The following is a 57,022-nucleotide window of genomic DNA, read 5'->3' as shown; positions in this document are numbered from 1 at the left end:
CACAGTGACCGTGCGGCAGAATGCCGATAATGCGCAGGAAGCCGACCGGCTGGCGGCGACGGCACGGACCAATGCCGAACGCGGCGGTGGTGTGGTCAGCAACGTGGTGTCTGCGATGGAGCGCATCGCGGACAGCGCCCGGCGGATTGCCGACATCATGGGGCTGATCGACGAGATCGCTTTCCAGACCAACCTGCTGGCGCTGAATGCCTCGGTGGAAGCCGCCCGCGCCGGCGATGCGGGCCGCGGTTTTGCCGTGGTGGCGCAGGAGGTGCGGGCGCTGGCGCTGCGCTCGGCCAATGCCTCGAAGGACATCAAGACCCTGATCCAGACCTCGAATACCGAGGTGAAGGCCGGCTCGCAGCTGGCCCATGAGGCGGGCGCCAGCCTCGGCGACATCGTGGCGTCGATCCGCAAGGTGTCGGGGATCGTGGGCGAGATTGCCGCGGCCAGTGCCGAGCAGGCGCGCGGCCTCGATCAGGTCAACGACGCGGTCACCGGCATGGATGAACTGACCCAGCGCAACTCCGCGCTCGTCGAGGAAACCCATGCCTCGGCCCGGGCCCTGGCCGGCCAGGCGCGCGAACTGGCCGATCTGGTCGGCTTTTTCCGTAGTTCCGGGGCCGAAGCGGAAGCACCGGACTCCGTCGCCGCGCTGCCGCAGGCCGCCGAATAACGGCTATTCCGGCGGATCCGGCGCGCGCTCCTTGTTATCGGACTGCCGGCTTCGATGCTGACTGTCGCGGCGCTGGCTGTCCTGTTGCTGCGTGGCCTGCTGCTGTGCGCGGCGCTGCTGTTCCTGATGCTGCATGGTGTCGCGTTGCTGGCGCAGCCGGATGTCCTGCTGCCGGCGCTGGTCCGACTCACGCGCAACGCGCTGTTCATCCTCGCGCCGGGCGGCTTCATGTTGCTGCATGCGGGCATCCTGCTGCCGGCGGCTGTCCTGCTGGCGGGTGATGTCGGCCTGCACCGCGGGCTGCGCCGCGGACTGACGGGGCCGGCTCATGTGGTCATGGCCCTGCGGCGGTTTCTGTTGCGGCAGGTGGGCCTGCGGCTGCGACCGGGATTGCGGCGCGATCTGCGCTGATGGACGCCGGACTTCAGCCTGCGACTGACTGCGAGGCTGGATACGAGGGCCGGGCGCCGTGGCGTGGATGGCCTGCACCGCGGCAGGCCGGATCGCCGGCTGCCGGTTGGGGTGCAGGTTGGCATATTGCTGCCGGGATACCTGCGTCACGCTATGCTGCACCGGCCGTGCATCCCGCATCACTGTGCGGTTTACCACCGTTGCCCCGGCGACGTTGTGATAGCGGTTGATGGTCGCCCGATTGACGGTCGAGACATTGGTCACACGGGTGATGTTGGTGACATGGGTGATATTGACGTTGCGGATATACGTGCGGCTGACGCGGTAGGGCGGGTAATAGGCCTCGTGCCAGCCGAGCGGCACCCAGCCGACGTCACTGGTCAGCACGCCGATGCTGGCGCCGCCGCCAAAGAAGACGACCAGGGCAGGGGCATAGACCGGACGCGGCCGACCGTAGCGCACATCGACATGCAGGCCGGGACTCCAGGCCCAGCGATCATGGATCACGACCCAGCGGCCGTAATGGAACGGCGCAAAGCCCCAGGGCTCATCGGCAACCCAGGTCCAGCCCCAGGGTGCCACCCAGGCCCAGTGGCCGTCGCGATAGGGTACCCAGCCGGCAGAGACCGGCGGATACCAGACATTGCCGTAGTCCGGCGCGGTCGACCAGGTGCCGACGGCGGCCAGGTCCTGGGCACCGGTCATGCCCGAGACCTGCTGTGGCAGGGCGGCTGCCGGCGGCGGGGCCGCAGCGGTGGACGGCGTCGGGGCGGGGCGGTCTTCCGCCGCCAGCACGGACTGGGTGAAGGCATCCGGCCGGGCGGCGGCCAGGGTTATCTGCGCGGGATCGGCGCTGTCGAGCGGACCGCTGAGCGATGCGGTCTGGCCGGCCGGGACCGCATGATCGCCGATCTTTGCCGCGCCTTCGAGCACGGTGGCGGTGGTCGGATGGTCGTCGTCGCCGGCGGCGACAACATAACGGCCGCGGGCAGTGACATCGAGATCGCCGCGTGGCGTACGGATCGTGTAACGCTCGCCGGCCACAAGGCTGTCGACCTGCAGGTAGACGCTGCCCTGAGGCACGCTGGCGGCAAGGGTGCTGTCGTCGAGGGTGGCGATGTCGAGCTCGGTACCGCCATCCATCACCAGGCGGCTACCGCTGCCGATCTGCAGCATGGCCCGCGCGCCGGGTTCGGTCCAGAGCGCATTGCCGGAGGTGACCGGATAGTTCAGCGACGCGGGACTCCACTGGTCGGCATCGGCCGTATGGAAAGACACCGTGCCGTTCATCTGCGCCAGCCGGCCGACGCGGGCAGGCGGGTCGCCGGCCGCAGTCTGGGCGGTGATCGGCGGTCCCGGCGCGACCTGAGGGGCGGTCTGCGGTTGCGGTGCTGACTGGCCGTAACAGGCCGGTGCGGCCGCCAGCAGCGCCGCCAGTATGGTCAGCGCGGGCAGGGGCCGCCGGAAGAACGGGATGGTTCGGGGATTCAGCATCATCATCATCATGGCTCGCTCCGGGCTGCAGCCGGCCGACACCTGTCGTCGTCTGCCTTCCACATCACGGGCGATCTGTGGCGGCTTTGTGTCGGGATCGGCGCCTTTTCGCGGCAGAGCGGGTGACCATCCGGTGACCGGGCAGACTCGGACTCGAATATTGCAACGCAGCATTTCAATTGGCTAAAAAATTATAGTAATACCAACGCATTATAATGAATCATTGAATTTTCATATTGCAGCGCAATATTAGCGGGATGGTTATTCACGATATCAGTGACCCCGTCATCCCGCCGGTCGCCCCGCTCTGGCGTCGCCCGCAGGCTTTGCTGGGCAGGATCAGACCGGCGCTGAATGCCGTGCTGCGTCCGGCGCAGACGGGGCCGCGCCGGCTGTCGCTGGCGCTGCAGGGTGGCGGCTCGCTCGGCGCCTTCACCTGGGGCGTGCTCGACCGGCTGCTGGAAGACGACGGCGTTGTCATCGATGCCGTCAGCGGTGCCAGCGCGGGTGCCGTGAATGCCGTGGTGCTGGCCGATGGCCTCGCCGCCGGTGGCCGGCCCGACGCCCGGCGGCGGCTGGAGCGCGTGTGGCAGCGGCTGAGCAAGGCCGGGTCGCTGGGGCCGTCGGGCGAACATCCGATGGCATCGCTGCTGTCCGGTAATCCGTTTCTCACCTCGGCCGCTAACGCCATGGCCTCGATAGCCTTTGACATGTCTACCCGGATGCTGTCGCCCTATCAGGCCAATCCGCTCGACATCAATCCGCTGCGCGACATCCTGGCGCAGGAGGTCGATTTCGAACGCCTGCGCCGCGCGGCGCCGGTGAATCTGCTGGTCTCGGCGACCCGGATCCGCGATGGCGGGTCGCGGATTTTCCGCAACGACGACATCTCGCTTGATGCGGTGATGGCCTCGACCTGCCTGCCATCGTTGCATCACGCCGTCTCGATCGATGACGACTGGTACTGGGATGGCGGCATCTCGGCCAATCCGCCGCTGCTGCATCTGGCGGCCACCTCGCGGGCTGATGACCTGCTGCTGGTGCAACTGACGCCCTGCGAGGATGTCGACCTGCCGCGCGACCGCCAGCAGATCACCAAGCGGCTGAACCAGATCGTCTTCGGCCTGCCGCTGCGTCGCGAGCTCGACCTGCTGGCGATCACCACCGAACTGCATCGCCGGCGCGGCATCTTCGGCTCGGCATTGGGGCGCAAATTGCAGCGTCTGAAACTGCACCGGCTCGCCGCCGAGGATTCCCACGACGACCTGCAGTCGGCCAGCGCGATCAATCTCGACTGGAAATTCCTCACCGGCCTGCGCGACAGCGGACGCCGTGCCGCCGATGGCTGGCTGAAGGCGCTGCCGCCGCGGTAGGCGTTGGTCTAGCCTGAGCGCAGGTACTGGATCGCGGCGTCGCGTTCGAACAGATACAGCAGCACGCGCAAGGCTTGGCCGCGCTCACCGGCCAGCTCGGCATCGCGTTCGAGGATCAGCCTGGCATCGTCGCGGGCGGCGACCAGCAGTTCGCCGTGCGCGGCAAGATCGGCGAGGCGGAAGTCCGGCAGGCCGCTTTGCCGCGTGCCCAGCACCTCGCCGGCGCCACGCAGGCGCAGGTCTTCCTCGGCGATGCGGAAGCCGTCATCGGTCTCGCGCAGGATGGTCAGTCGCGCCTTGGCGGTTTCGCCAAGCGGCCCGGAATAGACCAGCAGGCAGGCCCCCGGTCGGCCGCCGCGCCCGACCCGGCCACGCAGCTGGTGCAGCTGGGCGAGGCCGAAGCGCTCGGCATGCTCGATCACGATCAGGGTCGCTTCCGGCACGTCGACGCCGACCTCGATCACCGTGGTGGCGACCAGCAGCCGGGTCGCGCCGCTGGCGAAGGCTTCCATGGCGGCATCCTTGTCGGCGGCCTTCATCTGGCCATGTACCAGACCAATCACCGGGCCGAGTTCCGGCTCCAGCGCCAGTTTCAGTGCCGAATGGCGCTCGGCGGCGGCGGCGAGGTCGCTCTGCTCGTTTTCCTCGACCAGCGGACAAACCCAGTAGACCCGCTCGCCGGCCTCGATCTTGCGCTTCACCGCCGCCACCACATCCATGTAGCGGTCAGCCGCCACGGTACGGGTATCGACCGGGGTGCGGCCCGGCGGCTTCTCGGTCAGCAGCGAGACATCCATGTCGCCATAGGCGGTCAGCGACAGGGTGCGCGGGATCGGCGTCGCCGTCATCACCAGCACGTCGACACCGCCTTTATCCCGTTGGCCTTTTGCCGCGAGGCCGAGCCGCTGGCTGACGCCGAAGCGGTGCTGTTCGTCGATCACCGCCAGTGCCAGGTCGTGGAAGGCGACGTCGTCCTGGAACAGCGCATGGGTGCCGACCAGAATGTCCACTTCGCCGCCGGCCAGCCGCTCCAGCAGGGCGGCGCGCGCCTTGCCCTTGTCGCGGCCGGTCAGCAGCGCGATGCGCAGGCCGAGCTGTTCGCAATAGGGGGCCAGCGTGTCGGCATGCTGGCGGGCGAGGATTTCCGTCGGTGCCATCAGCGCGGCTTGGGCGCCGGCCTCGACGCAGGCCAGCATGGCGTTCAGCGCCACCATGGTCTTGCCGCTGCCGACATCGCCCTGCAGCAGCCGCAGCATGCGTTTGTCGGACGCCATGTCGCCGGCGATCTCGGCATTGGCCTGGCGCTGGGCATTGGTCAGCGGCCAGGGCAGCAGCTTTTCGAGCCGGTCGCGCAGGCGGCCGTCGCCCTTGAGCGGCCGGCCGGACAACCGCTTCAGCCGGCGACGCACCAGCAGCAGGGCCAGCTGGTTGGCCAGCAGTTCGTCATAGGCGAGCCGCTGGCGGGGCAGTGTGGACGGCTCAAGGTCCGCCTGGCTTTCCGGCCGGTGCGCCATCATCAGGGCGGCATGCCAGCCGGGCCAGCCCTGTTTTTTCTGGTACGCCGGGTCGAGCCATTCCGGCAGCTCGGGGGCCTTGGCCAGCGCGCCGTCGATGATCTTGGCCAAGGTGCGCGGCGCGAGGCCAGCAGTCAGCGGATAGACCGGCTCGACGGTGGCGAGCTGGTCGGATTCCTCCAGAGTGCCGATGCGGTCGGGATGGGTCATCTGCGGCCGGCCGTCGAACAGCTCGATGGTGCCGCTGACCACCCGGATTTCGCCCTCGGGCAGGCTGCGCTTGAGGAAATCTTCCCGGCCGTTGAAGAAGACCAGCGTGAGTTCGCCGCTGCCGTCATGGGCGGTGATGCGATAGGGCAGGCGCGGCATGCGTGGCGGCTGGTGGCGGTCGATGGTCAGCGTGATGGTGGCGATCCGGCCAGGCTCGGCCTCGGCAATGCTGGGCCGGTAGCGGCGGTCGATCAGGCCGGCGGGCAGGTGCCACCACAGGTCCTGCACGCGTCCGCCGGCCAGCTTCTCGACCAGCGGAGCGAGGCGGGGGCCGCAGCCTTTCAGGCTGGTGATCGGCACAAAGGCGGGAAACAGCGATTCCGGGCGCATGGAGGACGGAAATTACCCTGAATACCTTGAGAATCCGAGGCTTGCCGTACTATATCCTGCCCCGACCCCCGAGACAGCCCACAGGCAGGCCCCAGAACCGGGCCACACTGACCGGCCGGAGACAGGCATGACCGAGCCCCAGAGCGAGGATATCGAGACCCGCCGCAAGCGCCTGCTGCATCGCAGCCGCTATACCGGCATGAAGGAAACCGATCTCCTGCTCGGCGGCTTCGCCGCGCGTCACCTGCCGACCTTCACCGACGTCGAGCTCGACCAGTACGAAAATCTTCTGGAAAACTACCCCGACCCGCAGATCTACGCCTGGGCGATCGGCCGCGAGCCGGTGCCGGCGCATCTGAGCACCGGGGTGATGAAGCTGCTGCGCGCCTACCGGCTGCCGCTCTGACGTCATGACCTTCATGCTGCCGAATATCCTGACCCGGCCGGGTCGCTGGGCTTTGGCCGGCGCACCCGAGGGGCAGGACGCGCGCCTGCTGATCGCGCTGACGCGGCGCCAGCAGGCGGCCGGCCTGCTGCATGTCTGCCGCGACGATGCCCGCATGGCGACCTTGGAAGCGGCGCTGCGGTTCTTCGCGCCGGAGCTGAATGTCCTGACCCTGCCGGCCTGGGACTGCCAGCCCTATGACCGCGTGTCGCCCAATGCCGAGATCGCCGCCCGGCGCATGGACACACTGAGCCGCATCGCCGGCGGCCTGCCCGACGACCCCTGGCTGTTGCTGACCACGGTGAATGCGGCGCTACAACGCCTGCCGGCGCCGGATTACCTGCGCCGCACCGGGTTCAGTACCGCGAAAGGCAGCCGCGTAGCGCCGGACACTCTGGTTGCCTATCTTGCCGGCAATGGCTACCGCCGCGTCTCGACGGTGATGGAGCCGGGCGAATTCGCGGTGCGCGGCGGCCTGGTCGACCTGTTTCCGCCGGGCAGCGAGGCGCCGTACCGGCTCGATTTCTTCGGTGACGAGGTGGAGAACATCCGCCGCTTCGATCCGCTGACCCAGCGCACCATCGACACGGTTCTCGACCTGTCGCTGACGGCGATGAGCGAGGTGCCGCTCGATGCCGATGCCGTCGGCCGGTTCCGCAGCGGCTATCGTGAGCTGTTCGGCACGGTGACCAAGGAAGACCCGCTCTACGAGGCGGTGTCGACCGGCCGGCGCCAGATCGGCATGGAACACTGGCTGCCGCTGTTCTTCGACCGGCTGGTTACCGTGCTCGACTATGCTCCGCAGGCCGTCGTGACGCTCGACCATCTGAGCAGCGATGCCGCCGACGAGCGGCTGAAGGCCGTGGCCGACCACTACGATGCCCGCCGTGCCGCGATGAAACGCGGACTGGAGGAGGGCGGTGCACCCTACAAGCCGCTGCCGCCGGAGCGGTTGTATCTGACCAGCGGCGAATGGGAACAGCGGCTGGAGAAGCGCCCCACCGGCCAGCTTTATCCCTTCGATGCCGCCGGCGGCCCCAACATCACCGTGGTCGATCTGGGTGGCCGGCCCGGGCGCGACTTCGCGCCGGAGCGCGCCCAGGCGGCGCAGGCCGCCGAACACCGCGAGGCGAGCAAGGTCGGCGTCTATGATGCGCTGGGCGGCCATCTGGCGAAACAGGCGCAGGCCGGCCGCCGCGTGCTGTTCGCGACATTCTCGGCCGGCGCCGCCGACCGGCTGGGTCATGTACTCGCGGATCACGGCATCTCGACGCCGCAGATGGTGGAGCGGGCCGCCGATCTCGATGGTCTGCCGAAGTCGGTTGCCGCCATCGCCGTGCTGCCGCTCGAGCATGGCTTCGAGGCGGCCGATCTCTGCGTCGTCGCCGAGCAGGACATCCTCGGTGATCGTCTGGTGCGGCCGCGCCAGAAGAAGCGCCGGGCGGAGAATTTCATCGCCGAGGCCAGCGCCCTGCAGCCGGGCGATTTCGTCGTGCATATTGATCACGGCATCGGCCAGTACAAGGACCTGGTGACGCTCGACGTTGCCGGGGCGCCGCACGATTGCCTGCTGCTACAGTATGACGGCGGCGACCGGCTGTACCTGCCGGTCGAGAATATCGAGATGCTGTCGCGCTACGGCTCGCCGGATGCGGAAGTGACCCTCGACAAGCTCGGTGGCGTGGCCTGGCAGAATCGCAAGGCGCGCATGAAGCAGCGCCTGAAGGACATGGCCGGCGAGCTGATGAAGATCGCCGCCCAGCGCGAATTGCGCCGTGGCGAGCAGGTCACGCCGCCGGATGGCCTCTACGAGGAATTCTGCGCCCGTTTCCCCTACGACGAGACCGGCGACCAGGCTCGCGCCATCGCGGAAACGCTGGAAGACCTGGGCTCCGGCAAGCCGATGGACCGGCTGATCTGCGGCGATGTCGGCTTCGGCAAGACGGAGGTGGCGTTGCGGGCGGCCTTTGCCGCCGCCATGGCCGGCCAGCAGGTGGTGCTGGTCTGTCCGACCACCCTGCTGTGCCGCCAGCATTACCGCACTTTCTTTGAACGCTTCCGCGGCTTGCCGATCCGCATCGAACAGCTGTCACGCATGGTGACGGCCAAGGCGGCGACGTCCACCAAGAAGGGGCTGGCCGACGGCACCGTCGACATTGTGATCGGCACCCATGCGGTGCTGTCGAAAAGCATCGAGTTCATGCGGCTCGGCTTGCTGATCATCGACGAGGAGCAGCATTTCGGCGTCAAGCACAAGGAGCGCCTGAAGCAACTCAAGGCCGAGGTGCATGTGCTGACCATGTCGGCGACGCCGATCCCGCGCACCCTGCAGCTTGCCCTGTCCGGCGTGCGTGAGCTCAGCCTGATCGCCACCCCGCCGGTCGACCGCCTGGCCGTGCGCACCTACGTCACGCCCTTCGATCCGGTGGTGATCCGCGAGGCGCTGCTGCGCGAGCACTTCCGCGGCGGCCAGAGCTTCTTCGTCTGCCCGCGCATCGAATTCCTCGATACCGCGATGGCGTTCATCCGCGACCATGTGCCGGAACTGAAAGCCGTGGTCGCCCATGGCCAGATGGCGCCGACCGACCTCGACGACGTGATGAACGCGTTCTACGACCGGCGCTATGATGTTCTGGTGGCGACCAATATCGTCGAAAGCGGCCTCGATATCCCGTCCGCTAATACGCTGGTGGTCTATCGTGCCGACCTGTTCGGCCTGGCGCAGATGTACCAGCTGCGCGGCCGCGTCGGTCGCTCCAAGCTGCGGGCCTATTCGTATTTCACCTACCAGGCCGGCCGGCTGCTCAGCACCTCGGCGGAGCAGCGCCTGCGCGTGCTGCAAAGCCTCGATACGCTCGGTGCCGGCTTCACCCTGGCCTCGCATGATCTTGACCTGCGCGGCGCCGGCAACCTGCTCGGCGAGGAACAATCGGGCCATATCCGCGAGGTCGGTTTCGAGCTGTATCAGGAGATGCTGCAGGAGGCGATCGTGGAGGCGCGGGCGACAGCCCGCGGCGAGACTGGTGCCGGCAGCGAGAAATGGTCACCGCAGATCCAGATCGGCACGGCGGTGCTGATCCCGGATAGCTATGTCGCCGACCTCAACCTGCGTATGCAGCTCTACCGCCGGGTCGCCGATCTCGAGAGCCGCGACGAGATCGACTCGTTTGCGGCCGAGTTGATCGACCGCTTCGGCCCGCTGCCGGCCGAAGTGCAGCATTTGCTGGATATCGTGGCGATCAAGCGGCATTGCCGCGATGCCAACATCATGAAGATCGAGGCCGGCCCGAAGGGCGCGACCTTGACCTTCCGCGACAACAAATTCGCCGATCCGGCCGGGCTGGTGCTGTTCATCCAGTCGGAGCGCGGCAAGGCCAAGCTGCGGCCCGACCACAAGGTGGTGTTCATCCACGACTGGCCGGAACCCGAGCAGCGCCTGAAAGGCGTCATGCATATTGCCTCGCGGCTCGGCGAGATTGCCGTGAAGGCGAAGAAGGCCGCCTGACAGCTAGCGGTCCGGCTGCTAGCTGATCGGCTGGCCGGGCATGCGCTCGGCCTTGTCCGGCGGAAAGCTCTGGCCGGCGCCGATCCAGCCGACGCTGCCGTCGGGCGCGAACAGCGGCACGGCGACCACCTCGAGCGACCAGTCCTGGCCCAGCGCCCGCGTGTCCATCCCGCCGTAGACCGGCCGGCCGGTATGGTAGACCATGCGGGCGCCCTGGATCAGGAGCGGCCGGAACACCGGATTGGGGTGGTCATCGAGCCACTTGCCGGTCAGCTCGGTGCCGAGCCGCTGCACCACGTCGGTGCCAGCCAGCCGGTAGCGGAAGCGCAGCGGATCTTTCTGGACCTCCAGCAGCGACAGCGAGCCGAGCAAGAAGCGCAGCCGCAGGGGATCGAGGAAATCCTTGCCCGGGCGCCGCCCGGCATTGGCCTCGGCGAACCACAGCGACAGGAACTGCCGCACATTGGGGTCGCGAACCCGGTCGGCATCGGAAACCGCCTCGATCACGGGAAGCGCCGGGGTGCCGGGAACCGGTCCCCCCGTAACCTCAGGGGTCACGCCTCGTCGCCGGCGGTACCGCCGGCCACCTGGTCGATCACCTGCAGCAGGACGTCCGGCTCCTGCGCGCCCGGCACGCCGTATTTGCGTTCGAAGATGAAGAAGGGCACCCCGGTCACGCCGAGCTGGCGGGCCATCATGTCCTCCTGCTGGATGACATCGGCATCGCGGTCTTCGTCCAGCAGGCTCTTCACCAGGGCGCCGTCCATGCCTTCTGCGGCAGCGGCATCGGCCAGTACCTGGTGGTCGCCGATATCCTGTCCCTCGATGAAATACAGGTTGAACAGGCGTTCCTTCAGTTCGTTCTGCACGCCGGCGCCGAGTGCCCAGCGCAGCACCGTATGGGCCGCCAGTGTATTGGGGGTGCGGCGGATGCCGTTGAAGTCGAAGGGGATGCCTTCCTTGGCGCCCTCGGCACTGATCCGGGCGTAAATCTGCTGGGCTCGTTCGGGGCCGCCGAACTTGGTTTCCAGATAGCTCTTCCGGTCGGCGCCGTCGCGCGGCATGTCCGGATTGAGCTGGAAGGGTCGCCAGCCGATCTCGAAGGGGATATCGGGGCGCTGGGCCAGCGCCTTTTCCAGGCGGCGCTTGCCGATGAAGCACCAGGGGCAGATGACGTCGGACACGATTTCGATTTGCATGCCGCAACGGTAGCGCAGTCATGGTCGCCCGGCCAGTCCTGACCGCCGGCCCCTTGACCACAATTCCGGGAGGCGGGACGATCCGACTGGAAAATCAGGAGGAATCGATGTCGACGGGAATCAGTCTGAAGGGGAAGGTGGCGCTGGTGACCGGGGCCTCGAGTGGTCTGGGCGAGCGGTTTGCCGAGGTGCTGAGCAGCGCCGGTGCCGCCGTGGCGCTGGCGGCCCGGCGCACCGAGCGGCTGGCCGATCTGGCCGGCCGGATCAATGCGGCCGGTGGCCGGGCGATCACGGTGCGGCTCGACGTCAACGACCATGGCAATATCCAGGCGGCCTTCGCCGAGGTGGCAGGCCAACTCGGCGGCGTCGATATCCTGGTCAACAATTCCGGCGTCAGCAAACAGGGCAAGATCACCGATGTCACGCCGGATGATTATGACTTCGTCATGGACACCAACACCAAGGGCGCCTTCTTCGTGGCGCAGGCGGCGGCGAAGGACATGATCGCCCGCAAGGCGGCCGGCCGGATCATCAACATCGCCTCGGTGGCCGGCCTGCGGGTGCTGGGCCAGCTTTCGGTCTACTGCATGTCGAAGGCCGCCGTCGTGCAGATGACCAAGGCGATGGCGCTGGAATGGGCGCGTTACAACATCAATACCAATGCGATCTGCCCGGGCTATATCGAGACCGAGATCAACCGCGACTACTGGAGCACCCCGGGCGGCCAGAAGCTGGTCGAGATGCTGCCGCGCAAGCGGGTGGGCGCGCCGGAGGATCTCGACGGCCTGCTGCTGTTGATGGCCTCCGACGAGGCGCGGTTCATCAACGGCGCCATCGTGGCGGCCGACGACGGCCTGTCGGTCACCTGAAAAAGGATACTGCGTGAGTATACCGGAGACCGACAAGCCGAAGATCCTGGTGCTGTTCGCGCACCCCTATCCACAGCTGTCGCGGGCCAACCGCTCGATGATCGATGCGGTGCGTGACCTGCCGCATGTGACAGTGCATGACCTCTACGAGACCTATCCGGATTTCCATATCGATGTGAAGCGCGAGCAGGCCCTGTTGGCTGCCCATGATGTCATCGTGATGCAGCATCCGTTCTACTGGTATTCCTGCCCGTCGCTGCTGAAGGAATGGATGGATGCGGTACTCGAATACGGCTGGGCCTATGGCAATGGCGGCACTGCCCTGCAGGGCAAGGACCTGGTGCAGGCGATCTCCACCGGCGGGCCGGACTATGCCTATCGCGAGGACGGCTATAACCGCTATCCGATGGAAGACCTGCTGCGTCCTTTCGAGCGCTCGGCCACGCTCTGCGGCTTGACCTACCGGCCGCCTTACCTGTTCCAGGGCGTGCGCCTGAAAAGCCAGCAGGAAGTAGAGGCCCATGCGGCCGCCTATCGCCACTGGCTCGATGGTTATGCCCATCCCGCGCAGCAGGCTGCCTGCGCCCAGCCGGTGGTTCCGGCCACCGACCGCTGAGGACGCCATGGACCAGCACAGCCTGCTTGCCAATACCGTTGTCTACCTTGCGGCCGCAGTCATCGCCGTGCCGATTGCCAAGCGGCTGCGGCTTGGCTCGGTGCTCGGCTATCTGATTGCCGGCATCATTGTCGGCCCCTGGGGCCTGCAACTGATCACCGATGTCGAGGCGATCCTGCATTTCTCCGAATTCGGCGTCGTGATGCTGCTGTTCGTGATCGGCCTGGAGCTCAATCCGCGCCGCCTGTGGCAGATGCGCGGCCCGATCATCGGGCTCGGCGCCGGGCAGGTCGGCCTGTCGGCGTTGGCTTTCGCGGCGATCTTTCATTACGCCGTCGGCTGGGCGCCGGCAGCAGCGGTCGTTGCCGGACTGGCGCTGTCACTGTCGTCGACGGCGATTGCCCTGCAGCCGCTGGAGGAACGTCACCTGATGGGCACGCCGGGTGGCCGGGCGGCTTTCTCGATTCTGCTGTTCCAGGATATTGCGGTGATCCCGATGCTGGCCCTGCTGCCGCTGCTGGCGGCGGCCCCGGCGGTGGCGGCCGGCACCGGCGGCTGGCTTGGCGCCGGCAAGGCGGTGGCGGCGATTGCCATCGTCATCATCGGCGGCCGTTTCCTGACCCGGCCGGTGTTCCGCCTGATCGCCAGCACCGGCATGCGTGAGGTATTCACTGCGGCTACCCTGCTGCTGGTGATCGGCATCGCACTGCTGATGCAGCTGGCCGGCCTGTCGATGGCGCTCGGCGCCTTCCTCGCCGGCGTGCTGCTGGCGGAATCGGAATACCGGCATGAGCTGGAAAGCGACATCGAGCCCTTCAAAGGCCTGCTGCTCGGCCTGTTCTTCGTGGCGGTCGGCATGTCGGTGGATTTCGGCCTGCTGGTGACCCGGCCGGGTGCCGTCCTCGGCCTCGTCGCGCTGCTGCTGGCGATCAAGGCTGTCGTGCTACTGGTGATGGCGCGGCTGGGCAAGGTGCCGGCAAGCCAGACGGCATTGCTGGCCTTTTTGCTGGCGCAGGGCGGCGAATTCGCTTTCGTGCTGCTGGGTAGCGCGGCGGGGCTCGGCGTGCTCAGTGGCGACAGGGCCGCGCTACTGACCGTCGCGGTGGCACTGTCGATGGTGAGCGCGCCGCTGCTGGCGGTGGTCAACGACCGGCTGATCGAGCCGCGCTTCACGAAGATCGACGACCGGCCGCATGACATGCCGGAAGACGACGGCAATCCGGTGATTGTCGCCGGCTTCGGCCGTTTTGGCCAGATCGTCGTCCGCCTGCTCTATGCCAACCGCGTCGGCGCCACCATCCTTGATCACGACCCTGAGATCATCGATACGCTGCGCAAGTTCGGTTTCAAGGTGTTCTACGGCGATGCAACGCGGCTGGACCTGCTGGAGGCTGCCGGCGCCGCGCGGGCCAAGATCCTGGTGGTGGCGGTGGACGATACTGAATCCTCGCTGGCACTGGTCGATCTCGCCAAACAGCATTTCCCCAACCTGAAGATCATCGCTCGGGCCCGCGACCTGCCGCATGCAGTGGAACTGATGAACCGCGAGGTGCCGGTGATCGAGCGCGAGACCTTCCGCTCGGCGCTGCGGATCGGCGAGGAGACGCTGAAGATGCTCGGCATGCCGGCCTATACGGCACGCCAGCGGGCCCTGACCTTCAAGCAGCATAACGAGATGTTGCTCGACCAGATCCACGACCACTGGGACGAGGACCTGCAGAAGCGCATCACCTTGCAGCAGCAGGCCCGCGCCCGCCTGATGCAGAATCTGGAAGAGGACGAGAAGGCTGCCGCCGAACAGCGCGGCCTGGGTTGGGATTAAAGCGGACCGGACTAGCCGAACAAAACCCTAGACTGCCACGCCCATGCGACGCAGCATCTGCTGGCTTTCCGCCGTGGCGGTACCGGGCCCGAAGGTCATGCGGCCGCTGAAGCTACCCGACAGGCGGTTCATCAGTTCGCTATAGCGTGTCCACAGGGCCTGCCGCTCGCCGTCGCTGGTGGCGCCATTCCACTCCTTCACATAGGCAGCACCGGTCTGCAGCAACGCCAGCCTGTCATTCTGTCCGGCAACGTCGCGGTAGGCCTGGGCCAGGGCCGGATCGTCCTGGAACAGCTTGGCGATATCGGCCGCATGCGGGTTGCTGTTGTCGACGATGATGCGGTGATCGGCGCCGATGCTGAGGTTGACCGGCTGGGTCGGGTCGAGTTTGGCCGCAGCCAGGCGCTGCCGCAGCAGCCCGGCAAATTCTGCCGTGTGCTGGCGGGTTGTGCCGGTCGCCCGGTCGAGATTTACCGTGCCGGTGGCGGGGTCGAAGGCTTTGCCGAACAGGGTCTTTGCCAGCTCGTCGGGTCGCGGCGCACCATTGGCCGGTGCAGCGACCGGCTTGCCGGCAGCCTGCTTTTCGGCAAGGTATTCCGCGAATTTCCCGGCAGCCTGGGCGGCCGGCGTATGGATCGCGATATTCTGGTTGGCGGTTGTCAGGTCGCCGAACTGGGCTTTGGCGGTGGCTGTGGTCGACAGGCTCATGGCAATCCCCATACACAATGTTACAGGGATGATTGCAAAGCCGGTGCCAGTTACAGAATGTCAGTCGAGCGCAAGTTTCTTGCGCTGTACCTTGCCATTGGCGGTGCGTGGCAGGCTGGTGACGAAGCGCCATTCACGCGGGCATTTATAGGCGGCCAGCCGGTCGGCGGCGAACTGGCTGATCACGGCCGAGGTCAGTGTCTGGCCTTCACGCAGCACGATGAAGGCGGCGACCACCGAGACATCGGCACGCACCTTCGCCTCGGTCACGGCGATTTCGGCAATCGCCGGATGTTCGGCCAGGGCGGTTTCCACCTCGACCGGCGAGACGCGATAGCCCATGGCGTTCATGATGTCGTCGTTGCGGCCATGGTGCCAGACATAGCCATCGGCATCGATGCTGGCGAGATCCCCGCCGCAGAACCACTCGCCGCGATAGACCAGCGCCTCTTCATCGGGGCGCTGCCAGTAGCCCAGCATCAGCGAGGGGTCGGAGCGGTGCACGGCCAGCAACCCGATACTGCCGGCCGGCAGCAGTTCAGGGCTGTCGCTGTCGGGATCGAGGATGGCGACGCGGCGGCCGGGCTGCGGCCGTCCCGGACTGCCCGGCCGGATTTCCATGCCGGGTCCGGTGGAGATGTAGGTCGAGATCTCCGACATGCCGAGTGCCTCATAGAGCGGCTTGCCGGTGCGTTCTTGCCATTCGCCGAGCAGGCCGGCGGGCAGTGCCTCGCCGGCCGTAACGCCGTGGCGGAAGGCGGAGAGATCGCGGGCCCCGAGATCGCAGTATTTCAGGATCTGGCGATACAGCGTCGGCACCGCGGCGAACATTGTCGCCTTGTGCTTTTCCAGCAGCGCCGGCCAGACCTGCACGTCGCGCGGGCCATTGTAAAGCACCGTGGTGGCGCCGACCGCCCAGGGATCGACGAGGCCGACACCCAGTGTGTAGGTCCAGTTGAAGGCGCCGGCATGCAGCATCACGTCGCTGTCGCGCAGGCCGAGCCAGCCCTGATGCATCGGCCGGCGGCCCCAGGCGGCGCGCTGGGCATGCAGCACGCCCTTCGGCTTGCCGGTGGTGCCGGAGGTATAGACCAGATAGGCCGGATCGTCGGCGGCGGTATCGGCGTAATCCACCAGCGGCGCCGTCTGCTTCAGGGCAGCCAGACGCGGCGGATCGAGCAGCAGGACGCCCTCGGGCAACTGCAGGCTAGCAGCGAGTTCCGCGCTGGCGGCCACGGCGGCGGCGCCGGAATTCTCCAGCAGGTAGGCGGCCTCGGCCGTCGTGAGCTGCGCGCTCGACGGCAGCGCCACATAACCGGCCGCCATGGTCGCAAAATAGGTCAGCGCATAATCGGCGTCATTGGCCATGCGGATCATGATGCGGCTGCCGCGCGGCAGGCCGAGCCCCTGCAGGCCGGCGGCCAGCCGCCGCACGGCGAGGTCGGCCTCGCCGAAGGTCATGCGGGTCTCGTGATCGGCGCCGACCAGGATCATCGCGGTCTTGTCGCCGCGCAGGCGGGCATTCTCGGCCAGGCAGTAGCGGGCGATGTTGAAACGGGCGGGAGCAGGTTCGATCATGGCGGCAATTCGGACTGGCTGTGGCTCAGGCGGCTTGGCGTGGTTTGGCATCCGGTGTGCGCAGGTAGAACAGCAGGGCAGACAGCAGCAGCGCCGCCTGCAGGCCGAACATGGTGCGGTAAGCGGTTTCGACCCCCATGGTGCCGGAAGCCATCAGCCAAGTCATCAGATAGCCGGTGGCAATCTGCTGGAAGGCTGCCCCGCCCATGGTCCCGATATTCAGCGTGGTGAGTCCGCGGCCGACCAGATGGGCGGGGAATACCGAGCGTGCATGGGCATAGGTCATCACCATGCAGCCGTTCATCAGGCCCATGACGGCGAACAGCACAGTGATGACCGTGACTCCGAGCCCCGGCACCGCGGCGATGGTGGCCAGGCAGCTGAGCTGCACGCCGATGCCGACGGCCAGCAGCCATTTCCGGGTATTGAACACCCGGTCGAGCGGTCCCCAGACGAAAAATCCGGTTGCTGCGCCAATGGCCATGAAGATCAGCACGTTGCCGCGTCCCGCCGCATCGAGGCCATAGACGTCATGCAGGAAGGGCCCCGCCCACAGGCCGAGGATGGTGATAAAGATCGCGTAGACGTTGAAGAAGATGGCGAACAGGGAAGGAAAGGCCGGGTGGCGGATCACCGTGCCGATGCCGCGCAATGTCTGCCGGATGGTTTCCGGTGCTGCCGCTTCGTTTCCCGCGGTGGCGGGACGGTCGCGAATCGCCAGCCAGGACAGGCCGAACAGCAGCACGGTCAGGGCCGCGGTGACAAGAAAGGCGCCGCGCCAGCCGAAGGCGGCTGAGAAGGCAGCCAGCGGCGCGGTGGAGGCGATGACGCCGAGATTGCCGACCGCAAGCAGTATTCCGGAGACCTGCGCGAAACGTTCCGGCGGATACCAGTGCGAGAACATCACCAGTGGCCCGGTCAGCAGCGCGGCGCAGCCAAGGCCGAGGATGACCCTCGCGAAGGTGAGTTCGGCGAGGGTCTGCCCCATGGCGAAAGCCAGGGCGCCGACCAAGGCAATCACCAGCGAGACGAGGATGGTGCGGCGCGGGCCCCAGCGGTCGAGGGCGATGCCGACCGGGATCTGGCTGAGCGAGAAGGTCAGGAAGAAGGCGCCGGTCAGGATGCCAAGATCGTCCGGCGTCAGATGCAGTTCGACCATCAGGTCGGGACCGATCACCGCATTGGCAGATCGGTAGAACTGGCTGATCACATAGGTGATGCTGGTGCAGACCAGGATACGCGTGGCTGCGGACATACAGGACTGCCTAGCGCTTCATCAGGGTATCGGGCAGCCAGGTCGCGATCTCGGGAAAGATGCAGATCAGCAGGATCGCCAGCATCATGCACAGCATGAAGGGTAGGGCCCCCTTCAGGATTGTGGGCAGGCTGACATCCGGCACGATGCCGTTGATGACGAAGAGGTTGAGGCCGACCGGCGGCGTGATCAATCCGAGTTCCATGTTGATGGTCAGGATCACGCCGAACCAGACCGGATCGAAGCCGGCATTGCTGATGATCGGGGCCAGGATTGGCGTGGTCATCAGGATGATGGCGGCCGGTGGCAGGAAGCAGCCGGCGATCAGCAGCAGGACGTTGATGAACAGCATCAGCACCCAGCGATTGATCTCCAGCCCGGCAATCCACTGCGCCACCGACTGGGTGACGAACAGGCTCGACATCATGTAGGAGAACAGGATCGAGGTGGCGATGATCATCAGCAGCATGCCGCTTTCGCGCATGCCGTCGCGCAGGATCTGCCACAGATGCTGGATGTTCCAGATCCGGTAGACGACGATCACCATCACCAGGCACAGCATGGCGCCGACGCCGGCCGCTTCCGATGGGGTGGCGATGCCGCCGTAGAGGGCATAGACGACGCCGGCGATGACAACGAGGAAAGGCACCACGCGCGGCAGCAGTTCCAGCTTTTCGGCCAGCGTGTAACGGCGGTCGAAGTCGACCAGCCGCTCGCCGCGTTTCCAGCTCAGAAACAGCGCCCAGGCCATGAACAGTACGGTCAGCAGCAGGCCGGGCAGCACGCCGGCCAGGAACAGCTTGCCGATCGACGTTTCCGACGCGATACCATAGAGGATCATCGTCACGCTGGGCGGGATCAGGATGCCCAGCGTACCGCCGGCGGCAATCGCCCCGGTGGCGAGGTCGGCCGAATAGCCGCGCTTGCGCATCTCCGGGATGCCCATCTTGCCGATGGCGGCGCAAGTCGCCGGCGAGGAACCGGTCAGCGCGGCAAACAGCGCGCAGGCACCGATATTGGAAATCACCAGCGAGCCGGGGACCCGGTTGAGCCAGCGGTTCAGCGCCTCGTAGAGGTCGCCGCCGGCCCGCGACGAGCCGATGGCAGCGCCCATGATGACGAACATCGGGATCGAGACCAGCGTGAAGTCGTCGAGCCCGGAGAACAGCGTATCGGCCAGGAAGTCGATGCTGCGGAAGCCCTCGAAGGCGATCAGGAAGCCCAGCGAGACAATGCCGAGGCCGAAGGCAATGGGAATTCCGGTGGCGAGAACGGCAATGGCGACAAGGCAGATCAGCACGCCGAGGTGCAATTCACTCATAGTCCATCCTCGGGCCGCAGGCCGAACGGCATCTCGCGGCCGGTGGCGATCGCCCAGATATCCGCCACGTATTGCAGACAAAGCAGGCCCATGCCGACCGGCACGGACAGGAAGGGAATCCACATGCGGGCGCGCCACATGGAACTGGTCAGGCGGTTGGTGTCGAAGGCTTCCTGCCACCAGGGCACCGCGTTCCACAGCACGGCAAAGCAGAAGGCCAGCGCCATCACCGACGAGAGCAGCGCCAGCGTCATGCGACCGCGATGGCCGAGCACCAGCGGCAGCAGGTCGACATTCACATGGCCGCGGGTCAGCAGCACATAGGGGGCACCGACGAAGGTGGCGGCGATCAGCGAGAAGATGACAAATTCGGTCTGCCAGATGGTCGATTGCCCCAGCACCTGGCGCTGGAAGATCATCTGGCAGACGACAATGATGCTGAGCAGGATCAGCAGGGTTGAGACCACCCCGCTGATCCGCGACAGCATTTTTACGATGGTGATGAAATGCTGCATGGAGTAAACGTCAGCGCACCTGCAGGGCCTTGAGGATCAGCGCCTTGCCGTTCGGCACTTTCTCGGCGAAGGTCCGGTACGAGGTCTTGTTGGCGACGTCGCGCCACATGCCGGCCTGGGCATCGGTCATTTCGACCACTTTCACGCCATGCTCCTTGAAGCTGGCGACCAGCTTGTCGTCAAGCTTCTTGGATTCGGCAGCGAAAAAGTCCTCGGCCTTCTTCGAGGCAGCCATCAGTGCCTTTTTCTGCGCGTCATTCAGGCGGTCGAAGCTGCGCTTGGACATCAGCACCGGCTCGTACATGAACCACAGCGCATTGTCGCCCGGCGCGGTCAGGCACTTGACCTGCTCGTAGAGGCGGAACGAGACGAAGGAACCCGACGAGGTGTCGGTGGCATCGGCCACGCCGGTCTGCAGGGCGTTGTAGACCTCGTTGGACGGGATCGAGACGATCGAGGCCCCGGCTCCGGCCCACATCTCGGCGAAGGTGGCGCCGGCCGAACGGACCTTCAGACCCTTGGCGTCATTCGGCTCGAGGATGCATTTGTCCTTGGACCCGAAGGCGCCGGCCAGCCAGGCATCGGCCAGCACGACCACGCCGGCATCGTTGATGACCTTCTTGATATCGGCCATGAACGGCGAGGCGTTGATGCGCTTGGCATGCTCGTGGTTCTTGACCAGGCCCGGCATCAGGGTGGCGCCGAACTCCGGATGCTGGCCCGAAGCATAGTCGAGCGGGAAGGACGTGATGTCGATCTGGCCCTTCAGCATGGCGTTCCACTGTTCGCTCGCCTTCACCAGGCTGGCGCCGGGGAACACCTTGATGTCGACGCCGACCTTGGCATCAGCGACATCGCGGGCAATCATCTGCACCATCTCGTCGCGCACGTCGCCCTTGCCGCCGGGGAACTGGTGCGAGGCCTTGAGGGTGATATCGGCGGCCTGCGCCTGGGCTGCTGCCAGTCCCAGCAGCATCGATGCTGCAACGCCGAAATACATGGATCGAATCATCTGGTTTCCTCCTCGTTTATGATTGTTGGCCGGCATACTATGATGGCGCGCTGCCGGCCCCAAGCGAAAAAGGCCGGCAGTGGCGTCAGATGCGGCGGTTTCTATTATTTCCGGGTGAAGGGTAGCGGCAGGTCGGGTTGCTCGCCAGAGTCCTCGCCGGCCACGGCCTGCGGGCGGGCTGCATTATAGATCGCCTGCGCCACCTGACTGGAAACCTCGGCAGCAATCTTCGCAGCGACTTCGGCGGCGACCTTGGCGGCCACCTGGGCCGCGATCTGGGCCGGCGACGGTGCGGCAGTCGTAGCCGGCACCACCGTTTGCGGCAGGCTGACCGCGGAGCCGCCGTTTTCCGCCGCACCGCCGGGACGCTCTTCCAGCCGGCGGATGAATTCCTGGATGATGCGGCGATAGAGATCGTCCTTCAGGATGGCATCTTCTTCGCCCTGGTTGATCGAGGGGTTGTCGTTCACCTCGATCACCACCACGCCCTTGGGCGTCTGTTTCAGGTCGACGCCATACAGGCCGTTGCCGATCAGGCCGGCCGCCTTGAGCGCCAGTTCGACCACATCCGCCGGCGCTTCCTCGATCGGCAGGGTGCGATAGCCACCCTCGGTGAAGCGGCCGCTGTCGGCATGTTTGACGATCTGCCAGTGGCCACGCGACATGAAATACTGGCAGGCATAGATGGCTTGGCCGCGCAGGATGCCGATGCGCCAGTCGAAATCGGTATAGAGGTATTCCTGCGCCAGGATCACGTCGGACTCGCGCAGCAGGCGGGCCGCGGCGTCTTGCAGCTGCTGGCGGTTCTCGGCCTTGACGATGCCGCGCGAGAACGAGCCGTCCGGAATCTTCAGGATGATCGGATAGGGGATTTCCTGCTCGATCGCCTCGATGCCGCGGTTGTCGAGCACCACGGTCTTGGGTGTCGGGATCTTGTTGGCCTTGAGCAGCTCCGACAGATAGACCTTGTTGGTACAGCGCAGGATCGAGGTCGGGTCGTCGATCACCGCCATGCCTTCGTTCTCGGCCTTCTTGGCGAAGCGGAAGGTATGGTGATCCAGCGCCGTGGTCTCGCGGATGAACAGGGCGTCGTATTCGGCGAGCTCGGAGTAGTCCTTCTTTTCGATCAGCTCGACCTCGACGCCCATCTGCTCGCCGATGCGGATGAATTTCTGCAGGGTACGCTTGTCCGATGGCGGCAGCGCATCGGCCGGATTGTGCAGGATGGCGAGGCTGTATTTGGCCGCCGGCTTGGCCTTGGGCGTGCGCCAGCTCGACCGCGTGTAGGTTTCCAGCGCCAGTTCGAAGAATTCCTCCTGCTCCGGCTTCAGGTCGCTCAGCGCCATCGGCCGGATCGAGGCGATATGCCAGCCGTCTTCCGGCGAGATGTTGAGCCGCAGCATCGGCGCGCGGAATTCATCGAAGACCCGGCGGGCGAGGTCGGGGAAGCGCGGATCGTCGGTGCGGCCAAAGAAGATGTGCAGCACGAAGGGCGCCGACGGCAGCATGACCAGTTTCTTGACCTGCTGGCGCAGCAGTTCGTCGAGTTCCGGCAGGGTATGGCTGTAGATGCTGCGCTCACGCAGTTCGAGGATGGTCTTGACGCTGGGGATCACCTTCTGGCTGCGGGCTTCGGCCAGCAGCGAGCAGTAATAGCCGTACCCGAGATAGGAATAGTCCTTGCTCAGGTTGATGATCTTGGCGCGCTTGGCCTGCACGAGATCAGGCCGGGTGATGAACTCCCGGTTGTTGAGGACCAGGCAGCCGGGATTGCGGTAGCGGAAATGGGTTTTTCGCTCGACGACAATAATGTGCATGGTGGCGGGAACGGCTCCCGTATCTGTCCGGTGACTGTCAGGTGGCGCGGCGGCGGGACGACCGCCGGCCGGCCGGTGCAGGCTTGGGCAGGCGCTTTTCCAGCCGCCATGCGTCGGACCCGTCCTCGTAATAACCGGCGACGCGCCCAATCACTCCATAACCGCTTTTTCGGTAGAGCGCGAGAGCGCTTTTGTTGCCGGCGCTCACTTCCAGCCGCAGGGCCTGGGCGCCATGCCGGCGGGCCGCGGCCTCGACCGCCCGCAGCAGCCCGGCCCCCAGCCCGTGGCCGCGCGCCTCCGGCGCCACGGCGATGGAATACAGCCGTGCGGCGGGGCTGTCGGCACGGAAGAACAGCGTGGCGGCGCCCAGCAGACCCGCCGCGTCCCGGGCGACCAGCACCACGGCGCGCGGGTTGGCGAGAGCCGCGGCATAGCTGCGGCGGCTCATGCGGTCGCCGGAGAAGCAGCGTTCCTCCAGCGCCACAAGGGCGTCGAGGTCGGCGGCTTTTGCCGGTTCGGCGGTGTTCCGGGCGGGTCGGCCGGGCGGCATCAGCGCAGGCGCAGGATCGGCACCGGGCTGCCGGCCGGCAGGGCCGGCGCCAGCGGCGGCCGCACGATCAGGCAGTCGGCTGCACTCAGCAGGCGCAGCATCGAACTGTCCTGGCGGGCGAACATGCTGACGGTCAGGCCGTGTTGCGGGTCCTGCCGCAGGCTGGCGCGCAGGTAATCCTCGCGCCGGTCGTTGGCCGGCAGGTCCTCGGCAGTGACCGCGCTGTCGAAGCCGACGGTCCAGTCGAGCCCCAGCATGGCGCGTAGCGCCGGCACGAGAAAGTTGTGGGCGCAGACGAAGGCCGAGACCGGGTTGCCGGGCAGGCCCAGCAGCGGGATGGCGCCACCGGCGATGCCGGCGCGGCCGAACATCAGCGGCTTGCCCGGCCGCATGGCGATGCGCCAGAAATCGATGCCGGCTCCGCCGCCGCCCAGCACGGCATGGATCAGGTCATGCTCACCGACGCTGGCGCCACCCAGCGTGACAAGAAGATCATGCCCGGCCGCCGCATCGGCCTTGCTGCGCAGGTCAGCTTCCGTGTCGCGGGCGATGCCGAGATCGGTCGCGATGCCGCCACGGGCCTCGATCAGCGCGGCGATGCCGATGTTGTTCGAGCTGACGATCTGGTTCTCGCCGACCGGATCGCCCGGCCGCACCAGTTCGTCGCCGGTTGCCAGCACGGCGATGCGCGGCCGGCGCCGCACGGCCAGCCACGGCACGTTCATGGCGGCAGCCAGCGCGACATCCTCGGGCGCGAGGAGACGGCCGGCCTGTAGCAGCACCTGGCCCGCGGCGAAGTCGAGGCCGGCGCGGCGGATCCACTGGCCGGGTTTGGGCGCCTCGCGGACCAGCAGGCTGCCGTCCGGCTGCAGGTCGGCATCCTCCTGGATGACGATGGCATCGGCACCGGCCGGCAGCGGTGCACCGGTGAAGATGCGCACGCATTCACCCGGACCGACTGTGCCGGCATGACGGCCGCCGGCCGCGGCTTCACCGACCGGCTTCAGGCGGGCGGGCAGGGTGCCGAGATCGGCCTGACGGCAGGCCCAGCCGTCCATGGCGCTGGCGTCGAACGGCGGCTGGGTGCGCCGTGCGGTGACATCCTCGGCCAGCACGCGCCCGGCGGCGTGGCGCAGGTCGACGGTTTCGGCCGGCATGACCGGCAGGGCGGCAACAATGCGGGCACGGGCCTCGGCAACGGGCAGCATGGCGCGGCTCAATCCTGATCGAAGGTACCCGACTTGCCGCCGGACTTGTGCAGCAGCCGGATATCGGTGATGCGCATGCCGCGGTCGACCGCCTTCACCATATCGTAGAGGGTCAGCGCCGCGACGCTGGCCGCAGTCAGGGCTTCCATCTCGACGCCGGTGCGGCCTTTCAGCTTGCAGGTAGCCACGATGTCGATGGCGTGCGCCGCACGGTCCGGCGTCAGTTCGACGGCCACCTGGCTCAGCGCCAGCGGATGGCAGAGCGGGATCAGGTCATGGGTCTTCTTCGCCGCCATGATGCCGGCGATGCGGGCGGTGGCCAGCACGTCGCCCTTCGACGCCTCACCCGACAGGATCAGGTCGAGCGTGGCCGGCTGCATCTCGATGCGGGCGCCGGCGCGGGCGACGCGCTCGGTCTCGGCCTTGGCCGAAACGTCGACCATATGGGCCTCGCCGGCCTCGTTCAGGTGGGTCAGGGTCGGCTTGCCGCTCACGCTGCCTGCGCTCCGGTCAGCAGCAGCCGGGTGGCGCCTTCCACATCGGCCTGGCGCATCAGGCTCTCGCCGACCAGGAAACAGCGCGCGCCGCAGATCGCCATGCGGTCGAGGTCAGCCTTGCTGTAGAGGCCGGACTCGCTGACCAGGATCTTGCCGGCCGGCGCGCGGGCGGCCAGCGCCTCGGTGGTCGCAATGTCGACCGTCAGGGTCTTCAGGTTGCGGTTGTTGACCCCGAGCAGCGGCGATTTCAGCTTCAGGGCGCGGTCCATCTCGGCGGCGTCATGCACCTCGACCAGCACGTCGAGGCCGTAATCCCGGGCCGCGGCCTCGAGTTCGGCCGCTTGGCCATCCTCCAGCGCCGCCATGATCAGCAGGATGCAGTCGGCGCCCAGCGCCCGGGCCTCGGCGACCTGGTAGGGATCGAGCATGAAATCCTTGCGGATGATTGGCAGGTCGACGGCGGCCCGCGCCTGCCGCAGATAGTCGTCGCAGCCCTGGAAATACGGCTCGTCGGTCAGCACCGAGAGGCAGGTGGCACCGCCGCGGGCATAGGCTGTCGCCAGCGCCGGCGGATCGAAATCCGGCCGGATCAGGCCCTTCGACGGCGAGGCCTTCTTGATCTCGGCGATCAGGCCGTAACGGCCGGCGGCGACGGTGGCCTGCAGGGCACGGATGAAGCCGCGCGGCGCCGGCGTGGCGCGGGCTGCTGCATCGACCTGCGCAAATGGCACGGCGGCCTTGCTGCGGGCGATATGGCCGTATTTGTCGTCGCAGATCCTGGCGAGAACGTCACTCATCACTTGGTCTTTGCTGCCTTGTCGTCCGCATCCGGCTCGGCCGGCGGCGGCTCGTGGGTAATCTCGATCAGCCGTGCCAGTGCGGCCCGGGCCTTGCCGCCGTCGATGGCGGCGGCGGCCATGGCGGCGCCCTCGCGCAGGTCTGGCGCCTTGTCGGCAATCACCAGCGCGGCGGCGGCATTCATCAGCACGATGTCGCGAAAGGCGCCGGTCGCACCGTTCAGCACCGCGCGCAGCGCGGCCGCATTGGCGGTCGGCTCGTCGCCCTTCAGGTCTTCCATGCGGGCGCGCGGCAGGCCGGCCTCTTCCGGGGTGATCTCGAAATGGCGCAGCTTGCCGCCGCTGATTTCGGATACATAGGTCGGGCCGGTGGTGGTGATCTCGTCGAGGCCGTCGGAGCCATGCACGACCCAGACCTTGTCGCTGCCCAGCTTGCCCATCACCTCGGCCAGCGGCTGTACCCACTGGCGGTCATAGACGCCGAGCAACTGGCGTTTCACCAGCGCCGGATTGCTCAGCGGCCCGAGCAGGTTGAAGATCGTGCGGGTGCCGAGTTCGCCGCGGGTCGGGCCGACATGGCGCATGGCGCCGTGATGGCGTGGCGCCATCAGGAAGCCGACGCCGGCCTCGACAATGGCCTTTTCGATCAGGCGGAAATCGCAGTCGATGTTGACGCCGAGTGCGGTCAGCACGTCGGCGGCGCCGGTTTTCGACGAGACGGCGCGATTGCCGTGTTTGGCCACCGGCACGCCGCATCCGGCCAGCACGAAGGCCGAGCAGGTCGAGACGTTCCAGGTGCCCTTGACGTCGCCGCCGGTGCCGACGATGTCGATGGCATCGGCCGGCGCCTTCACGCCCAGGACTTTGGCACGGAGTGTCATGGCGCCGCCGGTGATCTCGTCGACGGTCTCACCGCGCACGCGCAGGGCCATCAGGAAGCCGCCCATCTGCGATGGCGTGGCATTGCCCGACATCATGATGTCGAAGGCGAGCCGGGCATCCTGCAGATTGAGCCGGCCGCCACCGGCCACTTCCGCCAGCAGCCGCTTGAATTCGGGGATGTCGGCGTTCATGCCGCTTTCTCGTCCCGTACTCCGGCAACCGGCAGGCCGCAGACGCGGACGAAATTCGCCAGCATCGCCAAGCCATGTTCGGAGGCGATGCTCTCCGGGTGGAACTGTACGCCGTGGATCGGCAGGTCGCGGTGGACGAGGCCCATGATCACGCCGTCCTCGGCCCGGGCAGTGACCTGCAGCACGTTCGGCATGCTGGCGGGGTCGACCGTGAGGGAGTGATAGCGGGTGGCGAGGAAATCCTGCGGCAGGCCGGCAAACACGCTGTCACCGGTATGATGGATACGGCTCATCTTGCCATGCAGGGGCTGTGGCGCGCGCACCACCTTGCCGCCGAAGGCCTGGCCGATCGCCTGATGGCCGAGGCAGACCCCGAACAGCGGCACGGCTTTCTCGGCGGCCAGCCCGATCATGTCGAGGCAGATGCCGGCCCGGTCGGGGTCGCAGGGACCGGGCGACAGCACGACGCCGGCCGGGTTGAGGGCCAGAACCCCCTCCGGGGTGATCTCGTCGTTGCGGAAAACCCGCACCTCAGGCCCCAGCTGGCCGAAGTAATGGACCAGATTCCATGTAAAACTGTCGTAATTATCGATCAAAACCAGCATGACGCCTTCCTCGGGGCTGCACCCTACCATAACCGCATTTCCTGACTACAGCGGCGGTCACACCCGTATCAATTGCAAAGAATTGGCCAAATCCCCTCAGAAAATCAAGGTATTGCGATGTGGATAAAAACACAGAACAATCCGGACAAAGAGATCATACCGGGGGGATTCGCAATGAATATCGGCAGGCTGCGTATGCGGAGCATACGCCTTGGCATCCGACACCGACTGTATCTGGCGGTGGGCGCGATCGCGTCCTTTGCCCTGATTTCCGCCGCAGCCGGATGGTTTGCGTTGACCCGGCTGGATCATGCCATCGTCACGGTCACCGACGAGGGCGTGACGGCGATGACGGCTGCCCTGAACCTGTCCAAGCAGGTTTCCGACCTCGCCGGCGTGGCACCGGATATCGTCACCGCCCAAAGCGAAAAGGATCTGCAGGCGCTCGAGGGCGGCATCAAGGAGAAAGAGGCCCGGATCGAGGCCACGCTGGGCGTGGTCTCGGCGATCATGAGCGGGCCGGCTGTCGAGGGCATCCAGAAGGAAACCAAGGCGCTGCTGGGCAGCGTAGGCCAGTTGCGGCAGGTGGTGGATGCGCGCATCCGTACCTCGCAGTTCCGCATCGACGAGACCCAGAAGCTGTCGGTTGCCCATGCCGAATTTCTGAAAGTGGCAAGCCCGCTGGTCGAGGACGCCGTGTTCGACCTGACCTCAAGCATGACCTCGGCGACCGAGGCCGGCGACCTGATCAAGATCGAACAGACGCTGAGCAAGCTGGCCAATACCGAGCTGCTGATGCTGCAGGGCATCAGTGGGCTGATCTCCGAGGTGAACAATACTGTCGGCCTGCTGGCGGTGGGGGCGCAGGCCGCCAATATGGACGAGATCCAGAAATTCAGCAGCCAGTACGAGGAGGCGGCAGCCAAGGTCGAACGCGGCCTCGCCTATGTCAGCAAGATCCGGCCGAATACTGAACTCAACAAGGTCGCCAATGCGGTGCTGGATTTCGGCAGCCCGGGCATCGGCGTGATCAGCCTGCGCGAGCAGGAACTCTCGGCCATCGCCCAGGCGCGCCAGCAGCTGCAGGTCAGCCGCGCGGCGGCACAGCGCCTGAATGCGGCGACCGAACTGGTGGTCGGAGAGGCCAACAAGGGTGTGCTCGATTCCGCTGCCGGCGCCAAGCAGACCAGTGCTGGCGGCAAGCTCATCCTGATCGCCGTCGCGGGTGTCAGCCTCGCGGCCGCCTTCCTGCTGGGCTGGCTGTATATCGGCCGGCGCGTCGGCCTGCCGCTGACCGCGCTGACCGGCGTGATGGCCCGGCTGGCGAACCGTGAATGGCAGACCGATGTGCCCGATCGCAGCCGGCAGGACGAGATCGGCGACATGGCCCGGGCGGTGCAGGTGTTCAAGGAGAACGGCCTCGAGAACGAACAGCTCCAGCTGACGGTCGAACATGATCGCCGCACCACCGAGGAGCAGCGCCAGGCCCAGGAAGCGCTGCTGGATCGTGCCGTGGGCGAGGTGGTCGGCGCGGCAGCCGGCGGCGACCTGTCGTCGCGCATCGACACGTCGCAGCTCGCTGGCACGATGGCGCGGCTCGGCGAGCGAATGAACGGCCTGCTCGAAACCGTGCAGCATGTCTTCGATTCACTGGGTAGCGCGCTGGGGGCGATGGCCGGCGGCGATTTCACCCATCGTATCGATGCCGATTATGCCGGCGTGTTCGACCGGCTGAAGCAGAATGCCAACCAAACCAGCCAGCAGCTGGCCCAGACGATCGGGCAGGTCAGCGGGGCCGCCGGCATGGTGCGCGATGCAGCATCGGAGATTTCCTCCGGCAGCAACGATCTGGCCAGCCGTACCGAGCAGCAGGCCGCCAGCCTCGAGGAGACGGCCGCCTCGATGCACCAGATCACCGCCACGGTGAAGCAGAATGCCGACAACGCCGAAGAAGCCAACCGGCTGGCGACGACGGCGCGCGACACCGCCGAAAAGGGCGGCAGCGTGGTGCAGGATGCGGTCAGCGCGGTGACCCGCATCGAGGAGAGCGCGCAGAAAATCACCGACATCGTCGGCCTGATCGACGAGATCGCCTTCCAGACCAACCTTCTCGCATTGAATGCCAGCGTCGAAGCCGCGCGCGCCGGCGAGGCGGGCAAGGGCTTTGCGGTGGTCGCACAGGAGGTGCGGGCGCTCGCCCAGCGTTCGGCCGATGCCTCGCGGGATATCAAGGGGCTGATCCAGGCCAGCACCGGCGAGGTGCGGGAAGGCGCGCGGCTGGTCAACCAGACCGGCCAGAGCCTGACCGAGATTGTCACCGCGGTGAAAAAGGTCGCCGATATCATCGGCGAGATTTCCTCGGCCAGCCGCGAGCAGGCGGTCGGGCTCGAGGAGGTGAATACCGCGGTCGCCAACATGGACGAGATGACCCAGCGCAATGGTGCCCTGGTCGAACAGACCACGGCCTCGGCCCAGGCGATGTCGCGGCAGGCCGGGGAACTGGCGGAACTTGTGGGACAATTCCGCATCTGAGGGGGTCAATTTAGCGTTTGACCGGCGGTCCGGGCGCGTTATACCGATGCCCACGGCTTTTTTCAGAAGGTCGGGTTTTCAGGAGGTCGGTTATGGCCACGGCGGATGCCATCAGGGTCGCGATTTTGGGTGCCAGCGGTTACACCGGGGCCGAGCTGCTGCGTCTGCTCGTCCGGCATCCGCGCGTCCGTATCGTCGCCCTGACCGCAGACCGCAAGGCCGGCGAGGGGATCGACACGGTCTTCCCGCAGTTTATCGGTCTCGGGCTGCCCCGGCTGGTTACCATCCAGGAAGTGGACTGGAGCGGGGTGGACGCGGTGTTTTGCGCCCTGCCGCACGGCACCACCCAGGAGGTGATCGCCGGCCTGCCCAAGCATCTGAAGATCATCGACCTGTCGGCCGATTTCCGGCTGCGGGACCCGGGCGAATATGCCCGCTGGTATGGCCATGAGCACCGGGCACCAAGCCTGCAGGAAGAGGCGGTCTACGGCCTGACCGAGCTGAAGCGGACGGACGTCGCCAAGGCGCGGCTGGTGGCCAACCCGGGTTGCTATCCGACCTCGGCGCAGCTGCCGCTGGTGCCGCTGATCGAGAAGGGCCTGATCGACGCCGACGACATCGTCATCGATGCCAAGTCCGGGGTCTCCGGCGCCGGCCGGGCGGCCAAGGAAGCCTCACTCTATGCCGAGGTCGCCGAGGGCACCCATGCCTACGGCGTGGCCTCGCACCGGCATGGTCCGGAGATCGAGCAGGAACTGTCGGCCTCGGCCGGGCGGCCGCTGGTGGTGAATTTCACCCCACACCTGATGCCGATGAACCGCGGCATGCTGGCCAGCATCTATGTGCGGCTGCAGAACGGCGCCTCGGCGGATGACCTGCGGGCGGTCCTGCTGCAACGCTATGCCGACGAGCCGTTCATCCAGATCGTGCCGCAGGGCGTGGCGCCGCAGACCCGCCATGTGCGCGGCACCAACGCCTGCCATATCGGGGTGTTCGCCGACCGCGTGAAGAACCGGGCCATGGTGTTTTCCGTCATCGACAACCTGATGAAGGGCGCCAGCGGCCAGGCCGTGCAGAATTTCAACGTCATGTACGGCCTGCCCGAGACCATGGCGCTGGACCAGCTCGCGCTGTTCCCGTAAGTCGGCCGCGTCGGATGTCCGGTCTGGTTCTGCCATTCGGCGCGCATCGGCCGCAGATCGCCGATGATGCCTTCATCGCGCCCAATGCGACGGTCATCGGCGATACGGTGATCGGTGCGCGCAGCTCGATCTGGTTCGGCTGCACCCTGCGCGGCGACGTCAACAGCATCCGGGTCGGCAGCGAGACCAACATCCAGGACGGCACGGTCGTCCATGTCACCCGGGCGAAGTTCGGCACTGTGATCGGCTCCGGGGTGACCATCGGCCATATGGCGCTGATCCACGGTTGCACCCTGGAAGACGGCTGCTTCGTCGGCATGCAGGCCACCGTGATGGATGGCTGCGTGATCGAGAGTGGCGGCATGCTGGCGGCCGGCGCCCTGCTGACGCCGGGAAAACGGGTGCGCCGCGGCGAACTCTGGGCCGGTCGGCCGGCGAAGCTGATGCGCAATCTGGAAGAGCCGGAAATCCGCAATATTCCGGATACGGCGAGCCATTATGCCCGGCTGGCCGACAGTTACCGGGCCCAGCTGGCCGGCCGTTAATACATTCTTGAAATCCGCCCCGTAACGTCACAAATCTGTCGGTAGACCCGCCTAGCCGTCCCGGCCGGCGGCGATTGGGTGGAAACATGACGGTGGAGTCGAACCCAGCCTCCTGGCCGGATGATCTGTACGAGCAGATCAAGTCCCATGGCGAGTTCCTGTCGGCCCGGCTCGGCAAGCTGACCCGTGGCAAGCAGCTCACCCTGGTCGGTGTTGACCTGACCGGCGTCAAGCTGGTTGGCATGAACCTGCAGCGCGCGGTGTTCCGCGGCTGCCGCTTCTATTGCGCCGATCTGCGCAATTCCGATTTCAGCCAGGCGGTGCTGACCGGCTGCGATCTCTCGGGCGCCGATCTCACCAATGCGCGCTTCGTCTGGTCCAACCTGCGCGGCGCCGACCTGTCACGGGCGATCCTCAAGGGCACTCGGTTCGAGAATGCCGACATGCGGCCGATGACCGAGCCGCCGGTCCTGCCGCACGGCAAGGGCGGCGTGGTATCACTGAGCGACACGACCCTGCACAACACCAACCTCAGCCAGGCCAAACTGCTCGGCGCCTCCTTCGTCGGGGCGATCCTCGATGGCGCGATCCTCGACAATGCGGATCTGGAAGGTGCGGACTTTTCCTATTCGACGCTCAGCAATGTGCAGTTCAAGAATACCAAGCTGCACGACGCGAACTTCCATCTGGCCGATTTTCCGGTCGAGATGATGAAGGATCTGCAGACCGGTGGCGCCAAGTTGCCGCAGGTGGTACCGCCCGAGGTGCTGGAGCAGGTGGTCAACGATCATCAGCTGTGGATCGACACCGATGGCCAGCGCGGCCGGCGGGCGATTATGTCCGGCTGGTATCTGTCGCGGGCGCATCTGGCCCAGGCCAACCTGAACGGGGCCGACCTGCGCAAGGTCAACCTGTCGAATGCCAACCTGCACGGGGCGCGGCTGATCTGCTCGGATCTGCGCGAGGCGAACCTGATGTACACCAACCTGACCGATGCCGACCTGCGCGGCGCGCTGACCGAAGGTTCGCGCGGCCTGCCGGTCGTGCTGCCGGGCAACAAGAACTGAGATTGAAGTTCGGCTTAGCGGCGTCCGCCGGAGGCAGCGGTCGCGCCCCCGTTGAGGCCCTTGATGGCGCGGTGAATCCGCCGCCAGACCAGGTTGCCGACAAAATTGGCGCTGCTGGCCATCTCGTCGATCTGCTTCTTGGCATAGGCCTCGGCGCGCTTGGCCCCCTGTTCGGCAATCAGGTCGCGGGCCGTCCGCCAGATTTCTGCATCGCTGGTCATGCCCTGACCCTGCCGGCAAAAGGTTAGGGAAAGGTAAGCTCCGGGCAGCCTAGTCCTGCACCTTGCTGACCGCGACCCCCAGATTGTCCAGCAGTTCCTTTTCCATCTTGCCGCCGGTGCCGCCGATACCGCGCGCCAGCACCACATACATGGAATCGATATGGATGCTGATGACCTCGAGCTGGGCTTCGTTGGGCAGGCCGAGCTTGCCGGTGAAATCATGCAGCGACTTCGCCAGATGGGTCAGCAGCGGGTAGCCGAAAGTGCCACCCATGCCTTTGATGTCGAAGGCGATTTCCGAAATGTTGGACAGGATGAAAATGCGCTGCAGCTCGTCGTCTTCGGCGGCTTTCACCTGCCGGCGCATGTCCTTCAGCTTGTCCAGAACCTCTTTGGCGAAGATGTCGGTGGATTCGCCGATCACCGCCTCGATCTTTGCCCGCACCTCGTCGGTCAGCGTCAGCTCCAGCCCGGTCGTGTGATTGACCGCGCGCTGGCGCAGACCCTGCGATGCCTTGATCAGACGTGGCTTGTCGCCCCTGGCCATACCGGTATGAAACCCTGCGCCTCTTTGGCCGGGCGACAATGCCCGCCCAGCGGGTAATGTTCTATCTCAGCTTTGACGGCCATGTATATGGCCAATGGGCTGAAAACACATGGTCAACCAGCCGGTCGCCCAGTCTGGCCCTGACGCGACAGGCGCTCCAGACTTCGACCAAAGTCGCAGTCTTTCCATCGCCCTGATGTTGTTGGAGGAATGCACAAAACCGGACTGGTTGCGTTAGACTGTGCGCGTAAACGCAAGAACAAGGCCGGAAAGGCCGTGTCACCCCCTGCGCTGGGCGGGGCGGTGACGCTACGGGAGGGGCGTGCAAATGGTGTCGGGTCTGCCAGTCGAATTGCGAACCGGTGCAGCGGTTCTGTGTCTCCTCCTTCTGGCGGCCGGCTGGCTCGGCTCGGCCTGGCAGGTGGTCGCGTTCAGCCCTGTCGTCGTGCTGGTTCTGGCCGGACTGGTCCTGCTGGTGGGGCTGGCGCTGGTCCTGTCGCTGCCGGCGGGCACCCGGGCCGTCGCCGCGATTCTCGAGACCTGGCCACGGCAGGCAGAGGACGTGGAACGCCTGCCGGCCACCTGGCGTGATGCGCTGCGCAAGCTGGCCGGGGCCTGGCGCAGCGAGCAGGACCGCGCCACGGCCCTGCAGCAGCGACTGGAGGCACGGGAGAGCGAACTTGCCGGCCTGCGGACGGCCGATGGCACCCGCTTCGGCCGCATGGGCGAATTGTGCGGCGCGATCAGTCGCGGCGTGCTGGATCGCCGGCTCGACCTCAACGGTGGTGCCGGCGACAGCCATGCCCTGTCCGGCCATTTCAATACCATGGCCGAGACGCTGGACCGTGTGGTCGGTGAACTGAAAACCCTGTTCGGTCGCATGGCGGAGGGCGATCTCTCCGAAGGCATGCATACCGATTTCGGCGGCGATTTCGCGGTGATTCGCGACGGTGCCGAACAGGCCATCGAACGGCTCGGCAGCGTGATCGGCACCATCGTCGAGGCTGCCAATTCCATCTCGTCGGCTACTGTGGAACTGAACCGCGAGGCGAAAGGCCTGGCCGAGAGTGCCGAGGCGCAGACCGACAGCCTGGATCGCACGGCGGCGGATGCCGCCAGCCTCAGCGAGGCGGCGCGCGGCAGCGAGGCCATCGCCAAGCGCGCCAACCAGCGGGCCGGCGAGGCACGCAGCGCGGCACAGAATGGCGTCCAGGTGGTCAGCCGCTCGGTCGAGGCGATGAACGAGATGTCCGAGATGTCGCAGCGGATTTCCGAGATCACCACGCTGATCAACGAGATCGCCTTCCAGACCAACCTGCTGGCGCTGAATGCCTCGGTGGAAGCGGCCCGCGCCGGCGATGCGGGCCGTGGTTTTGCCGTGGTGGCGCAGGAGGTCCGGGCGCTGGCGCTGCGCTCGGCCAATGCCTCGAAGGACATCGGCACCATCATCAAGCAATCCGGCGAGAAGGTGAAATCCGGCGTTGCCCTGGTCAGCGAGACCGGCGCCGTGCTCAATCGGATCGTCGAGGCGATCGACGCCATGGCCGGGCAACTCGACGAGATCGAGCAGGCCAGTACGGAACAGTCGGGGCGGGTCAACGGCGTCACCCATGCCATCGCCGACATGAACGCGGCGACCCGTGGCTATCTCTCGGTGGTCCAGCGCACCGGCAAGTCGGTGCAGGATATCGACCTGCAGGTGGCCAACCTGGCCACCCAGATCGCCTTCGTCACCACCACGGCGGACCGGCCTTTCCTGGTTGCCGCCAAGGATGGCGCCGCCCGTATCAGCGCGCTGTTCAATGCGGCGATCGACCGTGGCGAGATGAGCCTGGAGGATTTCTTCGATGAAAACTACGCGCCGATCAAGGGCACCAATCCGCAGCAGTTCATGACGCGGTTCGTCAAGTTCACCGACAGTCATCTGCCGGATATCCAGGAGCCGCTGCTGACGACGAATTCCGCGATTGCCTTCTGCGCCGCGGTTGATCGCAACGGCTATCTGCCGACCCATAACCTGAAATACTGCCAGCCGCAGGGCAGTGATCCGGTCTGGAATGCCGCCAATGCCCGCAACCGCCGCATCTTCAACGATCCGGTCGGGCTGGCCTGCGGCCAGAATACAAAGCCCTATCTGCTGCAATGCTATCGCCGCGACATGGGCGGGGGGCATTTCGTGCTGATGAAGGATGTTTCCGCGCCGATCACGATCCGGGGCCGCCACTGGGGCGGCTTCCGGATCGGCTACAAGATCTGACCGGCGCGGGACATCCGGCCGAGCGGTCGGTCAGACCCGCTCGATCACCATGGCGATGCCCTGGCCGACGCCGATGCACATGGTGCACAGGCCGTAGCGGCCGCCGGTCCGCTCGAGCTGGTTGAGCGCCGTGGTGATCAGGCGGGCGCCGCTCATGCCGAGCGGATGGCCGAGCGCGATGGCACCGCCATTGGGATTCACATAAGTCGCGTCGTCCGGCACGTTGAGCTGCCGCAGCACGGCCAGCGCCTGGGCGGCAAAAGCCTCGTTCAGCTCGATCACGTCCATGTCGCGGATCGACAGGCCGGCCTTGGCCAGCACCTTCTCGGTCGCCGGCGCCGGACCCATGCCCATGATGCGCGGCGGCACGCCGGCCACGGCGGTGGCGATGATGCGGCCACGCGGGGTCAGGCCGTGCTTGCGCGCAGCATCTTCCGACGCAAGGATCAGCGCGGCGGCACCGTCATTGACGCCCGAGGCATTGCCGGCGGTGACCGTGCCGCCCTGGCGGAACGGTGTCGGCAGCTTGGCCAGTGCCTCGATCGAGGTCTCGCGCGGATGCTCGTCGCGGTCGACCACGGTCGGGTCGCCCTTGCGGCTCGGGATGGTCACCGAGGTGATCTCGGCCTCGAACAGGCCGAGCTTGATCGCGTTCAGCGCGCGCTGCTGGCTGCGCAGTGCGAAGGCATCCTGGTCGGCGCGGCTGACCTGATACTGCTCGGCGACATTCTCGGCGGTCTCCGGCATCGAATCGACGCCATATTTCTGCTTCATCAGCCGGTTGACGAAGCGCCAGCCGATGGTGGTGTCGTAGATCTCGGCGGTGCGCGAAAAGGCAGCCTCGGCCTTGGCCATGACGAAGGGCGCGCGGCTCATGCTCTCGACGCCGCCGGTGATGACGAGGTCGGCTTCGCCGGTCTTGATGGCGCGGGCACCGGCGCTGGTCGCCTCGATACCCGAACCGCACAGCCGGTTCACCGTGGCACCGGGCACCTTGTCGGGCAGGCCGGACAGCAGCAGGGCCATGCGCGCGACATTGCGATTGTCCTCGCCGGCCTGGTTGGCGTTGCCGTAAATCACGTCATCGACGGCGTCCCAGTCGACGGACGGATTGCGCTGCATCAGCGCCTTGATCGGAATGGCGCCCAGATCGTCGGCGCGTACGCTGGACAAGGCACCGCCGTAGCGGCCGACAGGCGTACGGATGGCGTCGCAGATGAATGCCTCGGTCATATGTCTCTCCCTAGGGTCTCTCGAAGGCCGAGTATGGAACGCCGCCGGTCACACCGGCGGCGTGCGGGAGATGATGGTCGAGTAGAGCGCCGAGTCAACATTTCCGCCCGATGCCACCACGATCACCGTGCGGTTAGCGCACGGCACTTTGCCGTTCAGCACCGAGGCGAGTGCCGCGGCGCCGCCCGGCTCCACCACCAGCTTGAGGTAATGGAAGGCGGTGGCCATGGCGGTCTCGATTTCGGCATCGGTCGCGGAAACCGCACCAGCCAGTTGCTGCGACATCACACCGAAGGTGATGTCGCCCGGATGCGGCGCCATCAGCGCGTCGCAGAAGGTGGGCTCGTTCGCGCTGTGACTGACGATCCTGCCGGCCTTGAGCGACTGGTCGATATCGTCATAGCCATGCGGCTCGGCGCAGTAGACGCTGCAATCGGGCAGGCGGCTCTTCACGGCCAGCGCGATGCCGGAAATCAGTCCGCCGCCGGAGGCTGGCGCCAGCACCGCGTCCGGCGTGATGTCGCGCTCGGCGCATTGCGCCGTGAGCTCGAGGCCGACGGTGCCCTGGCCGCAGATGATGTAAGGGTCGTTGAACGGCGGCACGAGAGTCATGCCGCGATCACGGGCATAGCGGTTGCCGATCGCCTCGCGGTCTTCCTTGTGGCGGTCGTAGAGCACCACCTCGGCGCCATAGGCGCGGGTATTGGCGATCTTGATCGCCGGCGCATCGGCCGGCATGACGATCACCGCCGGCGCGCCGCAGATTTTGGCCGCATAGGCAGTGCCCTGGGCATGGTTGCCGGACGAGAAGGCAACGACGCCGCGCTGGCGTTCTTCGGGCGAGAGCCGGCTGATCCGGTTATAGGCACCGCGGAACTTGAAGGAGCCGGTGAGCTGCAGCGGTTCGGCCTTGACCAGCAGGCGGCCGCCCAGCCGCTCGTTCAGCAGCGGGCTTTCCAGCAGCGGGGTGCGCACGGCGACGCCACGCAGGCGGCGGGCGGCATCCTCGACATCGGCAACGGTGGGCAGCGGCGGCAGGCCGGCAGGTGCATTCATGGTCAATCCCCTAGAGCGACGCCCTCGCGGCGGGGATCGGCGGCGCCGATCCAGCCTTGCGGACCCCGCATAATTACATGCAGGCCGCTGGTCATTTCCAGTCTCCGGACCTTGTGGCCCATGGCTTCCAGGGCGCTTTCCCAGGAAATCGGCGCATCGGCCTCCAGTTCGGTGAGGCCGTTGCGGCTGCCGAAATGTGGCAGGCTGATCGCCGCCAGCGGCGCGTAGCCCTTGTCGATCATCAGCCACAGGCTGCCGGTGACATAGTTGATGATGACGCTGCCGCCTGGCGAGCCGGCGACGCCATAGAGGTGTCCGGTGGCGTCGAACAGGATGGTGGGCGACATCGAGCTGCGCGGCCGCTTGCCGGCCTCGACCCGGTTCACCACCGCGGACCCGTTGCGCTCGGGCAGGAACGAGAAATCCGTCAGCTGGTTGTTGAGCAGGAAGCCACCGACCAGCAGGTGTGAGCCGAAGGCACTTTCGATGGTGGTGGTCATCGACAGGGCATTGCCGTCGCGGTCGATGATCGAGACATGGCTGGTGCCGTGTTCTGAAGGGCCGAAGCCGATGGGCGGCGCCATGCCGCGACGGCCGGGCGGCTCGCCCGGTTCGGCATGGCCCATGCTGTGCTGCGGATCGATCAGGCGGGCGCGGCCGGCGAGGTAGGCCGGGTCGATCAGGCCGTCGACCGGGACGCGTACGAAATCCGGGTCGGCGACATAGGCATCGCGGTCGGCAAAGGCCAGCCGCGCCGCCTCGCTGTAGAGATGGATATCCTGCGGCGTCACCGGCCCGGGCTTTGCCGGCCCGAGCGCCTGCAGGATGCCGAGGATCTGCAGCGTGGCGATGCCGCCGGAACTCGGTGGCCCGAAACCGCAGATGCGCAGCAGGCGGAAGCTGCCGCAGACCGCCGGCCGCACGGCGGCATGATAATTGGCGAGGTCGGCATCGGTCATGTCGCCCGGGTTGGTCGGGTGGCCGCGCACGGCGGCGACGATCGCCTCGGCGATCGGGCCGCGGTAGAAGGCATCGGCGCCGTCGGTGGCGATGCGGCGGAGTGTCTCGGCAAGGTCCGGATTGCGCAGCAGCGCGCCGACCGGCAGCGCCTGGCCATCGGGCTGGTAGAACAGGGCGCGGGCCACCGGGTCCTGCGGCAGCACGCTGTCCTGCGACAGCAACTCGTGCAGGCGCGGCGAAACGGCAAAGCCGGCCGCGGCGGCGGCAATCGCCGGCTGGAAGTCCTGGCCCCAGTCGAGCCGGCCATGGGCCTGATGGGCCAGCTCCAGCGCGCGCAGCACGCCCGGCACGCCGACCGAACGGCCGCCGATCACCGCCTTGCGGAAATCCATCGGCGTGCCGTCGGGATTGAGGAAGCGGCTCGGCCGGGCCGCCGCCGGCGCGGTTTCCCGGCCATCGTAGGCATAGAGCAGCTTCTGGCGGGCATCCCAGTAGAGGATCAGCGCGCCGCCGCCGATGCCTGATGACTGCGGCTCGACTAGGTTCAGCATCATCTGCACGGCGATGGCCGCGTCGATGGCGCTGCCGCCACGATGCAGGATATCGAGTCCGGCCTGCGCCGCCAGTGGGTTGGCCGCCACCACCATCTCGTGGCGGGCAAGGGTCTCGGTCTTCTGCAGCCGGCCGGTGGCGGCTTCCGGCGCGGGCCGCGTCTGCGCCGCCGCCGTGGCGGAGACCAACAGCAGGGCCAGGGAAAGAAGTTTCGCAATACACATCAGAGTCCCGCCAGAAATTCGTCGATGGCGGCCAGCGCCTCGGGTTCGTCCAGCATCGGTACATGGCCGACATCGGGTATGGTGACGGCGGTCATGCTGGCATGCTCACGCTTCATGCGGATGAAAGTGTCCGCCGACAGTACGTCGGACAGGGCACCACGCAGGGCCAGCAGCGGCAGGTTGCGCAGCCCGCGGAACAGCGGCCACAGGTCGGGCAGCGGAGCATCGGCCTGGGCCTGCAGTGCTTTGCCGATAGCGATATCGTAATCGAGCCGCACACCGGACCCGCTGTCGTCCTGACGAAAGGTAGCATGAGCAAGCTTCAGCCAGCCTGCCGTATCGAGCCGCGGATTGGCGGCCTGGTCGCTGCGGCGCCACAACTCGGCGGCGTCCTCGAAACTGGCGGCGCGGATGGCGGTGCCGATGGTCTGCGCGATGCGGCCATATCCGCCGCGGTCGATATCCGGTCCGACATCGTTGAGGATGATGCCGGCCAGCACCGCCGGCATCGCCGCCGTCATGCCCATGGCCAGCAGCCCGCCCATCGAAGTGCCCAGCACGACGACCTGCTCGACATGAGCGACGGCCAGAAGATTCTGAAGGTCGGCCAGATAGACGACCGGATCGTAATGGCGCGGATCGGGATCATAGGCCGACCGCCCGCGGCCGCGGTAGTCGACGGTGATCACCCGACGCTGCGATGCATAGCGGCTGGCGAGATCATGAAAGTCCTTGCTGTTGCGGGTCAGGCCCGGCAGGCACAGCAGCGGCAGGCGCGGCGAATGGCGGTCGCCGTAGTCGCGGTAGTAGAGGCGCAGGTCGTCCTGGGCATGAAAGAAATGCTCGGTGAAGACCTGCGCGCTCATGCCGGGGTCAGGCCGCGGCGCCGACGACCCTGGGTACCTCGGCGAGATCCTTCAGGATCACGTCGGGCGGGTTGGGCAGGCGTTCCTGCGGCTGGCCGCTGCGGTTGATCCAGATCGAATAGAAGCCGAAGGTCTTGCCGCCGTGGATGTCCCAGCCGTTGCTGCTGTGGAAGGCCACGGCGCTGGCCGGCAGGTCGAGCTTGTCGGTCACCAGCTGGTAGATGCGCATGTCGGGCTTGAAGATGCCGACATCCTCGACCGACAGCACATGATCGAGCAGGCCGTCGAGACCGGCAGTCTTGCAGGCCGCCTCGAGCATCGCCGGCGAGCCATTCGACAGGATGCCGGTGATCAGGCCGGCCCGCTTCAGGCTTTGCAGCATGGCGGGCACTTCGGGGAAACAGGCAAGGTTGAAATAGAGGTCCATCAGGCGCTGGCGCAGGCCGGCATCCCTGACGCCATGGGCTTCCATGGTGAAGTCGAGCGCGTCGCCGGTCAGCTGCCAGAAGTCGGCATGCCGGCCCATCAGGCTGCGCAGCCAGGAATAGTTGAGCTGCTTGTTGCGCCACATCTCGGCCATCGGCTGCCACTTGTCACCAAGTTCTGTGGCCAGGGCGCGGGCTGCGGCATTGACATCGAACAGCGTGCCGTAGGCATCGAAAAAACAGGCTTTGATGCCCGACGGAGCCTTGGTCATGAGCGTTCTCCCTTGATCGTATTCTTTATCCGGCGGTCAGCAGGCCGGTGCGGTACAGGCCTGCTGCTGCGGCGACCAGCCCCGCATGTCGGCATAGAGCCGTTCCATGGTCGGCGGCTGGTTGCTGAGCAGGGCCCGGTACACCTGCACGCCTTCCAGTACGCGCTGGATATAGTTCCGGGTTTCCGAGAAGGGAATAAGCTCGATCCAGTCGATCACGTCGATGTTAGGGCTGCGCGGGTCGCCCCAGTCGCGAATCCAGCTGCGCACGCGGGCCTCGCCGGCATTATAGCCGGCCAGCGCCAGGACATAGTTGTTGTCCCAGTTCTTCAGCAGGCCGCTGAGATAGAAAGCGCCGAGCCGGACATTGTAGCCGGCATCGTCGGTCAGCTTCGCTTGCTGGTACCCCAGCTTGAGCTGCTTGGCGAGATGCTTGGCGGTGCTCGGCATCAGCTGCATCAGACCGCGCGCGCCGGCCGACGACAGGGCGAACTGGTTGAACTCGCTTTCCTGCCGCGACACCGCCAGCAGCAGGGCGGGCTCCGGCGTGTCCACGCGCAGCATCGGCTCGACCAGCGGGTAGCTTTCATGGACGAGAATGATTCCCTCGCGCGCCGACCGCTTGGCCGAGGTGACGGCAAGATCGACGCGGCGCAGGTTGCGCGCCAGCTCTGCGACCAGCTTGTGTTCCTCGGGGCTGGTGGCGGTATGCACCAGCCGCAGGATGAAGGGGCGCAGTTTGTCCTCGCGGTCGAGTTCGACGAGGATATGGGTCGCGCGCACCACTTCGCGCTTCTCGAACTTCGCCGCCTGTGCCGGATCAGGCGTCGTCGGTTCGGGCAGTTTCAGCGTCTGCTTGGTATCGAGTTCGTGCGCCGCAAGCTGGCCGTAAAAAGTTGTGCTGTGCTGTGCGGCCTGGCCATACCAGTAATGCGCCTTGTCGGTGTCGCCGAGCTTGGTCTCGGTCCGGCCGAGCCAGTAGGCGGCGCGGGCCTGGCTGATCGGATAGCGGACATTCTGCTGCAGGGTCGAGAAATGCTTCAGCGCCGTGGCCGGTTCCTGCAGCAGGCGCAGCGCGATCCAGCCGGCCAGCCATTCGGCCTCGGCCATGCTGTTGCCGCTCTTCAGGCCATGACCGGCGGCCAGACGGTAAGCCTCCGAGATGCGCCCCTCGGCCATCGCCTTGCGTGCGCGGTAACGCCGCTCGGCCCACCATTTTTCGGCGCGGCCGAGATCGTCGGGCGCGTTATACAGCAGGCTTTCGACTATATCGTCCTTGCCGTGGCGGCGTTGCCAGCGCAGGCGGTCGTAGGCCAGGCCGCCATCATCCTGCAGGTCCTTGGGCAGCTCGGCGACCAGCTTCTCGGCATTGGCGGCATTCAGCGCCAGTGCGATGCGGACCTCGGCCAGCCGTTGCGTGGCGGGCTTCAGCCGCGGCAGCATGCGGCGGGCGGCCTCGATATTGCCGTCCCACAGCAGGCGGTCAGTGCGGCTGGCATTGTCCTGGGTGGAGAAGCGGCTGCCGAACTCGCTCCAGATCTGCTTTTCATCCCTGAGCGCGAGGTTGCCGTCGACCCAGGCGCGCCGCAGGGCATCGAAGGCTTCGCGTTCCTGGCCTTTGCGGGCCAAAGCCTCGCCCTGGCGCAGCAGGCCGAGGCCGGAGGTCGGCGGATGGGCGGTATACCAGGCAAGCACCTTGTCGTCGCTGACCGAACCATCGAGGCTCTCGTCGGCGCGGCGCAGCAGGGCGTCGCGGGCCGGCCAGTCCGGATTGGCGTCGACAAAGGCGGTGATGGCGTCGAAAGATGCGCCGCTGCCCGAGGTCTGCAGCCACATCCACTGCACCAGCTTGGCGACCAATGGCTCCTTCACCCGGGCCGCCAGATGCCGGGCGACATCGAAATGCCCGGCATCGGCCTCTTTCATGGCCTTCAGGCCGGTCTCGCGGTCGGCAGCCGAGAGCAGCGTGCGGCTGGCCGGCAGGCGGGTCTGTTCGGGCCGGGCCGGTGGCGTACCCTGCCGGGGTTTGGCTTCCGGCAGCGGGACGTCGACCGTGACGGAGACCGGCTCGACACGCGGAGTGTCGTCACCGGCGCGGTATTCCGGCTTCGCCTGGGGCAGGGGCGGTTCGGCACCGGCCGGCAGCGGGGCCAGGGCCGGCAGCGCCAGACCGAGGACAAGGAAAAGCGCCTGCAGCCCCCGGATCGGCGGGCGGCGGCGAATGACAGCGGAAAAGGCGGGTCCCGGCACAACGAATCTTTCGTGTTTCCAAAGACATGATAGCAGGTGCGGCCGCCGGGCAAAAGCGTGGCTTGCCCTTGAAGCAGGCGATAGGCGCAGGTATGTTCGCCGCTTGTCCGTATCGTTTCAGGCGCAAGACAAGGAAAACGCCGATGTTCAAGGGCTCGTTCGTCGCTTTGATCACCCCCTTCAGGAAGGGGAAGGTGGACGAGAAAGCGTTTGGTGATTTCGTCGAGTGGCAGATCGCCCAGGGCACCCATGGCCTGGTGCCGGTCGGTACCACCGGCGAATCGCCGACCCTCAGCCATGATGAGCACAAGCGGGTGGTCGAGATTTGCATCGAGGCCGCCCATGGCCGGGTGCCGGTGATGGCCGGTGCCGGTTCGAACTCGACCGACGAGGCGATCGCATTGACCCGGCATGCCCAGGAGGCCGGCGCCGATGCCGCCCTGATCGTGACGCCGTATTACAACAAGCCGACCCAGGCTGGCCTGTTTGCCCATTACAAGGCGATCCACGACGCGACGAAGATTCCGATCTTCATCTACAATATCCCGCCGCGCTGCGTGATCGACATGTCGGTCGAGACCATGGCCGCCCTGTCCAAGCTGCCGCGCATCCGGGGCGTCAAGGATGCCACCGGCGACCTGGTGCGGCCGCTGAAGCAACGCATTGCCTCGGGCCCGAAGTTCTGCATGCTGGATGGCGACGACGCCTCGGCGATCGCCTTCAACGCCCATGGCGGCACCGGCTGCATTTCGGTCACCGGCAATATCGCGCCGAAGCTCTGCGCCCAGATGCAGGAAGCCAGCCTTGCCGGCGATCATGCCAAGGCGCTGGCGATCCAGGAAAAGCTGATGCCGCTGCACAGTGTGCTGTTCGTCGAGGCCAGTCCCGGCCCGGTGAAGTATGCCGCCGAGCTGCTCGGTATCTGCCAGAGCGACCTGCGCCTGCCGATGGCGCCGCCGAGCAAGGAAACCCAGGCCAAGGTCAAGGCGGCCGTCAAGGCGCTCGGCCTGCAGGGCCCGAAGGCATCGAAGTCGGCCAAGGCCAAGCCGAAAAAGAAGAAGTAGGCACGGATGGCCCAGCAACCGCGCACGGTGGCTGAAAACCGCCGGGCGCGCTACGACTTTCACCTGGACGAGATTTACGATGCCGGGGTGGTTCTGCTTGGCTCTGAGGTCAAGAGCCTGCGGGACGGCCGCGCCAGCATCCAGGATTCCTATGCTGCCGAACAGAACGGTGAAATCTGGCTGATCAACTGCCATATCCCGGAATATCACGGCGCCAACCGTTTCAACCACGAGCCGCGCCGCCAGCGCAAGCTGCTGCTGAAGCGCAAGGAGATCGGTAAACTTGTCGGGAGCCTGAAGCGCGGCGGCGTGACCCTGGTGCCGCTCAGCGTGTATTTTGACGAACGCGGCCGGGCCAAGGTGAAGATCGCACTGGCCCGCGGCAAGAAGCTGCACGACAAGCGCGAGACCGAGAAAAAGCGCGACTGGGATCGCGAGAAACACCGGTTGCTGCGCACCAAGAGCAAGGAATGACCGCGTAACTCTTCCGGAGGCGGCGATGAGCGACGACGACTACAAGCCCGGCCTGATCGGCCAGATCAAGGACAAGCTGATTTCGTCCAAGCAGCAATGGGCCAAAGACGGCCGCCTGCTGACCGGGGAGGCCTCGTCGCGGGAACGCAACCGCCTGCCGCCCGGCCAGCGCCTGGTGCGTGACTGGCCGGTGCTGGACCTCGGCGTGCAGCCGAACATCCTGCTCGACCGCTGGCAGCTGACCGTCGGCGGCCTGGTCGGCAATCCGGTCAAGCTCGACTGGAATGCCTTCCTCGATCTGCCGCAGAGCGACAGCATCTCGGACATCCACTGTGTCACGGCATGGTCGCGCTACGACAACCGCTGGACCGGCGTGCTGGCGTCCGACCTGCTGAAGCTGGTGAAGCCGAAGGCGGAGGCGCGCCATATCGTCTTCCAGTCCTATGACGGTTATGCCACCAACGTGACACTCCAGATGTTCTCGGCGGCCGATGTGCTGCTGGCGCATTCCTGGGACGGCAAGCCGCTGACCCGCGAGCATGGCGGGCCGGTGCGCATCATCATGCCGCAATACTATCTGTGGAAGTCGGCCAAGTGGGTGAAACACATCGCCTTCCTGGACCGCGATGCGCCGGGCTACTGGGAAGTGCGCGGCTACCACAACACCGGCGATCCCTGGAAGGAAGACCGCTACGGTTAGCCCCCGTCCCGAGCCTCAGGCCGGCGACCACTCCAGATCCGGGTCGAGCGGATAGATCGGCCGCAGCAGGTTGCGCCACGGCACATTCTGCGAGACCGGGGTGGTCAGGCCCGGCACGTCGACCTCGACGATGCGGTCGTCGCTGAACAGGTCGTCGAAAGCGGCGCGGAAATGCCCGCGCGACTTCACCACCAGGCTGCGCAGGCCTGAGAGATCGACGCCGAGCGATTCGAAGAACATCGGGTCGAGCGCCTGGTGACGGTTGGTGGTCACCACCACCTGGATGCCGCCCACGGCGATCAGGGCTGCGGGTCCCATGTCGAGGGTGCGGCCGGCCGCCATGCCACGCCGCCCGACGAACACACCATTGCTGAGCGCCATCACTTTTCCCGCAGCGGTGAACGGTCCCGAGAAGGTGGTGGTCTCGCTGCGGTTGAAGCGCGCCTCGAAACTGGCACCGACGCCAAGCTGCTGCGCCTCGACGGCCAGTTCCGGGTCATAAACCGGACCGAGGGCGCAGCCGGTGACGCCGGCCGCGTGGAAGGCCGCCAGGATATATGGCGTATTGCCGCGACCGCCGCCGCCGGGGTTGTCGGCGACATCGGCGAACAGTAGGGCAGGCCTGCCGGCATCTTTGCCACAGGCGAGCGCCATGGCGGTGGCCTCGTCCAGCGCCGTGAGGCTGGTGACAAAGCGGCTGCGCTGCGACCAGGCATAACTGGCGACGTCGCGGGCGACGACGGTTGCTTTTTCCTGTGTCGTGGCGGTGACGATCACCGACATGCCGTTCTTCGGCGTGTCGCCCAGTGTGAAGCCGGAGGAAACCGAGACGTCGATCACACCATCGGCGACCTTCGACTGGCCATAGGCGATGACATCCGCATAAGGTCCGCTCTTGGTATTCTGGCTGGTCGAAGGCGGAATGAACGGCAGCTTGACGAAGGCCGATGCCGGCCGCAGGCCGCCCAGCATGGCACGCAGATGGTGGGCGCAATCGGCACCACGGTCCGGCATGTCGGTATGGGGGTTGCAGCGATAGGCGACCAGCACGTCGGCCGCGGCGACCATGGCCAGGCTGACATTGGCATGCAGGTCGAGCGTGGCAACGATCGGGACGTCCGGCCCGACCACTGCGCGTACTGCGCGAAAGATGGTGGCATCGGGATCGACATCGCCGGTGGCGGTGGCAGCGCCATGCTGCGAGAGGAACACGCCGTCCAGCGGGCCGGCAGCCAGCAATCGTGTCCGCAGGCGTTCGACCACCCAGTCGAAGAAGGCCTGGTCGACCGGACCCGAAGCGCCGACTGCCGCCATAATCAGCGGGATGCGTTCCCAGGTGCCAGTTTTGTCCATGGCTGCCGCAAATCCGGTCAGCGTCGTCGGCGAACGCGGGTTGGCGCTGGCCAGATCTGCCAGCAGGCCATCACCTTCGATCAGTACGTTGGCGGCAAATTCCTCGCGGGTCGATACCGGCGCATGGCCGTTGCTCTCGAGCATGAAGCCGCCGATCGCGATACGCGGTGTCCGGTTGCCAGATTCTGGGGCGGCAGTCATCATTGCATTGACATCCCGACTCTTTGCACGCCTTAAATACTAGACTGACTGGCCACTAAATGAAAAGGACGTGCGGCATGATCCCAGTATCCCGGCGATTGTTCATGGGTGGAACGCTGGCGGCACTTGCTGCGGGCAGTTTTTCGGGGCGGGCCCTGGCCGATGCCGGGCCGGCGCTGCGCATCGGCACCAAGCTCGAGCTGAACACGCTGGATCCGCATTTCTTCAACGGCTTTCCGCAGGCCTCGTCGCATTCGCTGATCTACGACGCGCTGCTGTTGCTCGACGACAAGCTGCGGCCGCAGCCAGCATTGGCCATGGCGTGGAAGAACATCGATGACCTGACCTGGGAATTCGAGCTGCGCAAGAACGTCAAGTTCCATGACGGCACGCCATTCACCGCCGATGACGTGATCGCCACGCTGGCCCGCGTGCCGAAGGTGCCGAACAGCCCCAATCCGTTCACCCAGTTCACCCGCACCATCGTGAAGACGGAAGTGATCGATCCGCATCGCATCCGCTTCCATACCGATGCGCCGAACCCGACCCTGCATATGGACATGGCCCGGGTCTTCATCGTGCAGCAGAAATTCGCCACGGCCAGCACCGAGGACTTCAACTCGGGCAAGGCGGCCGTCGGCACCGGCCCCTACAAGCTGGTCGAATGGGTAAACAGCGACCATCTGGTGGTCGACCGCAATGACGGCTACTGGGGTCCGAAACAGCCCTGGGCACGCGTGACCGAGAAGGTGGTCAAAAGCGATGCCGGGCGTATCGCCGCGCTGCTCGCCGGCGATGTCGATGCCATCGACGAGATTCCGGCCATCGACCTGCCGCGCGTCCGCGACGACAAACGCTTTCATGTCGCTACCGGCCCGGCGGCGACCATCCATTACCTGGCCATGGATGCCGTGCGCGAAAAGAGTCCCTTCATATCGGCCAGGGACGGCCAGTCGCCGCTGAAGGGCAATCCGCTGAGCGATCGCCGGGTGCGCAAGGCGCTGTCGCTGGCGATCAACCGCAAGCTGATCGTCGACCGGCTGCTGGACGGTCTGGCCACGCCGGCCTCGCAGTTCCTGCCGGCGATGTTCGACGGCACCAGCACCAAGCTGAAGGTCGATCCCTACGACATGAAGAAGGCCAAGGCCCTGCTGACCGAGGCGGGGTACGGCAACGGCTTCAAGATCACCCTGCATTCCACCGCCGACCGCTATCCCAAGGACAAGGATATCGCCCAGGCGATCGGCCAGAGCTGGACGCGACTGGGGATCGAGGTCGAAGTTCAGGCGATGCCGGGCACGGTGTTCTTCGCCCAGGCCTCCAAGCAGGAATATTCGGCCTTCCTCGCCCAGTATGGCACCGAGGAGGCGCTGATCGGTCCGCGCGTCCTGGTGCATACCACCGGCGGGATTTACGGCACGGCCAACCGCACGCGGTTTTCCGATGCCGGCCTGGACGCCAGGATCGAAAAGGCGCAGACCGAGATGGACCCGGTCAAGCGCAAGAAATACGTGCAGGAAGCCATCGAGGCCTCGATGGAGGAACAGGCGATCATTCCGATCCTGCATCCGAGCTGGCTGATGGGCAGCAAGACCGGCGTCACCATCACGCCGCGGCCGGACCGCCGGTTCAATGCCCTGATGATGAAGCCGGCAAAGGCCTGACCGGACGTACCGGCGCCGCAGCCGGCCTAAGCGGCGGCTGCGGCGATCCGGTCGAACACCGCGTGGAACATCGCCTCGGTCAGCCGGCCGGTGTTGGTGTTGTAGCGCGAGCAGTGATAGCTGGAGAACAGCTTCACGCCGCCCGGCAGGACATGGGCAGCATTGTGGCCGAACGGCATGCTGGCGCGTCTCACCTTCAGGGCGTCCAGCACGGCGATATGGGCGATCTGGCCCAGCACCAGGATGGCTTTCAGGCGGGGCAGGGCGGCGATCTCGTGCTCGAGGAAATGCCGCATGCAGGTTTTGGTTTCGGCCGGGGTCGGCTTGTTTTCCGGCGGCACGCATTTGACCGCATTGGTGATGCGACATCCCACCAGCTGCAGGCCGTCGTTCGGATCGGCCTTGAACTCGCCCCGGGCAAAGCCGTAGCGGATCAGCGTGCTGTAGAGCAGGTCGCCGGCATAATCGCCGGTAAACGGCCGGCCGGTGCGGTTGGCACCCTTCAGGCCCGGCGCGAGGCCGACGATCAGCAGCGCGGGATCGGGATCTCCCCAGGGCGGCACCGGGGCGTTGAAGAAAGTCGGATAGGCGGCGCGATTGGCCGCGCGGAAGGCGGCGAGACGGTCGCAGAAACCGCAATCGCGGTCCGGCAGGGCCACGGCAGAAGGCATTGCAGCAGGCTCAGCGCAGATGCTTGCGCGGATCGGCGGTGTCGATCTCGTCGTCGAAATCGTCCATGGCGCTGGCCGGGCTCGGCGCATGGGCGCCCTGATGGCCGCCCTGGCCACTGCGCAGGGTGGCCTGCAGGCCGGCGGAGCGCGAGGCCTCGCGGGCGGCCTGGTCGCGGGCGATCTTCGGCATCAGGTCCTGCAACTCGACGAAGGTATCGGCCTGGCGGCGCAGCTCGTCAGCCACCATCGGCGGCTGGGTCTTGGTCGAGCTGACCACGCTGACACGCACGCCCTTGCGCTGCACGGCCTCGACCAGGCGGCGGAAGTCGCCGTCACCGGAGAACAGCACCACATGGTCGATATGCGGCGCCATTTCCATCACGTCGATGGCAAGCTCGATATCCATGTTGCCCTTCACCTTCCGGCGGCCCATAGCATCGGTGTATTCCTTGGCCGGCTTGGTCACCATGGTGAAGCCGTTATAGTCGAGCCAGTCGATCAGCGGCCGCAGCGGCGAATATTCCTGATCCTCGACCAGGGCCGTGTAGTAGAAGGCGCGCACCAGATGCGCCTCCTTGCGGAAGGCATCGAGCAGGCGGCGGTAGTCGATTTCGAAGCCGAGGCTGCGGGCGGCGGAGTAAAGATTGGCGCCGTCGATAAACAGGCCGACACGCTCCTGAGTATAGAACTTCATGGCAAAACCCTTACGGTTATGACTGATATTACTGGACGCTGAATGACGCACATTCAATCCCTACACTCATAGACCGCACGGCGAACAAGGCAAGTCTTTAATGGTCACGCAGCCATCCGGCGTCTACGTCGCACTGGGCGCGAATCTGTCCAGCGAAAGCCATGGTGCGCCGCGCGAGGCGCTGGAGGTGGCAATCGATGTACTCGCGGGCGCAGGGGTTCCTGCGCTGCGCCGCTCGTCATGGTGGCGTTCGGCGCCGCAGCCGGCGGCCGACCAGCCCGATTTCATCAATGGTGTGATCGAGGTTGCGGCCACGCTCGATCCCGGCGTCCTGCTTGAACTGTTGCACCGGATAGAGGCGAATTTCGGGCGGGTCCGGCAGCAGCGCTGGGAGGCCCGGGTGCTTGATCTCGATCTGATCGATTACCAGGGCCGCGTTCAGCCCGGCCGGGGTGAGAGTGGGACGGATGCGGCCGGGGCGGGGCCGGTGCTGCCGCATCCCCGGGTCGCCGAAAGGCTGTTCGTGCTGCTGCCGCTGCAGGAAATCGCTCCCGGCTGGCGGCATCCGGTATCGGGGGTGGAAATCGCCACCCTGATCCGTGCAGCAGAACCATTAAATATCAACAGGTTGTGAGTTTTTCCTGTCAATCCGGCCCGGTATCTGCTCTGGTCGGGCTTGTCAGGCGGTCGAAACGCCCGTAAATAGGCGCGCTTAAGCCAATTCCGCCGCATTTTTGCCGAGGGTAAACCATGGCCCGCGTAACCGTCGAAGACTGCATCACCAAGGTTCCGAACCGTTTCGAACTGGTTCTGCTGGCCGCCCAGCGCGCCCGGGCCATCTCGTCGGGCGCCTCGCTGACGGTGGACCGCGACAACGACAAGAACCCGGTCGTCGCCCTGCGCGAAATCGCCGACGAGACCGTGGATACCGAAGGCCTGCGCCAGCGGATGATCGGCGGCATGCAGAAGCATGTTGAGGTCGACGAGCCGGAAGAGGACAACATGGCTGCCCTGATGCAGTCCGGCGAATGGGCCGGCGTGCCGCAGGACAACGATGACCTGGCCGAGGGCATGTCGATCGAAGAGTCCGACGGCGACGACGAAGCGGAAGCGGAAGTGGCCGACGAGGCCGATTCGGCCGCCGAAGAAGAGTAATTCTCCGCTCTGTGACTGCGGCGGGCTTGTCCCCGCCGTTTTTTCGCCCAAAATAAGCCTTGTGGAACAACCGTTTGCCGGAGGAGCAGAACGGGCCGGTATGATGCGTCCCCGAATCATGCGGCAGGTCGAGCTGGTTGAGAAGGTTCTCGCATACGATCCAGATGCGGATGAGGACCTGCTGAACCGTGCCTATGTGTTCTCCATGAAGGCCCATGGCACCCAGAAGCGGGCCTCGGGCGATCCGTATTTCTCCCATCCCGTGGAAGTCGCCGGCATCCTCGCCGGCATGAAGCTCGACAGCACCGCCATCGCCACCGGCCTGCTGCACGACACCCTCGAAGACACCGTCGCCACCTCGACCGAGATCGAGAAGAACTTCGGCAAGGATGTGCTGCGGCTGGTTGACGGCGTCACCAAGCTATCGCGCATCGAGCTGCAGTCGGATCGCACCCGACAGGCGGAAAATTTCCGCAAGCTGCTGCTGGCGATGTCGAACGACATCCGCGTGCTGCTGGTCAAGCTGGCCGACCGTCTGCACAACATGCGGACGCTGCATTTCATCGGCACGCCGGACAAGCGCAAGCGGATCGCCAAGGAGACCATGGAAATCTATGTCCCCCTGGCCGACCGCATCGGCATGCAGGACCTGAAAGAGGAACTGGAAGACCTCGCCTTCGCCGAACTCAACGGCGATGCCCGCGCCTCGATCATTTCCCGCCTCGAGCAGCTGCGCAACGAGGGCGGCAAGCTGGTCGACCGTATCGCCGACCGGCTGAAACGGACCTTTGCCGAGCAGGGCGTTGAGGCCTGGGTATCGGGCCGCGAGAAGCGTCCGTTTTCGATCTGGGAGAAGATGCAGCGCAAGAACATCGCGTTCGAGCAGCTCTCCGACATCATGGCCTTCCGTGTCGTCGTCAAGGACCTGGCGTCCTGCTATCACGCGCTTGGCGTGGTGCATCAGACCTGGCCGTCGGTGCCGGGCCGGTTTAAGGATTACATCTCGACACCGAAGCAGAATGGCTATCGCAGCCTGCACACCACGGTGATCGGCCCCGAGAACAAGCGCATCGAAATCCAGATCCGGACCCAGGAGATGCACGACATTTCCGAACTCGGCGTCGCCGCGCACTGGCAGTACAAGCATAACGGCAAGGAAGCCCCGGAAGCCGAGGCGCGGCAGTATCGCTGGCTGCGCGAGCTGCTGGAAATCCTGGAACAGGCCTCCGACCCCGAGGAATTCCTTGAGCATACCAAGCTCAACATGTTCCAGGACCAGGTCTTCTGCTTCTCGCCGAAGGGCGACCTGATCGCCCTGCCGCGCGACGCCACCGTGGTCGACTTCGCCTATGCGGTGCATTCGGATATCGGCGATACGGCGGTCGGGGCCAAGGTGAACGGCCGCGTCGTGCCGCTGCGCACCACCCTGCGCAACGGCGACCAGGTCGAGATCCTGCGCTCCAAGGTGCCGGCGCCCAATCCGACCTGGCTGAACTTCGTCAAATCCGGCCGCGCCAAGTCCTGCATCAACCGGTTCATCCGCCAGCAGCAGCGCGGCCAGTATTCCGAGCTGGGCAAGGCCATCCTGGTGAAGGCCTTCCGCGAGCATGACGCCGCGGTATCGGAAAAGGCACTGGACCCGGCAGTCAAGGTGCTGAAGCTGCGCAACGCCGAAGACGTCTACGTCGGCGTCGGCGACGGCAACATCACCGCCCGCCAGGTCCTCAATATCGTGTTCCCGGGCAACCGCGAGAGCGAGGCCGACAAGGCACCGCCGCTGCCGCGCCTGCACAAGCCGTCATCCGGCAAGGCCGGCAGCGGCATCCCGATCCGCGGCCTGATCCCCGGCATGGCGATGCATTTCGCCGGCTGCTGCCATCCGCTGCCCGGCGACCGCATCGTCGGTATCGTCACCACCGGCAAGGGCGTGACCATCCACACCATCGACTGCGATGCGCTGGAACAGTTCGCCGAACAACCGGAACGCTGGCTCGATCTGGCCTGGGATTCGCCGTCCGAGGCCGAGAAATCGCAGGGCCATGTCGGCCGCATCAGCCTTGTCATCAACAACGAACCCGGCGCACTCAGCGCGCTGACCACGATCATCGCCAAGCACAAGGGCAACATCACCAACCTGAAGATTACCAACCGCACCACGGACTTTTTCGAGATGTTCGTCGATATCGAGGTGCGGGACGTGAAACACCTGACCAACATTATTGCAGCCCTGCGGGCGACGGCGAGCATCAGTTCAGTCGAGCGCGCCAAGGGCTGAGACGCTGACGGGAAAGAGAAACGACACCGATGAACCGAGACGACGTATTGCAGCATTACCGCGACAGCGGCGCCCTGCTGGAGGGCCATTTCCTGCTGACCTCCGGGTTGCACAGCCCGGTCTACATGCAGTCGGCGAAGGTGCTGATGCACCCGCAGCGCGCCGAAGCGCTATGCAAGGCGCTGGCTGCCAAGATCACCGCCGCGCTCGGCCCCAACCCGGTCGATATCGTCTGCTCGCCGGCCATGGGCGGCGTGGTGGTCGGCTACGAGCTGGCCCGCCAGCTTGGCGTGCCGGCCATCTTCACCGAGCGGGTCGACGGCAAGTTCGTCCTGCGACGCGGTTTCGAGATCGCGCCCGGCGCCCGGGTGCTGATGGCGGAGGATGTCGTCACCACCGGCAAGTCGAGCGTGGAATGCATCGAGTGCATCGCCGCGCATGGTGGCAGGACGGTGGCGGCGTCGTGCATCGTCGACCGCTCGGATGGCGCCGTCGATCTCGGCGTGCCGTTGTTTGCGCTCTGCGGCTTCAAGGTACCGGCCTATCGGACCGACGAGCTGCCGCCCGAGATGCAGAAGCTGCCGGCGGTGAAGCCGGGCTCCCGCGGTCTCGCCTGACAGCGCAGGGAGCCTCCGCCATGACTGCCACCCGTCCGCTCCGCCTCGGCGTCAACATCGACCATGTCGCCACCATCCGTAACGCGCGCGGCGGCGGTCATCCCGATCCCGTCCGTGCCGCCAAACTGGCGGCGGCGGCCGGTGCCGATGGCATCACCGCCCATCTGCGCGAGGATCGCCGCCACATCTCGGATGGCGATATCGACCGGCTGATGGCCGCCATCGAACTGCCACTCAATCTGGAAATGGCGGCGACCGCAGAAATGCTGGCCATCGCGCTGCGTCACAAGCCCCATGCCGCCTGCATCGTGCCGGAACGCCGCGAGGAGCGCACCACCGAGGGCGGCCTCGATGCCGCCGGCCAGCAGAGCCACCTGCAACCGATCGTCCGCGCGCTGTCGGCGGCCGGCATCCGCGTCTCGCTGTTCATCGAGCCGTCGATCCGGCAGCTCGATGCCGCCCGGGCGCTGGGCGCACCGGTGGTCGAACTGCATACCGGCCGCTACTGCGAGACCGAAGGTGCCGAGCGGGTGGTGGAGCTGGAGCGTATCCGCACGGCGGCCGCCCATGCCGAGACGATCGGGCTGGAATGCCATGCCGGCCACGGCCTGACCTATGACAGTGTCGGTCCGGTGGCGGCGATTCCGACCATTGTCGAACTCAACATCGGCCACTTCCTGATCGGCGAGGCGATCTTCGGCGGTCTCGACGGCACCATCCGGCGCATGCGCGCCCTGATGGACGAGGCGCGCGGCCTGCGCGCCCGGTCGGCCTGAGCACGATTGCCGGCAGATGATCATCGGCATCGGCTCGGACCTGATCGACATCCGCCGCATCGAGCAGACGGTCTCGCGGTTCGGCGACCGCTTCCTCGACCGCATCTTCACCCCGGTGGAGAAGGCACGGTCGGATCGCCGGGCCATGACCCGGATCGAGTCTTACGCCAAGCGCTTTGCCGCCAAGGAGGCCTGCGCCAAGGCGCTGGGCACCGGCCTGCGCAAGGGCGTGTTCTGGCGCGACATGGGGGTGGTGAACCTGCCCGGCGGCAAGCCGACCATGGCGCTGACCGGCGGGGCGCTGGCCCGGCTGCAGATCCTGCTGCCGCCCGGCTGCGAGGCCCAGATCGACCTGTCGATTACCGACGAACCACCGATGGCCCAGGCCATTGTGATCATCACCGCCATACCCCGCCCGGGTGCGACCGCGTAGCCTGCCGGCGGAGCTTGACTTTGCCGGTCTGTTCCCGGCTTGATGCAGCCCCGGCCGGGGGTGCGTAAATCGTCTAAGGGATTGATTTATATGAAACAGGAGCAAGTCGTGGGGAAGCCGAAAGCGAAGGCCGGCAGCGATCTGTGGGACAGCATCCGCACGCTGGTTTATGCCATCCTGATCGCCGTGGGCATCCGCACCTTCGCCTACGAACCGTTTCATATTCCATCCGCCTCGATGTATCCGACCCTGCTGATCGGTGACTATGTCTTCGTGGCCAAATTCTCCTATGGCTACAGCAAGTATTCCCTGCTGTTCAGCCCGCCGCTGTTCAGCGGCCGCATTCTCGGCTCCGAGCCCAAGCGCGGCGATGTCGTGGTGTTCCGCTTCCCGCAGGATCCCTCGATCGACTACATCAAGCGGCTGATCGGTCTGCCGGGCGATAAGGTGCAGATGAAGGACGGCGCGCTCTATATCAATGGCGAGCCGGTGAAGCGGCACCGCATTGAGGATTTCGAGCAGCGCGACCATTACGGCAATGTCATCAGCCGTACCAAGCAGTGGGAGGAGACCCTGCCGAACGGCGTCACCTACCATACGCTCGACCTCTATGATTTCAGCCGCGAGGACAATACCGGCATCTTCACCGTGCCACCGGGGCATTACTTCATGATGGGCGACAACCGAGACAATTCGCAGGACAGCCGCGTGCCGGTCGAGGCCGGCGGCGTCGGCTTCGTGCCGGCCGAGAACCTGGTCGGCCGCGCCGATGTGCGGTGGATCTCCATCGAGCCGGATGCCTCGCTGCTGAAGCCCTGGACCTGGTTCGGCGCCCTGCGCTGGAACCGCATGTTCACCGCGATCCACTGAGGACGGCTTGTCCGCCGATAGCCGCAAAGCCCCGATCGAAGACCTGCAGAGAACCCTCGGGCACCGGTTTGCCGAGCCGCGGCTGCTGGAAGAGGCACTCGTTCATCCGTCGGCCAATCCGCGGCGCAGCCGGGCCAAATCGGCCCGCCAGAAGGACGGTGAACCGACGCCGGCGCGCGATTACAACAGGCTGGAGTTCATCGGCGATCGCGTGCTCGGTCTCGTGGTGGCGACCCTGCTGGCCGAACGCTACCCGCAGGCCGCCGCCGGCGACCTCGCGCTGCGCTACAACGCGCTGGTCAAGCAGGAAAGTCTGGCGCGCTTTGCCCAGAGCCTCGGGCTCGGCGATTTCATCCAGCTGTCACGGTCCGAACGCGATTCCGGCGGTGCCGGCAAACCGGCGATTCTGGCCGATGCCTGCGAGGCCGTGGTGGCGGCGCTGTATCTCGACGGCGGCCTGAAGGTT

52 protein-coding genes (2 of these 52 cut by a window edge) are annotated in these 57,022 nt (G+C 66.2%); 24 read left to right on the top strand and 28 right to left on the bottom strand.

What is annotated here, in order from left to right; translation table 11 throughout:
* Positions 1-676, top strand: partial view of a methyl-accepting chemotaxis protein gene (locus ACFOOQ_RS18440; RefSeq protein ID WP_379729094.1) — the end only. 1,580 nt of this gene lie to the left of the window's left edge; only the last 676 of its 2,256 coding nucleotides appear in the window; its start codon lies off the left edge, out of view; its stop codon occupies positions 674-676.
* Positions 677-679: 3 nt separating this feature from the next.
* Here ACFOOQ_RS18440 and ACFOOQ_RS18435 read toward each other — a convergent pair whose 3' ends face one another.
* The gene (locus tag ACFOOQ_RS18435) at positions 680-2,593 is read right to left on the bottom strand and encodes a DUF6600 domain-containing protein (protein ID WP_379729093.1); all 1,914 of its coding nucleotides are present in this window, start codon (positions 2,591-2,593) and stop codon (positions 680-682) included.
* A gap of 245 nt (positions 2,594-2,838) precedes the next feature.
* Here ACFOOQ_RS18435 and ACFOOQ_RS18430 point away from each other — a divergent pair, with 245 nt between their 5' ends.
* Positions 2,839-3,954 carry a patatin-like phospholipase family protein gene (locus ACFOOQ_RS18430; protein ID WP_379729092.1) on the top strand — a complete coding sequence of 372 codons (1,116 nt, stop codon included), beginning with the start codon at positions 2,839-2,841 and terminating at the stop codon, positions 3,952-3,954.
* An 8-nt stretch (positions 3,955-3,962) separates the two neighbouring features.
* On the opposite strand, the gene recG is transcribed toward ACFOOQ_RS18430, so the two are convergent.
* The gene (recG, locus tag ACFOOQ_RS18425) at positions 3,963-6,068 is read right to left on the bottom strand and encodes an ATP-dependent DNA helicase RecG (protein WP_379729091.1); all 2,106 of its coding nucleotides are present in this window, start codon (positions 6,066-6,068) and stop codon (positions 3,963-3,965) included.
* Positions 6,069-6,195: 127 nt separating this feature from the next.
* On the opposite strand from recG, the gene ACFOOQ_RS18420 reads away from it, so the two are divergent.
* Positions 6,196-6,474, top strand: a complete 279-nt coding sequence (locus ACFOOQ_RS18420) for a succinate dehydrogenase assembly factor 2 (RefSeq protein WP_379729090.1) — start codon at positions 6,196-6,198, stop codon at positions 6,472-6,474.
* A 4-nt stretch (positions 6,475-6,478) separates the two neighbouring features.
* Entirely contained in the window at positions 6,479-10,018 is a 3,540-nt protein-coding gene (gene mfd / locus ACFOOQ_RS18415) for a transcription-repair coupling factor (protein WP_379729088.1), read from the top strand.
* An 18-nt stretch (positions 10,019-10,036) separates the two neighbouring features.
* Here mfd and ACFOOQ_RS18410 read toward each other — a convergent pair whose 3' ends face one another.
* Both ACFOOQ_RS18410 and ACFOOQ_RS18405 read right to left on the bottom strand, forming a co-directional pair.
* Positions 10,037-10,576, bottom strand: a complete 540-nt coding sequence (locus ACFOOQ_RS18410; protein WP_379729087.1) for a PAS domain-containing protein — start codon at positions 10,574-10,576, stop codon at positions 10,037-10,039.
* Entirely contained in the window at positions 10,573-11,217 is a 645-nt protein-coding gene (locus ACFOOQ_RS18405; protein ID WP_379729086.1) for a DsbA family oxidoreductase, read from the bottom strand. Before ACFOOQ_RS18405 ends, ACFOOQ_RS18410 begins: the two co-directional genes overlap by 4 nt.
* A 107-nt stretch (positions 11,218-11,324) precedes the next feature.
* Here ACFOOQ_RS18405 and ACFOOQ_RS18400 point away from each other — a divergent pair, with 107 nt between their 5' ends.
* The 3 genes from ACFOOQ_RS18400 to kefC are packed head-to-tail and all read left to right on the top strand — an operon-like array spanning position 11,325 to position 14,524.
* Complete coding sequence (locus tag ACFOOQ_RS18400) at positions 11,325-12,086, top strand: SDR family oxidoreductase (RefSeq protein ID WP_379729084.1); 762 nt, start codon at positions 11,325-11,327, stop codon at positions 12,084-12,086.
* 13 nt (positions 12,087-12,099) lie between these two features.
* On the top strand, positions 12,100-12,702 hold the full coding sequence (kefF, locus tag ACFOOQ_RS18395; RefSeq protein WP_379729083.1) for a glutathione-regulated potassium-efflux system oxidoreductase KefF: 603 nt from the start codon (positions 12,100-12,102) through the stop codon (positions 12,700-12,702).
* 7 nt (positions 12,703-12,709) lie between these two features.
* The gene (kefC, locus tag ACFOOQ_RS18390; RefSeq protein WP_379729082.1) at positions 12,710-14,524 is read left to right on the top strand and encodes a glutathione-regulated potassium-efflux system protein KefC; all 1,815 of its coding nucleotides are present in this window, start codon (positions 12,710-12,712) and stop codon (positions 14,522-14,524) included.
* A 27-nt stretch (positions 14,525-14,551) separates the two neighbouring features.
* Here kefC and ACFOOQ_RS18385 read toward each other — a convergent pair whose 3' ends face one another.
* The 13 genes from ACFOOQ_RS18385 to ACFOOQ_RS18325 form a co-directional block, all read right to left on the bottom strand.
* A complete protein-coding gene (locus tag ACFOOQ_RS18385) occupies positions 14,552-15,232 on the bottom strand; it encodes a hypothetical protein (protein WP_379729081.1) in 681 nt (226 codons plus the stop codon).
* Positions 15,233-15,292: 60 nt separating this feature from the next.
* Positions 15,293-16,810 (bottom strand): acyl-CoA synthetase, encoded by a 1,518-nt coding sequence (locus tag ACFOOQ_RS18380; protein WP_379729080.1) that lies wholly within the window; start codon positions 16,808-16,810, stop codon positions 15,293-15,295.
* Positions 16,811-16,835: 25 nt separating this feature from the next.
* Entirely contained in the window at positions 16,836-18,065 is a 1,230-nt protein-coding gene (locus ACFOOQ_RS18375; protein WP_379729078.1) for an MFS transporter, read from the bottom strand.
* A gap of 10 nt (positions 18,066-18,075) precedes the next feature.
* Positions 18,076-19,386, bottom strand: coding sequence for a TRAP transporter large permease (locus ACFOOQ_RS18370; protein ID WP_379729077.1), 1,311 nt, complete (start codon positions 19,384-19,386; stop codon positions 18,076-18,078).
* A complete protein-coding gene (locus ACFOOQ_RS18365; protein WP_379729076.1) occupies positions 19,383-19,901 on the bottom strand; it encodes a TRAP transporter small permease in 519 nt (172 codons plus the stop codon). Before ACFOOQ_RS18365 ends, ACFOOQ_RS18370 begins: the two co-directional genes overlap by 4 nt.
* Positions 19,902-19,911: 10 nt before the next feature.
* Positions 19,912-20,913: a TRAP transporter substrate-binding protein DctP gene (dctP, locus tag ACFOOQ_RS18360; RefSeq protein WP_379729074.1), complete on the bottom strand. Its 1,002-nt coding sequence runs from the start codon at positions 20,911-20,913 to the stop codon at positions 19,912-19,914.
* 104 nt (positions 20,914-21,017) lie between these two features.
* On the bottom strand, positions 21,018-22,730 hold the full coding sequence (locus ACFOOQ_RS18355; RefSeq protein ID WP_379729072.1) for a RimK family protein: 1,713 nt from the start codon (positions 22,728-22,730) through the stop codon (positions 21,018-21,020).
* A gap of 37 nt (positions 22,731-22,767) precedes the next feature.
* Positions 22,768-23,280: a GNAT family N-acetyltransferase gene (locus ACFOOQ_RS18350; RefSeq protein WP_379729071.1), complete on the bottom strand. Its 513-nt coding sequence runs from the start codon at positions 23,278-23,280 to the stop codon at positions 22,768-22,770.
* Entirely contained in the window at positions 23,280-24,488 is a 1,209-nt protein-coding gene (locus ACFOOQ_RS18345) for a molybdopterin molybdotransferase MoeA (protein WP_379729068.1), read from the bottom strand. The genes ACFOOQ_RS18350 and ACFOOQ_RS18345 overlap by 1 nt, the downstream gene beginning before the upstream one ends.
* 8 nt (positions 24,489-24,496) lie before the next feature.
* Positions 24,497-24,982: a cyclic pyranopterin monophosphate synthase MoaC gene (moaC, locus tag ACFOOQ_RS18340; RefSeq protein WP_379729067.1), complete on the bottom strand. Its 486-nt coding sequence runs from the start codon at positions 24,980-24,982 to the stop codon at positions 24,497-24,499.
* Positions 24,979-25,782: an indole-3-glycerol phosphate synthase TrpC gene (gene trpC / locus ACFOOQ_RS18335; RefSeq protein ID WP_379729066.1), complete on the bottom strand. Its 804-nt coding sequence runs from the start codon at positions 25,780-25,782 to the stop codon at positions 24,979-24,981. Before trpC ends, moaC begins: the two co-directional genes overlap by 4 nt.
* Complete coding sequence (trpD, locus tag ACFOOQ_RS18330) at positions 25,782-26,855, bottom strand: anthranilate phosphoribosyltransferase (protein ID WP_379729065.1); 1,074 nt, start codon at positions 26,853-26,855, stop codon at positions 25,782-25,784. Before trpD ends, trpC begins: the two co-directional genes overlap by 1 nt.
* The gene (locus tag ACFOOQ_RS18325) at positions 26,852-27,460 is read right to left on the bottom strand and encodes an anthranilate synthase component II (protein ID WP_379729064.1); all 609 of its coding nucleotides are present in this window, start codon (positions 27,458-27,460) and stop codon (positions 26,852-26,854) included. The genes trpD and ACFOOQ_RS18325 overlap by 4 nt, the downstream gene beginning before the upstream one ends.
* 294 nt (positions 27,461-27,754) lie before the next feature.
* On the opposite strand from ACFOOQ_RS18325, the gene ACFOOQ_RS18320 reads away from it, so the two are divergent.
* The 4 genes from ACFOOQ_RS18320 (at position 27,755) to ACFOOQ_RS18305 (ending at position 32,746) form a co-directional block, all read left to right on the top strand.
* A complete protein-coding gene (locus ACFOOQ_RS18320; protein ID WP_379729063.1) occupies positions 27,755-29,992 on the top strand; it encodes a methyl-accepting chemotaxis protein in 2,238 nt (745 codons plus the stop codon).
* Between the two features lie 92 nt (positions 29,993-30,084).
* Entirely contained in the window at positions 30,085-31,134 is a 1,050-nt protein-coding gene (gene argC, locus ACFOOQ_RS18315; RefSeq protein WP_379729062.1) for an N-acetyl-gamma-glutamyl-phosphate reductase, read from the top strand.
* Positions 31,135-31,148: 14 nt separating this feature from the next.
* Positions 31,149-31,679 carry a gamma carbonic anhydrase family protein gene (locus tag ACFOOQ_RS18310; protein WP_379729061.1) on the top strand — a complete coding sequence of 177 codons (531 nt, stop codon included), beginning with the start codon at positions 31,149-31,151 and terminating at the stop codon, positions 31,677-31,679.
* 92 nt (positions 31,680-31,771) lie between these two features.
* On the top strand, positions 31,772-32,746 hold the full coding sequence (locus ACFOOQ_RS18305; protein ID WP_379729060.1) for a pentapeptide repeat-containing protein: 975 nt from the start codon (positions 31,772-31,774) through the stop codon (positions 32,744-32,746).
* A gap of 14 nt (positions 32,747-32,760) precedes the next feature.
* Here ACFOOQ_RS18305 and ACFOOQ_RS18300 read toward each other — a convergent pair whose 3' ends face one another.
* Both ACFOOQ_RS18300 and ACFOOQ_RS18295 read right to left on the bottom strand, forming a co-directional pair.
* Complete coding sequence (locus tag ACFOOQ_RS18300) at positions 32,761-32,967, bottom strand: hypothetical protein (RefSeq protein ID WP_379729059.1); 207 nt, start codon at positions 32,965-32,967, stop codon at positions 32,761-32,763.
* Between the two features lie 49 nt (positions 32,968-33,016).
* Positions 33,017-33,514 carry a hypothetical protein gene (locus ACFOOQ_RS18295; RefSeq protein WP_379729058.1) on the bottom strand — a complete coding sequence of 166 codons (498 nt, stop codon included), beginning with the start codon at positions 33,512-33,514 and terminating at the stop codon, positions 33,017-33,019.
* A 328-nt stretch (positions 33,515-33,842) separates the two neighbouring features.
* On the opposite strand from ACFOOQ_RS18295, the gene ACFOOQ_RS18290 reads away from it, so the two are divergent.
* Positions 33,843-35,771: a methyl-accepting chemotaxis protein gene (locus tag ACFOOQ_RS18290; RefSeq protein WP_379729057.1), complete on the top strand. Its 1,929-nt coding sequence runs from the start codon at positions 33,843-33,845 to the stop codon at positions 35,769-35,771.
* A 30-nt stretch (positions 35,772-35,801) separates the two neighbouring features.
* Here ACFOOQ_RS18290 and pcaF read toward each other — a convergent pair whose 3' ends face one another.
* Genes pcaF through ACFOOQ_RS18260 form a run of 6 tightly spaced genes read right to left on the bottom strand, consistent with a single transcriptional unit; the run spans position 35,802 to position 43,609 of the window.
* Positions 35,802-37,004, bottom strand: a complete 1,203-nt coding sequence (pcaF, locus tag ACFOOQ_RS18285; protein WP_379729056.1) for a 3-oxoadipyl-CoA thiolase — start codon at positions 37,002-37,004, stop codon at positions 35,802-35,804.
* A 48-nt stretch (positions 37,005-37,052) separates the two neighbouring features.
* Entirely contained in the window at positions 37,053-38,060 is a 1,008-nt protein-coding gene (locus tag ACFOOQ_RS18280) for a threonine ammonia-lyase (RefSeq protein ID WP_379729054.1), read from the bottom strand.
* Positions 38,061-38,062: 2 nt separating this feature from the next.
* Entirely contained in the window at positions 38,063-39,796 is a 1,734-nt protein-coding gene (ggt, locus tag ACFOOQ_RS18275) for a gamma-glutamyltransferase (protein ID WP_379729053.1), read from the bottom strand.
* Positions 39,796-40,662, bottom strand: coding sequence for an alpha/beta fold hydrolase (locus ACFOOQ_RS18270; RefSeq protein WP_379729052.1), 867 nt, complete (start codon positions 40,660-40,662; stop codon positions 39,796-39,798). Before ACFOOQ_RS18270 ends, ggt begins: the two co-directional genes overlap by 1 nt.
* A gap of 7 nt (positions 40,663-40,669) precedes the next feature.
* The gene (locus tag ACFOOQ_RS18265) at positions 40,670-41,359 is read right to left on the bottom strand and encodes a haloacid dehalogenase type II (protein WP_379729051.1); all 690 of its coding nucleotides are present in this window, start codon (positions 41,357-41,359) and stop codon (positions 40,670-40,672) included.
* A gap of 36 nt (positions 41,360-41,395) precedes the next feature.
* The gene (locus tag ACFOOQ_RS18260) at positions 41,396-43,609 is read right to left on the bottom strand and encodes a lytic transglycosylase domain-containing protein (RefSeq protein ID WP_379729050.1); all 2,214 of its coding nucleotides are present in this window, start codon (positions 43,607-43,609) and stop codon (positions 41,396-41,398) included.
* 143 nt (positions 43,610-43,752) lie between these two features.
* On the opposite strand from ACFOOQ_RS18260, the gene dapA reads away from it, so the two are divergent.
* From dapA to ACFOOQ_RS18245, 3 genes are read left to right on the top strand one after another with little or no spacing between them, the layout of a single operon-like run.
* A complete protein-coding gene (gene dapA / locus ACFOOQ_RS18255; RefSeq protein WP_379729049.1) occupies positions 43,753-44,673 on the top strand; it encodes a 4-hydroxy-tetrahydrodipicolinate synthase in 921 nt (306 codons plus the stop codon).
* Positions 44,674-44,679: 6 nt separating this feature from the next.
* Positions 44,680-45,147, top strand: coding sequence for an SsrA-binding protein SmpB (gene smpB / locus ACFOOQ_RS18250; protein ID WP_379729048.1), 468 nt, complete (start codon positions 44,680-44,682; stop codon positions 45,145-45,147).
* 25 nt (positions 45,148-45,172) lie between these two features.
* Complete coding sequence (locus tag ACFOOQ_RS18245) at positions 45,173-45,847, top strand: sulfite oxidase-like oxidoreductase (protein WP_379729047.1); 675 nt, start codon at positions 45,173-45,175, stop codon at positions 45,845-45,847.
* 15 nt (positions 45,848-45,862) lie between these two features.
* On the opposite strand, the gene ACFOOQ_RS18240 is transcribed toward ACFOOQ_RS18245, so the two are convergent.
* Positions 45,863-47,404 (bottom strand): M81 family metallopeptidase, encoded by a 1,542-nt coding sequence (locus ACFOOQ_RS18240; protein ID WP_379729046.1) that lies wholly within the window; start codon positions 47,402-47,404, stop codon positions 45,863-45,865.
* A 74-nt stretch (positions 47,405-47,478) separates the two neighbouring features.
* Between ACFOOQ_RS18240 and ACFOOQ_RS18235 the strand changes: the two genes are divergently transcribed.
* Positions 47,479-49,065: an ABC transporter substrate-binding protein gene (locus tag ACFOOQ_RS18235; RefSeq protein ID WP_379729045.1), complete on the top strand. Its 1,587-nt coding sequence runs from the start codon at positions 47,479-47,481 to the stop codon at positions 49,063-49,065.
* Positions 49,066-49,091: 26 nt separating this feature from the next.
* On the opposite strand, the gene ACFOOQ_RS18230 is transcribed toward ACFOOQ_RS18235, so the two are convergent.
* Both ACFOOQ_RS18230 and ACFOOQ_RS18225 read right to left on the bottom strand, forming a co-directional pair.
* Entirely contained in the window at positions 49,092-49,736 is a 645-nt protein-coding gene (locus ACFOOQ_RS18230; RefSeq protein ID WP_379729044.1) for a uracil-DNA glycosylase, read from the bottom strand.
* Between the two features lie 10 nt (positions 49,737-49,746).
* Positions 49,747-50,430, bottom strand: coding sequence for a LabA-like NYN domain-containing protein (locus ACFOOQ_RS18225; protein ID WP_379729043.1), 684 nt, complete (start codon positions 50,428-50,430; stop codon positions 49,747-49,749).
* 100 nt (positions 50,431-50,530) lie between these two features.
* Between ACFOOQ_RS18225 and folK the strand changes: the two genes are divergently transcribed.
* The 8 genes from folK to rnc form a co-directional block, all read left to right on the top strand.
* Complete coding sequence (gene folK / locus ACFOOQ_RS18220) at positions 50,531-51,064, top strand: 2-amino-4-hydroxy-6-hydroxymethyldihydropteridine diphosphokinase (protein WP_379729041.1); 534 nt, start codon at positions 50,531-50,533, stop codon at positions 51,062-51,064.
* 116 nt (positions 51,065-51,180) lie between these two features.
* Positions 51,181-51,585 (top strand): DNA-directed RNA polymerase subunit omega, encoded by a 405-nt coding sequence (gene rpoZ, locus ACFOOQ_RS18215; protein WP_379729040.1) that lies wholly within the window; start codon positions 51,181-51,183, stop codon positions 51,583-51,585.
* Positions 51,586-51,685: 100 nt separating this feature from the next.
* A complete protein-coding gene (locus ACFOOQ_RS18210; protein ID WP_379729039.1) occupies positions 51,686-53,860 on the top strand; it encodes a RelA/SpoT family protein in 2,175 nt (724 codons plus the stop codon).
* A 29-nt stretch (positions 53,861-53,889) separates the two neighbouring features.
* Positions 53,890-54,477, top strand: coding sequence for an orotate phosphoribosyltransferase (gene pyrE / locus ACFOOQ_RS18205; protein WP_379729038.1), 588 nt, complete (start codon positions 53,890-53,892; stop codon positions 54,475-54,477).
* Between the two features lie 20 nt (positions 54,478-54,497).
* Positions 54,498-55,253: a pyridoxine 5'-phosphate synthase gene (locus ACFOOQ_RS18200; RefSeq protein WP_379729037.1), complete on the top strand. Its 756-nt coding sequence runs from the start codon at positions 54,498-54,500 to the stop codon at positions 55,251-55,253.
* Positions 55,254-55,269: 16 nt separating this feature from the next.
* Positions 55,270-55,686: a holo-ACP synthase gene (gene acpS, locus ACFOOQ_RS18195; protein WP_379729036.1), complete on the top strand. Its 417-nt coding sequence runs from the start codon at positions 55,270-55,272 to the stop codon at positions 55,684-55,686.
* 108 nt (positions 55,687-55,794) lie between these two features.
* Positions 55,795-56,556 carry a signal peptidase I gene (gene lepB, locus ACFOOQ_RS18190; RefSeq protein ID WP_379729035.1) on the top strand — a complete coding sequence of 254 codons (762 nt, stop codon included), beginning with the start codon at positions 55,795-55,797 and terminating at the stop codon, positions 56,554-56,556.
* A 7-nt stretch (positions 56,557-56,563) separates the two neighbouring features.
* Positions 56,564-57,022: the 5' portion of a ribonuclease III gene (gene rnc / locus ACFOOQ_RS18185; RefSeq protein ID WP_379729034.1), read on the top strand. The gene runs 288 nt beyond the window's last position; the window shows 459 of its 747 coding nt (coding positions 1-459); its start codon is at positions 56,564-56,566; the stop codon falls past the right edge of the window.

The sequence above is a fragment of the Ferrovibrio xuzhouensis genome (genome assembly GCF_042648965.1).
Classification (GTDB): Bacteria; Pseudomonadota; Alphaproteobacteria; order Ferrovibrionales; family Ferrovibrionaceae; genus Ferrovibrio; species Ferrovibrio xuzhouensis.
Note: the sequence above shows the minus strand (reverse complement) of the source record. Positions and strands in the feature narration are given on the sequence as shown.

Coding starts and splice junctions, on each gene's coding strand:
- ACFOOQ_RS18435 (WP_379729093.1), bottom strand. CDS start 2,593: ATGATGATGATGATGCTGAATCCCCGAACCATCCCGTTCTTCCGGCGG.
- ACFOOQ_RS18430 (WP_379729092.1), top strand. CDS start 2,839: ATGGTTATTCACGATATCAGTGACCCCGTCATCCCGCCGGTCGCCCCG.
- recG (WP_379729091.1), bottom strand. CDS start 6,068: ATGCGCCCGGAATCGCTGTTTCCCGCCTTTGTGCCGATCACCAGCCTG.
- ACFOOQ_RS18420 (WP_379729090.1), top strand. CDS start 6,196: ATGACCGAGCCCCAGAGCGAGGATATCGAGACCCGCCGCAAGCGCCTG.
- mfd (WP_379729088.1), top strand. CDS start 6,479: ATGACCTTCATGCTGCCGAATATCCTGACCCGGCCGGGTCGCTGGGCT.
- ACFOOQ_RS18405 (WP_379729086.1), bottom strand. CDS start 11,217: ATGCAAATCGAAATCGTGTCCGACGTCATCTGCCCCTGGTGCTTCATC.
- ACFOOQ_RS18400 (WP_379729084.1), top strand. CDS start 11,325: ATGTCGACGGGAATCAGTCTGAAGGGGAAGGTGGCGCTGGTGACCGGG.
- kefC (WP_379729082.1), top strand. CDS start 12,710: ATGGACCAGCACAGCCTGCTTGCCAATACCGTTGTCTACCTTGCGGCC.
- ACFOOQ_RS18385 (WP_379729081.1), bottom strand. CDS start 15,232: ATGAGCCTGTCGACCACAGCCACCGCCAAAGCCCAGTTCGGCGACCTG.
- ACFOOQ_RS18380 (WP_379729080.1), bottom strand. CDS start 16,810: ATGATCGAACCTGCTCCCGCCCGTTTCAACATCGCCCGCTACTGCCTG.
- ACFOOQ_RS18375 (WP_379729078.1), bottom strand. CDS start 18,065: ATGTCCGCAGCCACGCGTATCCTGGTCTGCACCAGCATCACCTATGTG.
- ACFOOQ_RS18370 (WP_379729077.1), bottom strand. CDS start 19,386: ATGAGTGAATTGCACCTCGGCGTGCTGATCTGCCTTGTCGCCATTGCC.
- ACFOOQ_RS18365 (WP_379729076.1), bottom strand. CDS start 19,901: ATGCAGCATTTCATCACCATCGTAAAAATGCTGTCGCGGATCAGCGGG.
- dctP (WP_379729074.1), bottom strand. CDS start 20,913: ATGATTCGATCCATGTATTTCGGCGTTGCAGCATCGATGCTGCTGGGA.
- ACFOOQ_RS18355 (WP_379729072.1), bottom strand. CDS start 22,730: ATGCACATTATTGTCGTCGAGCGAAAAACCCATTTCCGCTACCGCAAT.
- ACFOOQ_RS18350 (WP_379729071.1), bottom strand. CDS start 23,280: ATGCCGCCCGGCCGACCCGCCCGGAACACCGCCGAACCGGCAAAAGCC.
- ACFOOQ_RS18345 (WP_379729068.1), bottom strand. CDS start 24,488: ATGCTGCCCGTTGCCGAGGCCCGTGCCCGCATTGTTGCCGCCCTGCCG.
- trpC (WP_379729066.1), bottom strand. CDS start 25,782: ATGAGTGACGTTCTCGCCAGGATCTGCGACGACAAATACGGCCATATC.
- trpD (WP_379729065.1), bottom strand. CDS start 26,855: ATGAACGCCGACATCCCCGAATTCAAGCGGCTGCTGGCGGAAGTGGCC.
- ACFOOQ_RS18325 (WP_379729064.1), bottom strand. CDS start 27,460: ATGCTGGTTTTGATCGATAATTACGACAGTTTTACATGGAATCTGGTC.
- argC (WP_379729062.1), top strand. CDS start 30,085: ATGGCCACGGCGGATGCCATCAGGGTCGCGATTTTGGGTGCCAGCGGT.
- ACFOOQ_RS18310 (WP_379729061.1), top strand. CDS start 31,149: ATGTCCGGTCTGGTTCTGCCATTCGGCGCGCATCGGCCGCAGATCGCC.
- ACFOOQ_RS18300 (WP_379729059.1), bottom strand. CDS start 32,967: ATGACCAGCGATGCAGAAATCTGGCGGACGGCCCGCGACCTGATTGCC.
- ACFOOQ_RS18295 (WP_379729058.1), bottom strand. CDS start 33,514: ATGGCCAGGGGCGACAAGCCACGTCTGATCAAGGCATCGCAGGGTCTG.
- ACFOOQ_RS18290 (WP_379729057.1), top strand. CDS start 33,843: ATGGTGTCGGGTCTGCCAGTCGAATTGCGAACCGGTGCAGCGGTTCTG.
- pcaF (WP_379729056.1), bottom strand. CDS start 37,004: ATGACCGAGGCATTCATCTGCGACGCCATCCGTACGCCTGTCGGCCGC.
- ACFOOQ_RS18280 (WP_379729054.1), bottom strand. CDS start 38,060: ATGAATGCACCTGCCGGCCTGCCGCCGCTGCCCACCGTTGCCGATGTC.
- ggt (WP_379729053.1), bottom strand. CDS start 39,796: ATGTGTATTGCGAAACTTCTTTCCCTGGCCCTGCTGTTGGTCTCCGCC.
- ACFOOQ_RS18270 (WP_379729052.1), bottom strand. CDS start 40,662: ATGAGCGCGCAGGTCTTCACCGAGCATTTCTTTCATGCCCAGGACGAC.
- ACFOOQ_RS18265 (WP_379729051.1), bottom strand. CDS start 41,359: ATGACCAAGGCTCCGTCGGGCATCAAAGCCTGTTTTTTCGATGCCTAC.
- dapA (WP_379729049.1), top strand. CDS start 43,753: ATGTTCAAGGGCTCGTTCGTCGCTTTGATCACCCCCTTCAGGAAGGGG.
- smpB (WP_379729048.1), top strand. CDS start 44,680: ATGGCCCAGCAACCGCGCACGGTGGCTGAAAACCGCCGGGCGCGCTAC.
- ACFOOQ_RS18245 (WP_379729047.1), top strand. CDS start 45,173: ATGAGCGACGACGACTACAAGCCCGGCCTGATCGGCCAGATCAAGGAC.
- ACFOOQ_RS18240 (WP_379729046.1), bottom strand. CDS start 47,404: ATGATGACTGCCGCCCCAGAATCTGGCAACCGGACACCGCGTATCGCG.
- ACFOOQ_RS18235 (WP_379729045.1), top strand. CDS start 47,479: ATGATCCCAGTATCCCGGCGATTGTTCATGGGTGGAACGCTGGCGGCA.
- ACFOOQ_RS18230 (WP_379729044.1), bottom strand. CDS start 49,736: ATGCCTTCTGCCGTGGCCCTGCCGGACCGCGATTGCGGTTTCTGCGAC.
- ACFOOQ_RS18225 (WP_379729043.1), bottom strand. CDS start 50,430: ATGAAGTTCTATACTCAGGAGCGTGTCGGCCTGTTTATCGACGGCGCC.
- folK (WP_379729041.1), top strand. CDS start 50,531: ATGGTCACGCAGCCATCCGGCGTCTACGTCGCACTGGGCGCGAATCTG.
- rpoZ (WP_379729040.1), top strand. CDS start 51,181: ATGGCCCGCGTAACCGTCGAAGACTGCATCACCAAGGTTCCGAACCGT.
- ACFOOQ_RS18210 (WP_379729039.1), top strand. CDS start 51,686: ATGATGCGTCCCCGAATCATGCGGCAGGTCGAGCTGGTTGAGAAGGTT.
- pyrE (WP_379729038.1), top strand. CDS start 53,890: ATGAACCGAGACGACGTATTGCAGCATTACCGCGACAGCGGCGCCCTG.
- ACFOOQ_RS18200 (WP_379729037.1), top strand. CDS start 54,498: ATGACTGCCACCCGTCCGCTCCGCCTCGGCGTCAACATCGACCATGTC.
- acpS (WP_379729036.1), top strand. CDS start 55,270: ATGATCATCGGCATCGGCTCGGACCTGATCGACATCCGCCGCATCGAG.